Origin of the sequence: Flavobacterium cryoconiti (assembly GCF_048158645.1) — a bacterium.
Lineage (GTDB): Bacteria > Bacteroidota > Bacteroidia > Flavobacteriales > Flavobacteriaceae > Flavobacterium > Flavobacterium cryoconiti.
In genome coordinates this window covers 346029-403699 of record NZ_JBLNKW010000003.1, presented here as the reverse complement: position 1 = coordinate 403699, position 57671 = coordinate 346029, and the positions used below count along the sequence as shown (strand labels likewise).

Genomic DNA, 57671 nt, shown 5'->3' with positions numbered 1-57671 from the left:
GTATTATTCCATGAAAAACCGTTCAAAGGAGTTAATGGTTCAGGGAAACACAACAACTGGTCACTGGCAACTGATACCGGAGTTAACTTGTTAAGTCCAAGTAAAACGCCAATGAGCAATTTACAGTTTTTGACTTTCTTTATCAATACTATAAAAGCGGTAAATGATTATGAATCATTACTAAGAGGTGCAATTGCAACGGCAAGTAATGACCATAGATTAGGAGCCAATGAAGCGCCACCGGCAATTATTTCTGTATTTATTGGAGAACAATTAACTAAAGTTTTAGCTGAATTAGAAGGGGTAACTACCGGGAAATTATCTCCAGAAGAGAAAACAGATTTAAAATTAAATGTAGTAGGTAAAATTCCAGATGTACTTTTGGATAATACGGACAGAAACAGAACTTCACCATTTGCTTTTACAGGAAATAAATTTGAGTTCAGAGCAGTGGGATCTTCTGCAAACTGTGCTAATGCAATGACTACTTTGAATACTATTGTTGCTAAACAATTGAAAGATTTCAAAATTGAAGTAGATGCTTTGATTGAATCTAAAGACATGAAGAAAGACGACGCCATCTTCAATGTTTTGAGAGAGTATATTAAAGTTTCCAAAAAAATTCTTTTTGAAGGAGATGGTTACAGTGATGAATGGGAAATCGAAGCAGGGAAAAGAGGGTTAAGTAACTTTAAAACTACTCCTCAAGCATTGAAAGCGAGAGCTTCTAAACAAGCTTTAGATTTATTTTCTGAAATGGGAATCATGAACCACATTGAAGTGGAAGCGCGTTACGAAATTGAATTGGAAGAATACACTAAGAAAATTCAAATTGAAGGCAGAGTTTTAGGTGATATTTCTACAAATCACGTTATTCCGACTGCAATTCGTTACCAAAATACTTTGATTGAAAATGTTAAAGGTTTGAAAGATATTTTTGGAGCTGATTTTGAAACAATTGCCAAAGAGCAAATTTTATTGATCAAGGATATTTCAAAACATATTGAAGGAATCAATTCTAAAGTAGTTGAAATGACTAACGAAAGAAAGAAAGCAAACGTAATGACTGATGCTCAAGAAATGGCTGAAGCCTATTGTAATAATGTAAAGCCTTATTTTGAAGTGATCCGTGAACATTGTGATAAACTGGAGTTATTGGTAGATAATGAACTTTGGACATTGACTAAATACAGAGAATTGTTGTTTACAAAATAATAACAAACACTATTTTATAAAAATGCCTGTCAGTTATGACAGGCATTTTTTATGGTTTAATTATAAAATTTCTGACTTGTTATTTCATGGAGTGAAATGCCACTTTGTTTCCTTCAGTGTCGGTGAAGTGTGCCATAAAGCCATTAGGTCCTATTGATGTTTTAGGTAAAATAATTTTTCCGCCTGCCGCTTCAATCTTTGCAAGAGGAATACTCAAATCTTCACCACCGTTGAGGTAAACTAAAGTGCCTTTGTCAGCTGGTTGATACGCTGCATTTTCTACTAAACTACCTCCAATTCCATGTTCCATATCTGCCGGGAAGAAAGCTGATTTCATGCCCATGGCTTCCATTGGCTGCATTTTTGCGCCTAAAACTGTTTCGTAAAAGGCTTGTGCTCTGCTTAAATTTTTTACTGGAATTTCAAACCAGTTAATTGCATTTTTCATCTTATTTAATTTTTTTGTTTAAAGTATTTAATTACTCTTTTTTAAGACTTTGTTTTGCGGTTAAATTCTAAATACAGATTTTGATTTCAGTTTTTTGCTTGTTATTTTTTATTTCAACTGTTGCCGTTTAAGGTTGTTCCAGACTAAACTGTTTGTTCTGCAGTTGTTGGGTCAATGGTCGCAAATACTTGACTTATGGAATTTGCTGGAAATCCACCTGCTTTTGCATGTTCGCGAATCATATCCTCGTTGGGAGCGATGTACGTACAATAGATTTTGTCAGCGGTTACTTGGCTGTTGACCCATTGGATTTGGGGTCCCATTTTACCCAGTACTCCACAAGAAGTTTGTGAAATGGCTCTTAACTGATCGGCAGTAAGTTTACCTGCACCGGGAATTTCTCTTTCAATTACATATTTAGGCATAATGTTGTGGTTTTTAGTTTCCTACTCTTATGGCTTTTCGGTAAGGCCCCGTTTTTTTATGTGGTCGCTGGTTTCCACTTTTTTTGAGTTTAATTTTAGGTTAAAGTTTCTTAAACTTTTAAATGGGTTTGGCTATAAATTTTAATTAAAATCAATCCAAATCTAGTAGGATGCCCATTGTGATAAACAGTATTTGTTTACAGATTATTTTTTGCATTTGTTTTGTAAAGTACTAGTAAACAAAATAGTATGACAAATTTAATAAAATAAATCCACATTCGATTTATAGATTATAGATTTAACGAAACACTTGAAAACCCAATAGGCAAAACCCAAAAAAAATAATTATCTTTGCCGCAAAACACATCTGCCTAAAAGCAGGTTACACAACTAGACTACATGAGTTCAGATACTTCAAAAAGATATGCGCTTCGCGGTGTTTCGGCATCCAAAGAAGACGTGCATAACGCCATAAAAAACATCGATAAAGGATTGTTTCCTCAAGCATTTTGTAAAATTGTCCCTGATTATTTAACCCAAGACGAAGACTATTGCCTGATTATGCATGCTGACGGAGCGGGAACTAAATCTTCTCTGGCGTATATGTATTGGAAAGAAACAGGAAATATTTCTGTTTGGAAAGGTATTGCCCAAGATGCATTGATTATGAATATCGATGATTTATTGTGTGTAGGGGCAACGGATAATATTTTACTTTCATCCACCATTGGAAGAAACAAAAATCTTATTCCTGCCGAAGTAATTTCAGCAATCATCAATGGAACCGAAGAGTTAATCAAAGAACTGGATTCTTTTGGCGTGACCATTCATTCCACAGGAGGTGAAACGGCTGACGTAGGTGATATCGTTCGAACTATTATTGTAGATTCTACCGTAACGGCTCGTATGAAGCGTTCAAAAGTAATTGACAATGCTAATATTAAAGCAGGTGACGTAATTGTGGGTATGGCTTCTTTCGGTCAGGCTACTTACGAAAAAAGCTATAATGGCGGAATGGGAAGCAACGGATTAACATCAGCGCGTCATGATGTTTTCGGGAAATATTTGGCAACCAAATATCCTGAGAGTTTTGATGCTGCAGTTCCTGAAGAGTTAATCTATTCCGGACAAGTAAATCTTACTGATTCAGTTGAAAATTCGCCAATCGACGCAGGTCAATTAGTGCTTTCACCAACCAGAACCTATGCGCCTATTATCAAGAAAATTTTAGATCAATATACTGCTGCTGAAATTCACGGAATGGTGCATTGCAGTGGAGGAGCACAAACCAAAATTTTACATTTTGTACAAAATCTACACATTATAAAAGACAATTTATTTCCGGTTCCACCATTATTTCAGTTGATACAGGAACAATCCAAAACCGATTGGAAAGAAATGTACCAAGTATTCAATTGTGGACACCGCATGGAAGTATATGTTCCCGAAGCTATTGCCCAAGACATTATCGCGATTTCAAAATCGTTCAATGTCGATGCACAAATCGTAGGTAGAGTGGAAGCAGCCGATGCAAAAAAACTGACCATTACCAGCGAATACGGAACTTTCGAATATTAAAAAGCTTTAAATGAAGCTCATTTTTCAATTTTCAATTCTCTAATCTTTTAATTTTTCTAAATGTACGAATTACTTTTTTGGAGATATCAGGACGGCATTTATCTAAACCATCACTTGGTTTACGAAGCCATTATTGAGGAACAAGAAGTAATAGGTCTCGAGGAACTTCCTGTAACAGTCATCCTCAATAGGATCAATAAACTGTTCTCTCAATGGGAAAAAGTAGATGACAACAGTTGGAAAAATAACAAAGGGAAAGGTGCTTTTCAAATAAAAACCACTCCTCAAAGCATTCAAATTGATTGCTACGGCACCGAAGGGAAAATCATGAATCAATTGGTAGACGCATTGGCTGAGTTCAATTGTCCACTGTACGATCCCCAAGTTCCGGAGCGTTACGATGAAATGAGTGAGTAGCATTTTTAGAAGCTAATCCAGCTAACCGTTTCAAGTTCGCGCATAAAATACTATTTTTCTAAGTCATAAAAGGAGCTTCCGTTGGTCGCTCTTTTATAACAAGAAAAATTAGTGTTTTATACTGTGGGCTTTTCTCTTTAAATACGAAGTATTCACTGAACTCCGATGAAATAAAAGTTAAGTGAAGTAATCTGGGCTAAGGCATCAGTGATTATTTATGAATTCAAAAGAGTCCAACTTAAATGAACTTATACTCCTTAATATGTTTAAAAAATTATGCTAAATGTTTTAGTTTTATCTATACTCATAATTGGTATTGTCTTTTTTTTATAAATTAGCAAAAAAAAGAATCATGTCTATTTCTCAATTCCCTCAAAATACAATCCTCGAAGACGAATCAATTTTACTGCGTCCTTTACAGGAAACGGATGTCGAAAATTTATTGGAAATATCCCTCAACGAACCCGAAACCTGGGAATATTCTTTAGTGCGTGCAAACGGTAAAGAAAATCTGGAAAACTACATCAAAATAGCCTTAAAAGCCAAAGAAAATAAAACCGAATTCCCCTTTATAGTTTTCGATAAAAAGTCTGGAAAATACGCAGGAAGCACTCGTTTTTACGACATTAATTTGGAGTTCAAAACCTTGCAATTGGGCTACACTTGGTACGGAAAAGATTTCCGGGGAACCGGACTCAATAAACGCTGTAAATTTCTATTGTTGCAATTTGCTTTCGAAACCCTTGGAGTTGAACGCGTAGAATTTCGTGCAGACAATAACAACCAGCGAAGTATTGCTGCCATGAAAAGCATTGGTTGTACTGTAGAAGGCGTCATGCGAAATCACATGCCCACTTTAGGGAGTGACGTACGCAGAGACAGTATTATTTTGAGTATTCTCAGCAATGAATGGTTCGATAGCGTGAAAGAAAACTTAAAGAAAAAAATAGAGTAAAAACTAAAGGTCAGGAATTTAAACACTTGTTTTTTTAGTATGTTCAATTTTATAGTAATATTTAGATTGCTTTTTACTGGGGTTTTTAATTTCGTCCATAACGATTAGTACAGAGATGCTAATAATAGAAGAAAAGAAACACCAAACCGAAACGATATAATCAAGATACAAAATAGTTGTAATGATGTAAGAAATCATGATGGTGATACTTAAGAGCCACATTTTTTTGATATCTGAAAATAAGGGAGGAGCAATAGTGGCAATGATATAAAGTAGGTCTCCATAACTGCCAAAAACGATTGGATACCGTTGGATATAAGAGATGTGGCGCCCAATAATTTTGGCTTCAACAGAATAACTGACCAAACAATACCCAAGATATAAAGCCACTGAGAGGCCAATTACAACCAGAATCCATTGGAAAAGAACATTTTCTTCTTCTTTCTTAAGTTTCAATGACGCAAAAGGAATCCATAAGGGCCAGACCACTTGTGCAAAAAATAAAAAAGTGTAGGTTGTGACTTGTTGTAATGGAGCAAAAAACGGTTTGGTTAATGCTAACCATAAAAACCCTTCGGCAATTTGTTGCACACAAAAAATAATCGGAATACTGGCAAAATACATTTGGGACGGTTTTTGCACTTTTTTTATTGTCGCTACACTTATCGCTGCAAGAACAATACCAGCTCCAAAACTAGCACTAGCTGAAAAACACATAGGCTTTAGTTTATATGAATTAAGACTTTGGCGATGCCATTATATACATAAAAAATAGATTCTCAACTCTTAATTCGTGTTGTTAATTTAAGTTTACTTCATTAATTACCACACCCACCATGGTGCTTGCAGGACTTCGGCATAAACGATTAAATCAAAAATGACATGCGCAATAATGACTGGCACAATACTTTTTGAATAATTCTTTAAAAAACCAAGTACAACATAAGCCCCAAAGGACCATATAAAATAGGATACAAGATGTTGTTGCGGTATCGCTACTGGTGAAAGAAATAGGCAAGCTTTGTAAGATGCATGTGCAAAGGCGGCAAATACCATTGCAAAATCGGTATTTAGCTTACTGATTTGACCTTGTATGAAACCACGAAAAACCAATTCTTCAATGATAGCAACGCTTGCAGCCACTACCACAAATGGCCGGATTACCGCAGGTAGAATAGACATTCCCAGATTGCCTCTATAATAAATTGCTGCTATGATACCTAATTCAAGTCCAATGACAATTTGTACCAGCATTTTTAGAGAAAAAAGATTCCTAAATAAAAATCGGAATGCAACCGAAGGAGAACTGATATCCCGGCTAATAATAAAAGCTACCATTACCAAAGGAATAAAAGCTACTGCTTTCATTGGAAAAGGGTAGGTAATTAAATAGGCAAACACCATGATTTCAGCAGTGCAAACGACTGCATCAAGCACTGCTTTTTTGGTTCGTCTGGGTATCGCTTTTGTTTGTTCTGAATGCTCCATTTTTTTTGTTTCTTTTAAAAGATTTCTTCAATAATTTTCTTGGAAAAACTAAACTGAATAAAAATACAGTGGGCACTAATAAAAGCAGCCAGCCAGAACCCATACAGGCTCCTGTATTAGGAACAATGATGCAACCTGGTAAACTCTTTTTCAGCGTTTGTACATAGGTGCTGTCGGCCTTATTTTTCTCAGGGATGGATAAGTATCTCAATTGTTTTAATGCATAAAGAGATTGTTTATCCGTTAGGGTATCTGTTATTACGAGTCCCCTGAGATTGGGTAATTTTTGCAAAGCAGATAAATTTTTTAGAGTATCATTTCCGTTTATTTCCAGTACTTGTAAACTAGATAATTGTGTGCTTATAGTGTCAAATTGTTTTTGCGTAATATTTTCAGGAAGTCCAAGCCATCGGAGGTCTTTATAGGTGCTAAGTGCATCAATATTGGTAAAAATGCCAGAGACAATCAATACAGAAAGTTTAGGAAAATTGTTTTTTAATGTTGCCAAATTTCCTTTACAGCCAAAATTAGTAATGATCAACTGCTCCAGATTTTTGAGTGGCTGCAAAACAGAATAATCAGCCGCGCAGGTAAATAAACTTACCTTTTCCAGTTGTGGATTGTTATTAAAAAAAGCAGCATTCATAGTTTTGATGTCGCCACCATTGATAATGCATTGTTTTAAGGCAGGCATGGCGGGTAATGTAGCCGTAACTATAGAATCCGATATATTCAGATGCAGGCATTCGGTGGTTTTCCAATGTGCTAATAGTGGCAATTGATTTTGTTTTAAAGACGCTCTTATAAAATGAGGTTTGAAAAAATCAGCCACTTTGATGTAATTCTCAATTATAATTGGAGAATTATTATCTTCGAATGTTAGGGCGATATTGGGTTTTAAGTGCGCTATTTTTTTTAAATACGGAATGTAACTTGGTGGAATTTTTGATTTGAAATAGATGGTTTCCAAGTGATCAATTGTTCTTGCTTTCATTTTTTGAAACCAAGGGATAAGATTTGCTTTTTCCACAACTATGATGGTATTTACTTTTCCGTTTACCAAAACAAGAGAATCTCCGGAATCATTAATCTCGAATGAATCATTCGTTACCTCATTAAATGAAATAGTAAGGTCATTATACCCTAATACATCTCCTTTTTCAGCAAGCACTGCCCCGTAATTCTTTTCATTGGAAGGAAATTGAACTAAGCCATAATTTTTTGAAAGGTTTGTAGCATCACCTTTACCATGAAATTTTACAACAGCAAAACGATGTTCCCCTTTAAATTTAGTAACAGCCCAAAATAATACAATCAACAGTACTACAACGAGTAAAATGGATAACCAGTTAAGCTGTTTAGGTTCATTACTTACACGATCTTTAAAGGTGTCCATAACGTAGTGGTTTATGTATTTATAGTTTGGTTAGCAACCTAGAAAATTGATGGCACGCACTTATTTCCTTTAGGTAATTACTGCAAAACGAATTAAAATAAAACGGGGCTACTGAAATTGGTACTGCTAAAATGAGTGATAAAAAACAATGAGTCGTTAATACCCATCATTTTTTAAATAATTGATTTAACTTAATAAGTTAGTCGAATTTTTAAAATGGTCTAACTTTTAAATAATAATAAGATTTTGGGGATAGGATAGGATTCATAAAATTGTGAAATCCTTAACTAAAGCTAAATTAAAAATATTTTTTGATTATAGCAACTGAAAATCAGTATATTATAAAAATAAATTAGTAAAGTACGTTTATGTAAAAAATAAACCTTGTTTGAAATTACTTAAATAAGCTTGCTTTTTGCTGTTATTTAATTTCCAGAGAATAAAGCGATTTAGCCCGGTTTAAATCTATGGGTTTTTCCAAATGGATTTCCAAGAAATAATCCAATTGCCATTTTTGAGTTTTCTGTGCCTGTTTGTTTTCTGTGATGTCCCAAGGCGGATACACCCGAATAGCGCGTTTCCCTTCTTTCAAATCAGTGGTAAGGATTCCTTGTTGACTAAGTACAGATTTAGGAAATACAAATTGACCAAAATGATCTCCGCTTCGAGTATTGATAATGAAAAAATCAATGTTATCTGAAAGGTCAAAAGGCTGAATAGGTCCCTTTCCTATTCTTTTCCATACCGTAACAAATTGACCCACTTTTGTAGGCGTGGTTTTAGCCACACGAAATAGTATTTTTAATGCATTAAGTTCAAATTGATATGCACCATAATCCTTGCTTTCTTTTTCTGGTACCAGGTTTGTAAGTTCAAAACCACAGGGGTCAAAAATTAGGGTTTTGGTTTCTTGAAGACTGTCAGAGATTAGGGTTTTGGGCATTAATTTTTTTGATTTACTTTTTTAAAAATCCATGAATTACCCATAGCTTTTTTACTTTACGTACTATTGTGGGGGCAATTTGCAAAACTAGCTTTCTACTTATACTGTTCCGTTATATTTTGGGTCAAAATCCACCATCCATTCAATACCGAATTTATCTCTAAACATCCCAAAATAGGAACCCCAAGGACTGTCGCCAATAGGCATTTCGATATTTCCGCCTGCTGAAAGTCCGTTAAATAATTTATCGGCTTCTTCACGACTTTCTGCGCTAATGGATATTTTAGATCTGTTTTCATTTTCATTTACTTGACCCATACTTTCTGGAACGTCATTGGCCATTAAAATATTTTTGCCAATAGGCAAAGCAATGAGCATTATTTTATTTGCATCATTTTCTGCTCCTGGATATTCAGTCCCGGAGTTTAGGGATGCTATATCTTTGAAACGCATAATCTTTGTGAACTCTCCGCCAAATACTGATTTGTAAAAATTGAATGCTTCTTCGGCATTTCCGTTGAAGTTAATGTGAGGATTGATAAGTGCCATAATTTTAACTTTTAAGTTATTTTTTTATTTCTTATTCTGAGTTCATGATGCCGCAATTCAAAGATGTCTAACGCTCCTTTACTACAAGTAGTTTGAGACTAAATTAAGCTCTATTTTCGGATTAACCAAATTCACACAAATACAAAACCAACTTTCCATTAAACCAATTGCCCAAATCTGTTGTAGCAAGCAGTGCTTTATTTTGATACTTTAGACTTCTTAATGTTCAAAGCTTTCTGTTTTATCCACTGAATTGAAATATCCACTGGTGCTGTAATATTGCCAGGAACAGTATTGTGTCCTAATGTTGAAAACAAGGTGTATTCGAAAGGTTTGCCTTGAGCTTTCAATGTATTTAATTGCTCCATACACAACTTTACCGGAATCTGTATATCTTTCTCACCAAAAAGCCAAAGTCCTGGAATTGAAAGAGTATTCAGAGAAGTTTTTGGGTCAGTCGCTACGAATTGATATCTGTCTGGGTCATCTTTAGTATGTTCACGAGCATCTGATTCTGTATGATTTTCCCAAAAGTTATTGTTTCCATTAGTATAAAACTGAAATCGAAGTTGTTCTAGAGTTGTAATTGTAGGGCAACTAAATAAAACCATAAATTCTATTTGTGGATTTTTACTTGCAGTAATTGGGATTATCCATCCTGCTTGACTGAAGCCAACTAATCCAATTGGTGTTTTTTTATCTTTCAAATAGGTTCGAAATGTATTTACTGCTGAACTTGCATCGTGAGATAATAAATTAAGATTAGTAGTGTCAATATTATTCGTGCCAACAGATGGTCCTACATATACACCGCCTGATTCTCCAACTCCACGTTTATCATATGTCAATACAGCAATACCTTCTTTGGCAAGACGTTTAGCGAACTCCATTTCTCTTTTTACAGGATCAGACCCATGAACAATTACAACTGCTGCAAATGTTTTTTTAGGCGTTAAAATCGAGCCTGCAAGAGTGACGCCTTGACTTTCAAACTTTACATCTTGAATGGTAAAGTCGACCGATTGAGAAAATACCATTTCTGGTAGAGTTAATAATAACCAAAGAAATAAGTTAATGTTCATTTTGGTTTAATTTAAAAATTGTTTTGAATTGTCTTGGTCTTCGTTAGCATTGCCTACGTTCTGGCACTACAGCGGGTTTGGGACTAAATTAAGCCCATTCTTCGGATTTGCCAAATCTTCCAAATACAAATCAATTTTCCAATTAAGCCAAATCCCCAAATTGCTTGTAGCGTGTGTTATGGGGCGGTTGTTTTGTCGAAATTACAAATATCACACAAAGTTTTCACGCTTCTGTTGGCAAAATCCAATTTTCACGTTTCTGCTTTTCTGCTCGTAATTTCGGCATATTATTTTCAATTATTCACTTTTAATTTCTGCGTAAAACTTTTCAAGTTTCTGTTGGCAGATTCCGACTTTCACGCTTCTGCTTTTAAGATTCCAATTTTCAAGTTTCTGTTGGCAAGTTCCAATTTTCACGCTTCAGTTTTTCTTCTGTTTATTGTCAGATTCCAACTTTCCAACTTCTGCTGGCGAATCCAATTTTCACGCTTCTGCTAGTAAATTTTCTGCGAGTTACAAACTTCATTTTCAAATCGGAATTACCTGCGTAATTTCGGCACAACTGCCCCATAACGTCCCGCCGCTTGGCGAGGTTGGGGACTAAATTAAGATTTATTTTCGGTTAAGCAGAAATTTTCCAAGTACAAGACGGATTTAAATTAAGCCTAAAACCCCAATCTAGCCAAACGGCTGTTAGTGGCTGTTTTTATTTTTCAATTTGTTTTTTCAATTCATCAATCAATACTTTTCTTTCACTTTCATTTAAGCAATTAAAAACTTTTATTTTTGAAAATTTATAATCGAATAAAATTTCTCCGATTGTAAAGCATAACATTATTCGTTGATTTTCTTTTATAGAATTCATATTTTCATTAAACCATTTTGATCTGTCTTTTGAATAAAGTTCATCTTCAAATTTATCTCTTATGTTTTTTATTTCTTTTTTTTCAAATATTTTATCTTTGATCCAAAACGATCCACTTTTTGTTATTTTCAGGTTTAAATTATCTATAGTTATTATTTCTTTACCACGGATTAACCATAAAAATTTTCTCAATCCCAGAATTCCAAAAATCGGATGAATTATAAAACCAACAAGGATTAATCCTAAACTAACTTCGTTTTCTTCAATTAGCAAAAAAAAACCAGAGAAAATGAAAAAACTCAACATTCCAAAAAACAATAATGAGAAAAAAGTTTTTCTAGAATTATTTTCCGCATAAAATATTCCATTTTCAGTGTAAAATTTAAAATTCGGTTTCCCAATTCTAAAATTTAATATATTCAATATCATTTTTTTTGAAATTTAAAGATTCTGATTCGTGGTTTTTTTCTGTTTTCTGTTGCTCGAAAATAGCCACTAACGTTCTGGCGCTTGGCGAGGTTGCGAGCTTCGGAACGGTTTATTTTCGGTTAAATTAAAAATTTCTTATGAAACGGAAACGTGACTTTATCACATAACTCGCAATCTTGCCAAACGCCTGTTATGGGCTGTGTTTCTTCGTTAGTTAGTTTACATCTTTGATTATTGTAGTGTCTGAAAGTCTGTCGTGGAAACCGTTTGGTGTAAACAAAAATGAAATCCTGTCAAATGGAATTAGACGGCAAAATGATCTCCGTAAAATATCTCCATCTTTTGGTTTAGTACCATTTTTATCCACAACTTTTGTTTTGGTAATAAACTTTCCAATAGTCTTTTGATACCTTATTTCCATAAACGCATAGTAGCCTACATAACTTGCAAATAGGATAAGATATCCGAATAACATTTGAACGGGATCTTTTGCATTCAATTGAGAGGTTAAAATAGCTACAATTATAAACCACACAATTACGTCTATTATGAAATTTAAAAATCTTGTCCAAGAACTTACTTTTTTAGCTTCAAATTGGTCTTGTTTTTCAATCTTAGCTGTTAAGTCAACTTTAACTTGTTCAATTTTTGTTGTGTCTATGTTGCGTTTTTTGATTTCTTCTTCAGCAGCTTCAACAGCCAGAGGTTGGTATTTGTTCTTGTCTACAGTGACAATTTTGATAAGTTCATCGTCAGTTCTTTTTAACATTACGTCTTTAAAATCTGTATCCATTTTTTTATTTCTTGTTCGTTAATTTTTGCTTTTTAGTCGGCTAACATAGCCCATAACGTTCTGGCACTACAGCGGGTTTGGGGTTAAATTAAGCCCATTCTTCGGATTTGCTAAATCACCCCAAGTACAAAACCATTTTTACATTAAGCCTAATGCCCAAATCCGTTGTAGTGGCTGTTACCTGCTGTGTTTATTTAGGTTATAAGTTTGTCGTGTCAAAATATTTTTTAGCAAAGTCAGAAATTCGTTGATGTCTGTCAGCTATTTCTATTTCAGTCCAAACAGTTTTTTCTCTAATTTCTGTATAGCTTGATAGAGCAGTGTCTTGGAAAAGTTCACTTTTCTTTTCAAAAGATTTATTGCCAAACTTACTGTTTTGACTTTGTGTTAATAAAGCCAAATTGCCTACAAGCTGTAGAAAATTCTTTTTAAAATCTTCGCTATATACTTCATCAGTTGGATTTTGCGGTTTAATGTGTTCAATTGTATATTTGTTGTAAAGTTCTTTGTCTAACAACGCACCTGAACGGTTTATTTGTCTTAAATGATTTTCATATTGCCATAATACAAAGCGTATTGTATTACGATTATAATGCCACTTTTCATTATCAAAATAATTGATAATTATATTTTTGAACCTGTCGCCATCATTCCAATACCATTTAAAACCTGATTCCGTTACATTCTTTATGTCTTGATATAAGTTGTCAAGATTGTAAATTTCAGTTGGGCTGAAATACCTTTTAGCATAATGTGGTAAATAATCTGTTCGATAGTCGCCTAATTTTAATTTGAAACAAAGAATTTCAAGTAGTTTTAAAATTCGCTTGAACGTATCGCCTGAAACTTCTCCTTTGTTGAATAATGTAAGTAAAACCAATTTCCAATTTGCTTCGTTGCCAACAAAAAACAAGTTTGTAATTTCAGAAATGTTTTTATTACTAACAATGCTTTTCGCACTATGTGTTAATTCTACAAAATTTTCAAAGAATGATTTTATCCATTTGGTTTTATTTTCTTCTTTGTTTAGTTTTTCTTTAATTGCTTCAATGTTACCGTTTATGTTAAAGAATAAATTGCAATAGTTGTCTAAAAGTTCGCTTTCTGTGAAATAACTTTCAACTGCTTCAATGTGACGATACGTTTGAGAAATTTCTCTTTGAATGTCGGCAATATCATTATTTGCTTGAACGTCATTTGTACTTTGTATATAAATTTGGTGCATCAAATAAGCCTTGATAACCTCAAATCTTGATAATTCTTTTCCTCGGTTATTTTGGTATTCAAAAACTTGAGTAGCTTCCACTTTGTTTGTTATGTAGAAAGTACTAATGACTGCATTTTCTAAAGTCTGTTGAACCAAATACAAGCTGTCGCTGTCAAGTTTTGTTAATTCGGTTTCAAAAAAATTAAAGGCTTCAATAATTCTTTTTTGAGAAATTGTTTCAGTATCGTCAATTGCAGAAACTAAATGCTTTTGGCTTACTTTTTTGAAAATGATTTGGTCGTCTTCAATTGTTCTGAAAATATCGGTTAAATATGTTTCTTTTATTCCGTCAATATTTATTCCGTGTTTTTCTTGAATTTTTGCAATTGCAGAAAGAAATAAAATTGTTGTTGTTAAGCGTTGTTGCCCATCAATAATGAAAAGTGTTTCGCCATCTTTTTCAAATAGAAATTGACCTAAATAATATCGTTTACTTTTTTGTTCTAAAAGGTCTTCAAGAAATTGCGAGCATTGTTTGCTTTCCCAACTATATGCTCTTTGATAAGCTGGAATTCTAATACTTTCAGACGCTTCAAAAAGTGATTTTATATTTTCTGCTGTTTTGTTTTCAATTTGTGATTCGATTTCCATTCAATTTTGTTTTTAGTAATAGCATTAAAGGTGGCGAAGCCACCTTTAATGCTATATTTTTTTTTTAAGAAAAAATTATATGATTATTTCTGTTTTTGTTGTATTCAAATAAAGAATTTTTAATAGTATCAGCATCGTTTTTTGAAATATAGTTTGCCATAACCCAACCGCCTGTTGCTTTTATGCTAATATTTGCACCGAAAAGATGTTCGTCAACTCTTATGTTTCTAATAAAGCGGAAAGCGATAATGTTTTTATTAATACCAATGAAATACCAATTTCTTTTTTCGACTGTTATGGTTTCATTTTCATAATCTACAGTTAAAATCCAAGGATTTATTATATGAGCTATTTGACCATTAAAAAACAATGCTGATATAGAAGATTTAGATTTAATTAAATTCATTTTTAAAATGTTTTTATCCAAGAAATTATTCCGCTAATTAAAGCAATAAATAAAGCGATTATTAGTGCATAAATTCCATCTACAATATAATCTTTAAAAGTTATATCATATTCTCGATAACCTTTAGTACGTCTGCCATCTTTAACTCTTCCTTTTAAACTTCTATATCCCAATAATAAAATAAGTGTAATAATAAAGGAAGTTGAAAAAGCTTTGCTGAAACCATATTTGAAGCCACTTTTTATTTGAGGTTCATTTGGTTTAATTTCTTCCAAATAATTTTTGTTTACAAAACCTTGTTTATCAGAAATATTAATTTTAACCCATTCGCCTTCAACTGAAATTGCTTTAATTGTGTCGTTTTCATTCATTTTAGCAATTACATTCGCCTCTTTGTTTGTTTCTGCTCTTACATTTAAAGTTTTAGGTTTTACAATATAAGTTTGTGAAATAGCCAACTGTGTTGATAAAAACAACAATAAAAACCAATTAGATTTTATTAATTTCATTAGAATATTAAATATAGAATTAAAGCAATTATTAAAGACGAGTAAAAAAACTCAAGGTAAATATTTCTCTCATTTTTTTTAATTGATTTTTCAAGTTCAGACGCTTTCCAAATGTTATTCTCTTTTCTTACAATTTCATTTTCAATTTTGGAAATATTTGATTTTGCAAAATCAATATCGTCAATATGTTGGTCTAATAAATCTACTATTTCTTGTATTTTTCCCATTGCTTAATTATCTTAATTCAAATTTTGTAACTAAATCGTTTTGAATATTTATTTTTAATCTAAATGTGCCATCATTACCGCGATTATTTATTTTATCATAAAAATAAGTTTCCCATTTATTGTCAGCATCAGAACTTTCATTTATTTTTTCAGGATTTCCGATAAAGTAATCAAGAAAAATTTTGTGTAAGCCCACAAAAGGTTTTTCATTATTTACTAATTCATTTGTATTTTCTGCACCATATAATTCAATTAATTTTTCTTTTATTAAATTAAATTGTTGTCTTTTTATTTCATTTGTTTTATTGACTGCATTGTCTAAATTACTTTTAGTTTCAGCTAATTTGCTATTCTCATTTGTAATTTGCTCTCTTAACACTTCTTTTGAAATATTTTTAAGATTCTCTTTTGAGTTGTTATTTAAAATTAATTTGTCATCTTTTATTAGTTTTTCAATTTTAAAAATTGAAGATATTCTGTAGTACAAGATTATTAATAAAATTCCAACTCCAATGATTTTAAAAAACGAAAATAAATCATAGAAATAGTATAAAGTTCCAATTATTGTGAAAATGAAACCTATTAGAAAGGATTTTATAACTAATGAAAAATTACCTATAATATCTAATTGAACCAATTTGCTTTTTAGTAAATAAAGAAACCCAAAACATAATGCAGAAATAAAAAGTAAAGCTGACAAAAAATAACTTTTAAAAAGTTTTTTTAATACGAGCAGTTTTAAAGTTTCTTTTTTACTTGTAATTTCTTTTACATATTCACTTTTTACAAAACCATTCAATGAATCTTTGTAAATTGCTTTACTCCAACCATTTTCTGTTTCAGTAATTGTTATCGTGTCATCAGGTTTAATTTCGGTTATTATTTTTGAATCAGTTGTTGCATTTTCTCTTAAATTAATGTTCTTAATTGAAACTGCGGTTATTGTGTCATTACCGTAAAAATTGATACTGCAAAGTAGAAATAGGTAGAAGTAAATTTTCTTCATTGTTAAAATAATATTTAATTTTTATTTTCTGATTGTTTGTTTTCTGCAAAGCTAAAATGTCTATACGCCAAACTGTGTCGTTGTTTTTAGCACTTTCGTTCTTTTAACATAGCAGGTAACGTCTTGGCACTACAGCGGGTTTGGGACTAAATTAAGCCCTATTTTCGGATTTGCCAAATCATCCAAATACAAAACCATCTTTCCATTAAACCCAATGCCCAAATCCGTTGTAGTGGCTGTTGGTGGCAGTTTTTATTAGAATATTCTGTTTTCGTAATTTTGTAAATCTGTTCCGATTTTTTCAATTATTTGTTCTTGGTTTGTGTTGTTTGGAAAGTTCCAATTTAATTTATGATTACCCATAACACCAAGATTTGAAATCCAATCTATTTCTACAGAACTAAAATTTTCTGTTATTAAAAATTTGGTTACACTAGATGGATAAATACAACTAATTTCAATATGGTCTCTTGTCATTTTTGTAACACGAGCTTTTGGGTCACTCGTTAACCATTCTATTAAAAGTGAGTATTTATTTTTCATTCCGCCAAAGTTGTCAACTTGATTTTCAAGCATCTTATCGCGGTCTCTTAAGAAAAAATATATTACAATTCCAATTATTACTAATACTATTATCCAAGTCATTTTAATAAATTTTTTACGTTGTTAGGAATATTATTTTGAATTTCTGTAAAAAGTTCTCCTTCTGAAAATATTTCGTCTATTTCTTTTTGATAGCCAAGTTCATTTCCTATTTCCATTATTCTGCCAAAAGTTTGGTGTAAAGCATATTCTAAATTTTTACTTACGCCTGGAATCATAGGTGCATAAATTGGTGTTTTCAATGTCCATTTATAAATATCAATCCTGTTAAAAACTTCAATTTTCATAAGATATGAAGCAAGAAATAAATCTGACGTGACATCTTCGAAATCTTTTTTCTGTCTAATTTCATCAATCATTGAATAAAGACCATTTAATGATTTAGCCATTTTATTAAATTCTATTCCTTTACTAAAAAACCCCATAAGTTCTTCTTTTTTACGTTATTTTCTGGCAAAATTGCCACCAACTTGTTTATATACTCAGGTTTTGTGCAAAAAGATGAGTATATCTCTCTTTTTTGATTGTATATACTCAACTTGGGTTGCGTATTATTTTTTTATAAATCATCAAATGGAGATTTGATATTTTGTATGCTTTTGGTACTTACATGGGTATATATTTCGGTAGTTTTACTACTGCTATGTCCCAAAAGTTCCTGAATGTATCTCAAATCGGTTCCGCTTTCCAATAAATGCGTGGCATAACTATGGCGCAACCAATGCAAACTTACGGGCTTATTTATTTGAGCTAATCTAATGCTTTTTTTTAATACTTCTTCTAAACTTCTGTCAGAATATTTTGTATTTTCTCGTTGTCCTTCAAACAGCCATTTCTTTGGACGATATTCCTTGTAATAGTCTCTAAGCATTTCAATTATTTTATCGCTTATAGGCACTATTCTGTCTTTTTTTCCTTTTGATTGTTTGATGACAAGAAGTTTTCTGTCTGCTTGAATATCCTCAAAAGTGAGTTGTAAAAGTTCGCTTCGCCTTAATCCGCAAGCATAAATTAAACTCAACATTGTTTTATGTTTTGTATTTGTTAAAACGGTAAGAATCAATTTTATTTCTTCTTTGCTCAGTACATTAGGTAATACTTTCCCGCGTTTAGGGCGATGTATGGTATCAATAATTATTTGTTTATCTTGTATTGTTTTGAAAAATAGTTTTAGGGCATTAACGATTTGATTTTGATACGATGCCGATAAATTGTTTTTTAGAATAAATTCGTTATTGTAAATAATCACATCCTCGTTTGTAATTTCCGCAATTTGCTTTTCATGGTAAAATATTAAAAATGATTTCAGCGCTTCGCTATAGGTTTTTATGGTGCTGGGACTATATCTTTTTGACGATAGCCATTGTATGAATTTTGTAATGTGTTCAATTCCCTCGAGTGAAGGGAGAGAATTTGCTAGGGGGGCTATTTTAAAGCGTACTCTGTTTTCAATTGTATCCGGAATGTGCCAAACGGTTTTTTGTTGGCTCCATCGAGCGCCATCCACTTGTTTGATTCGTGCAATTAAGTCAACATCTTTTTCAAAATAAACAGCGATTCTGTTTTCGTTGTTGTGTTTTATCAGTTTTGCTGCCCAAGTCATATTGTGTTGGTTTTGTGATTGAAAGATACTAATTTTTTTACAAATATTGTTTTGTTAAGCGAAAGGTTCTTATGGTACTGAGGCTTTTTTGCGTGAGGGATAAAAGTGGAAATCCTTTTATGAAGCGTAGCGGAATAAAATATTGAAACGGATAGCCCGACCCGATTTTTCAGCGGGTCACGCCCAAAATTGTGAATTTTGGAAGGCTGATTTGAGTTTTAGTACCACTAATTTTTAAATAAAAAAGGTAGTGGACTTTGCGAAAAACTTTGCGAACTTTGCGGTCAAATAATAGAACATGAAATGAGCCTAACGCAAGTTTGAAATAAACACTGAATGGTTATGCAAATTACATATTGCTTCGCCTGTTCGCTATCGCTCGAGTCCTTTAAAAAACAAATATAAACTACGTATGAAAATAAATCCAAAAAACGGAATTGACAAGCTCATTTTCGGAATGAAACAAAATGATGTTACTGCTATTTACGGTAAACCTGACAGGAATTACAAGGACGAAGATGATAATGTGATTTTTGCCTACAATAAACTTAAAATGCGTTTGACTTTCTATGTCGAGGAAGATTTTAAATTAGGTTATATCGTGGCTTCGAGTCCGGAACTGGACTTGTTTGGGAATAAAGTGATCAACAGAAAAATCAGTGATGTCAAAAAAGATTTGGCTGCCAAAGGAATAACAAAATTCACTCAGGAAGAATTCGATACGTTTGAAAACTATTTTAATGAGGAAAACTGGATTATCTTTCAAACGGAATTTGATGAGGTTGTGAAATTTGAGATTGGTGCAATTATCAATCAAAAAGATCAATTTGACTGGAAATTCGGAAAGAAATAATAGGCTAAGATTATAACGTGCAGCAGCTGTTTCGGATGTTAAAAACTTAAACAGACTTATTCCTTATATGGTTTAAAACATAGAAGGTTAAGACTTAAAATTTTAAAATAGTATTGCATAAAAAAACCGACAGGTTATTAAAACGTGTCGGGTTTGTTTATTTTATGCTTTTTAAATTTACTGTTTTGGAGCCGGTTGTTTTTCAAACATTTCCAATTCGAAAACAAGATTCGTATTGGGAGGAATAACACCACCAGCACCTCTTTGTCCATACGCCAAGTTTGATGGGATGAAAATCACTGCTTTGTCTCCATATGACAATAGTTTTAATGCTTCTAAAAATCCAGGAATCATTCCTTCATTTTTACCCGCTTCAATAGGGAAGGCTTGGTATCCGTTTTGTGCGGCTCTGTTTGCATCGTATTTTCCGTAGACTTTGCAAACGTCTTCATAACTGCTGTCAAATAAGGTTCCGTCCTCAAAATAACCGGCATAATGAAAATAGAAAGTTGTTCCGTCAGCTGGTTTTACACCGCTTCCTTTTTGAACTATTTTATAGGCTAAACTTGAAGCTGTAGTTGTAGCTGTCGCTTTTGCTGTTTTTAAATAATCAGCTTTTGCAGTGATAACGCTACCGTATTTTTCAAAATACGCTTTTTTCTCTTCTGCTTGAATAGCTGCTTGCTTTTTTTGGTTTTCGGCATCAATTAAAGCTTGTTTCTTAGCGTCTTCGGCTTTGTTGCCATAATAGTCTGTGAATACTTTTGGGGCGTCAAATTGTTTTGCCAAAGCTCCTTTTCTGGTAATGGTAATTTTTGTTATAACATCATCTTGAGCAATCAAGTTTACAACATTCATTCCTTGTGTTACATGTCCAAAAATAGTATGTTTTCCGTTTAACCAAGGCGTGTCTTTGTGCGTGATAAAGAATTGGCTTCCATTAGTGGTTGGACCTGAATTGGCCATAGCTAAAATGCCGCCTTTATCAAATTTCAAATCGGTAAACTCATCTTTGAATGCATATCCCGGACCACCAGAACCGTTTCCGGATGGATCACCACCTTGAATCATGAAATCTTTGATAACACGGTGGAATTTCAAACCATCAAAAAATGGTTTTCCTTTTAGTTTTTCATCCGCCACAAAAGTATTTTTTCCTTCGGAAAGTGCGATGAAGTTAGCTACCGTTACCGGCGTTTTTTGGTATTCCAGCTGAACGGTAATATCTCCTTTGGTGGTAGAAATGGTCGCGAAAATCCCCTCGATAGCTACTGGAGCTTTTACAACTGTTTTGACTGCAGTTACGGGCTTTTTGGTAGAAACTGGTTTCTTAGTTTGAGAATGTACAGTTAACATTCCTAAGAATAATAAAATTAGAATTTTAAATTTCATCGGGTAATAATTTAAGGTCTGACGTTTTTAGTTATTGTTTCATTAATTCAATTTCAAAAATAATATTGGCATTTGGCGGAATTACTCCTCCTGCTCCAGCTGGTCCATATGCCAATTTTGACGGAATGAAGAGTACTGCTTTGTCACCAAAAGATAAATTCTCCAATCCTTCAATGAAACCAGGAATCATGCCATCTTTTTTTCCTGCTTGAAAAGGAATGGGTTGGTAACCGTTTTGAGCGGCTCTGTTTTCATCATATTTCCCAAAAGTTTTAGCATCACTTTCTACACTTGCGTCAAAAAGTTCACCGTCTTCCAGAAAACCGGCATAATGAATATAAATTGTAGCACCGTTAGCGGGTTTTTTGCCACCGCTTTTTTTAGTGATTACATATTGCAATCCAGTTGGTGTTTTTGTTGCTTTGGTTTTTAAAGCTGCAAAATAAGCAACTTTTTGGTCTCTAACTGCTTTGTATTTCTCGTCGTATATTCTTTTGTTTTCAGCATCAAGAGCTGCTTTTTTCTTTTGATTTTGAGATTCTACAGAGAAATAATCATTAAATATTTTTACAGCATCAAATTTTTTGGCTGCTTCACCATTTCGGATGATTGTCACTTTGTTAATGAAGTCGTTTTGCTCAATCTTGTTCACGACATCCATACCTTTTTCTACTACATGACCAAAAATAGTGTGTTTGCCATCTAGCCAAGGTGTCGCAAGGTGCGTAATGAAAAACTGGCTGCTGTTAGTTGCCGGACCGTTATTGGCCATAGCCAAAACACCGCCTTTATCAAATTTTAAGTCCGTAAACTCGTCTTTGAATTTATAACCGGTATCTCCAGATCCAGTTCCTAATGGATCTCCCGTTTGTATCATAAATTCTTTAATTACTCTGTGAAATTTTAAACCGTCGAAAAAAGGTCTGTTTTTAAGGTTTTCATTGGTAACAAATTCGTTTTTTCCTTCGGCCAAAGTCACATAATTGGCTACTGTTATTGGTGCTTTTTCAAAATTTAATTGTACTATAATTTCACCTTTATTGGTTTCAATTTTAGCATATAAACCATCAGGAAGACTGTTGTGTTCTTCTTTGCAAGAATACAATGTGGTTAGTACCAGTAATACGAATAGGAAGCTTTTTTTCATTTCTAAATTTATTGTGTTATAGTATCTTTTGATTTGGTTTCTGTGGCAACTTCCTGTTTAACAACCGGAGGCGTTGTGGGTTGTACTTGATTCTGCTTTTTATACGTAGCTTCCGGCATAAAATCACGTAAAGTCACGATGCAAAGTAAAGGCTGATTAGCACCTATTTTTTTGTTGTCGCCATGATAACCGTAGCCCATATGTGAGTTGAAAAGGAAGTTTACTTTTTCTTTTTTGTGCATCAATTTGATACCGTCTCTCAATCCCATCATGATATTTTGTTTGTCAACATAATATACTTGTGGTCTTAATTCGATTTCGGAATAAATGATATTGCCCTTCAAATCTTTTATTTCGTAATCAAAGAATGCCACATCCCCTTTTTTAGGCGTTAGCGTATCTTTTTCATTTTTTAGCGAATAAGAATACCAATATCCTTTGGTCGAAGCAATGAATTTTACATTAGAATTTCTTCTGATAACAGCATCGATTTGTCCTTCCTCGCCGGCAATTAATTTTTTATTTCGCGCAATGGATTTCTTCATGAAGGTTCCCGAAGTTTGAGAAATAGGTCTGCGGGCTTCCTGATGTTGCTTACAACTTGAAACTAATACGAACAAAAAGAATGCAATGACGATTAACTTGCTGTTTTTCATGTATTATATGGTTAGTTTTGTTACTAAATTTTCAAATTTCTTTATGGTTTCTTGCATCGATACTTCTGATTTTCCACCAGCAGCATTGCGATGTCCACCACCATGGAAATGGTCTCTCGCAAATTGATTGACATCAAAATCACCTTGCGAACGGAACGAAATCTTGATTATTTTTTCTTCTTTATTTTCGATGAAAATAGCGGTAAAAAGAATTCCTTTAATGCTTAATCCATAATTTACAATGCCTTCCGTATCTCCTTTTACATAATCAAAAGAGTTTAACTCGTCCTGTGTAAGTGTCGTGTAAGCGGTTTTATGTTCCGTAATCACTTTCATGTTTTGAAGCGCTCTTCCCAGTAGCTGTAAACGCCCATAGGAGCTGTTATCAAATAATAGGGTTGGAATCTCCGTATTTTCTACACCTAAATCAATTAATTCAGCAACAATTCTGTGGGTATCTCCAGTTGTTTTTGGAAAACGAAAAGAACCTGAATCCGTTAGAATTCCAGTGTAAATGCAAGTCCCGATAGGTTTGTCGATGTCTTCTTTTTTTCCAAGGAAACAAATGAAGTTGTAAAGCATTTCGCAAGTAGACCCAAACGAAGTATCTGAATAGGTAAATGTAGCGTAATCATCCGGTTTCTGATGATGATCAATCATTATAAATGGTGCTTTCAGCGTAGCTAAAACAGTTTCCATTTCACCTGTACGGTGCAAAGCATTAAAATCTAATGTGAAAATTACTTCTGCATCTTCCAATATTTTGGTGCAGTTTTCTTTGTCTTTTTCGTATATCTTGACCGTTTCTGATCCGGGCATCCAAGCTAAAAAATCAGGGAATTCATTTGGTGAAATCACAACTGGATGGTGGTTGTTTTTTAATAAAAAATGATATAATCCTAAAGTAGAGCCCATAGCGTCTCCATCAGGACCTCGGTGTGGAATTATGGCAATTTTTTTTGGAGTTGATAATAACAACTGTATCGCTTGAATGTCTTGTATTTTCATAGTGTGCGAAATTACATTTTTTTAATGTAATGTTGAAATCATTTATATAATTAACAAACTTTTACAATGTTACAGAAGTTCCATGTCTTTTCTTTTTACTTTTTGGTACAAATGGTATTTTGCACCTTTTACAATTTGAGCTTTGTAAATCCCAACAGAACCGGAACTAAAGTAAGCGATAATGCAAGCAATACCAATGAAAACACCACTTTCTATCCCAAAAAGTTCCATTCCCATAACTGTACAGGCAATAGGAGTGTGGGTTGCTCCCGAAAAAACAGCAACAAATCCCATTCCTGCTAAAATTGCGATTGGCAAAGGGATTAGAAGCGATAAAGCACTTCCTAGTGTGGCACCCACAAAAAATAACGGTGTTACTTCACCACCTTTGAATCCTGCGCCCAGCGTAAATCCGGTGAATAGTATTTTTAGCAGAAAATCGTAGGAAGCATTTGGATTCGAAAATGCATCAACAATCATAGGAACTCCTAAACCGATGTATTTTGTGGTTCCAATAAGATAAATTGCCAAAGCAAGGATTATTCCCCCTATAAAAGGGCGAAGTGGAGGAAAGGATATAGTTTTCGAAAATAATTCGCCCCAAAAATGAGTGCTCCGGGAAAATAACATGGAGGCCAAACCAAATAATAGGCTCGCAAGAATTACCCAAAGTAAGTTGGTTAAATTCATTTCAGGAATAGTGGGAATACTATAATGCGTATGTTTTACTTCCCAGAATTCAACCGTGAAATAAGCAACGTAAGCGGTTATAAAAGACAACGGAATGCTTTTGAAACTGATTTTACTGAAATATAAAACTTCTAAAGCAAAAAGTGTTCCGGCCAAAGGTGTTCCAAAAACCGATGCAAAACCTGCACTGATTCCCAGAATGATTAGTGTCTTTCTATCCGAATTGTCAAGTTTAAAAAGTTTAGTGAATTGATCTGAAATTGCGCCTCCCATTTGTACAGCTGTGCCTTCTCGACCTGCAGAACCTCCAAAAAGATGCGTTATTAAGGTGCCGATGAGTACTAAAGGCGCCATTTTTAAAGGAATTGTTTTCTGGGGGTTTTCGTATTCTTCCAGTAATAAATTATTGCCTTTAACTACTGACTTTCCGTAATAATGGTAACACAATCCTATGATGAGACCGCCTATTGGCAAAAACCAAATAAGCCAGTTATTTTGTTCTCTATAGTGTGTAACCCATTCCAGTGCAACTAAAAAAAATGCTGAAGCTGATCCAGAAAAAATGCCTGTCAAAGCACAAATGAAAAACCATTTGACTGTGACAAGCATTATTTTTTTAGCGTTTTCTAAATTCATTATAGAACGATCAGATTTTTTGGCTAAAGTATTACAATCCTTCCTGAACTAAAGGTTTTTCAGGAGCTATTGCTGTAAATTCGATTTCTACCAAATATTCGGGAGCAACTAATTGATTGATCCCGTAAAAACCAGTTGTCGGTTTTATGTCTTTAAAAAATTTGGCGTGAGCCGTAGCAACCGCTTCAAATGTAGCAACGTCAGTAGTGAAAATTCGGGTACGAATGACATCTTTCATACTTACATTCAGGTCTTCCAGCACTTTTTCCACACGCTCTAAAATATTAAGAGTTTGTGCATGCGCATCGTCAGCTTTTACTTTTTCACCGTCTATTATAGCTACTGTTCCTGATACTTCAATGATGTTTCCAATACGTACCGCACGACAATATCCCATTTTATCTTCCCATGGTGAGCCTGTCAATATGTTTTCTCTTTTCATTTTGTTTGTTTTTAACTGATTTTTAAAATATTAGAACCTAATTTAAATTTTGGTATATTTTTTGCAATTTAGAAAAAAAATGAGAAATAAAAAACACTGATTTTTAATTAAAAAGTTCAATTTCGAGAAATCAATTTTAGAAAATCTTATGATTTAAAATGTAATAAAATTGGAAATTGAATGTTATTAAAGAAAGTGAAATTACACCATTTTGTGTTCAGTTACGTTTGGTTTTTTATTTTAAAAAAAATACAAGCACCTACAAGTTAATCTAAAAAGTTATGAAAAGAATTCTATTTTTAATTATTGTTATAGGTATGTCCCTAAGTGGATATGCACAGAATGAATTTAGCTCTAAATTTAAAGCAATTCCGCCTAAAAATATAAAACCGAAAATAAAAAAAGTAATTCCGCCAAAAGCAGAGTTGCCAAAAATTGCAAGTCCAAAAGTGATAAAAAAACTAGATGTCCCTCTTGATATTCCAAAAGTCAATTTTGTGAATCCTGAGAAAATTACTAAAAAAGCAGAAAATTTAGAGGTTGTTACTTATAAGAAAAATCAAAATTTAGGAACTTTTAAAACGGGTTCTCTTACTGCTAAAGTAAGATATCGCGATGCTGCTTATGTTGATGGGGATAAGATTAGAGTATATTTAAATGATAAGGTAATAGCTTACGAGGTTGTTTTGGATGGCGATTTTAAAGGTTTCGAGATAAAATTAGAAAAAGGGATTAATAAGATTGATTTTGAGGCGTTGAACGAAGGTTTTGCACCTCCTAACACAGCAGAATTTGAAGTGTATGATGATAAAGGAAAAATTATTTCTTCTAGCCAATGGAATCTTGGGGTAGATTTTAAAGCAACTTTAATATTAATGAAAGAATAGGAATGTTCTTTTTTTAATTCGATAAATAAATAAAATTAATTTATACTATTTTTGTTGTTTGCACTATGTTTTTAGTTTTAAATTTTTAATAAATATTGATTTATCAATATTCACTTTATATGAAACAGATTCTTTTTTTTATAATAATCAGTATTGGTATTTCTTCAAAAAGCTATAGTCAGGTTGAATTTAGTAAAAAGTTTAAAGCAATTCCACCTATAAATAAAAGTCCGAAGTTTAAAAAAACAATCCCTCCTGAAACGGATATACCACCAACTTACACTCCAAATGTTTTTAAAAGCCCTGAAATTAAAACCCCTAGTTCAGTATTAAAAATTGGGGAAGCAAGTACTATAAACATGACTCCAAAAAACGATTTTGCTAATCCAGGAGATGTTTATATGGATAAAATGGAAAAGGATTTAGGGAAAACATTGGTCAAAGAGGGTTTAAAAGAAGATTCAAGACTTTTAGTTAAAATTGATGTCAATTTTGGTGAGATTAGAACAAAATCGAAATTCTTTTTAATTAAATATCGGGATTTTGGGCAGATTGATGGGGATTTAGCCAAAGCTACTATGAATGCAGCTGTCGTTCAAGAACGATTATTGATGAAAGCGAATTATCAAGAATTTAAAATATTTCTTATAGAAGGAATAAATACATTCGAAATAGAAGCTTTAAATAGAGGCGCTTTAGGCGGAAATACTGCGGAATTTCAAATTTATGATGACAAAGGACAACTTGTTAAGTCTGATTATTGGGAAAATTGGGATGCAGGAGTAAAAGGGAAGTTTGTAATTATTAAAGAATAAAGCGTAATTGAAAACTGCTGATTTGTTAAAACGGATCAGCAGTAACTTTAAATTTCATTTCAGATTTTACAGTAATATCTTTTGTTACGGATTCTTTGATAACCGCTTTTGCTCTTATTTTGTAAGAAGAAGCTTTAATGTATTTGTCTAATTTTTGTGAAGTACAAATTAGATTTAAAGTATTTACGGTGGAATTAATATCATCTAAATACGCTAATTCGATTTCATCATTAGTATCTGTTGAAATGTACAAATGAATTGATTTTAAGAAACTAAATGTTTTGTCCGTTGGGTCAGTTATCGTCAATTTTAATTCAGTCAATTTTACATCTTTTACTAAATCAGCTTTTGTATTGTTATTTTGAAACTCAGCACTTGAATTCGTAGTGACATCTGGTGTGATTATTTCAGTGGCGAGGTTAAGAGGAAATCCACTGGCTATTTTAAAGCTAGTTTCGTTAGATACTGTAAAAGTCAATAATTTATCGACAACACTACAGGAAACTATAAAAAGAGCGAAAAGTGAAAGTATTGCGTATGTTTTAATTTTCATTGTTTTTTAATTTTTATGTATTCATTATATAAGGTTAACTCAAAATGGTACCGTATATTTCATGTGTACTTAAATGATTCTTTGTTTTTATTTTAAAAATCATTCGTTTTGTCAAAAAAAGACGTTTTCTGAAGCATAAATAAATAGCCTATTGAAAAAAAAAAAATATTTTTCAAAATTCAATTTTTCAATTCAAAATATAAAAAGTATTTTTGCGCATGCAACACAACGTACTTATTTTAGATTTCGGATCGCAATATACTCAACTTATTGCGCGTAGAGTTCGCGAATTAAATATATTCTGCGAAATCTTCCCTTACAATCATTTCCCGAGTGATTTATCATCTTATAAAGCAGTAATTCTTGGAGGTAGCCCTTTTTCTGTTAGAGGAGAAGATGCGCCACATCCTGATTTATCTCAAATTAGAGGAAAACTTCCTATGCTGGCCGTTTGTTATGGTGCGCAATATTTATCCCATTTTAGTGGTGGTGAAGTTGCTGCTTCAAACACTAGAGAATATGGTAGAGCCAACTTGTCTTATATAAAAGAGAATGAAATTTTCTTTGAAGGAGTTTCTGAAAATAGCCAGGTTTGGATGAGTCATAGCGATAGTATTAAAGCTTTACCAACAAACGGGGTGAAATTGGCAAGTACTCACGATGTAGAATTTGCGGCTTATAAAATTGAAGGTGAAACAACATACGCTATTCAATACCATCCAGAGGTTTTTCACTCTACGGATGGATCAAAAATGCTGGAAAACTTTTTAGTTAAGATAGCAGAAGTTCCTCAGAATTTTACACCAAATGCTTTTGTTAGCGAAATGGTAGCAGAGTTAAAAGAGAAATTACAAGACGACAAAGTAGTTCTTGGTCTTTCAGGAGGAGTAGATTCTACGGTAGCGGCAGTTTTATTGCACCAAGCTATTGGGAAAAATCTATATTGTATTTTTGTAAATAATGGCTTGCTTCGTAAAAACGAATTCCAAAATGTATTGGATCAATACAAAGGAATGGGTTTGAATGTAAAAGGAGTTGATTCTGGAGATCGTTTCTTGTCTGAATTAGCAGGTGTAAGTGACCCTGAAACCAAACGTAAAATTATTGGACGTGTATTTATCGAAGTTTTTGATGATGAATCGCACCTTATTGAAGATGTAAAATGGTTAGCCCAAGGAACAATTTATCCTGATGTTATTGAATCAGTTTCAGTAAAAGGACCTTCGGCTACTATTAAATCACACCATAATGTAGGTGGTTTGCCAGATTACATGAAATTGAAAATTGTGGAGCCGCTTCGTATGCTTTTCAAAGATGAAGTACGCAGAGTAGGAGCTTCATTAGGAATTGACCCAGAATTATTAGGAAGACATCCTTTCCCAGGACCAGGATTGTCAATTAGAATTTTAGGAGATATTACGCCTGAGAAAGTTAGAATTTTACAAGAAGTAGATTCTGTTTTTATCGAAGGATTGAAATCTTGGGGATTGTATGATAAAGTTTGGCAAGCCGGAGCTATTTTACTTCCTGTAAATAGTGTAGGTGTAATGGGTGATGAGCGTACTTATGAAAAAGTAATTGCATTACGTGCCGTTGAATCTACGGATGGTATGACTGCGGATTGGGTACATTTACCATATGATTTCTTAATGAAAATATCTAATGATATTATTAATAAAGTAAAAGGCGTAAATAGAGTGGTGTATGATATTAGTTCAAAACCGCCAGCAACTATTGAGTGGGAATAATATAATCCCTGCTAATTTCTTCTTTGAACATCATTATTTTTAATGTTCTTTATATAAACGGTATCAAGTTTTGGAACAAAATTTGATACCGTTCCGTTATTAATGATTGAATAATTTTATAAATAAAAATGATGAAATATTTTTTTGCAATTTGTATTACTGCTTTGTTTTTTAACTACAATGTTTTTTCGCAAGAAAAAAATAGTACCCATAAAGTGGAGAAAGGAGAAACGATAAGTCAGATTGCAATAAAGTACAACGTTACTCCATATGATATTTATCAATTAAACCCGGATGCACAAAGTGGATTAAAGCCTAATAGTGTTTTGTTAATTCCAAAAAGTGGAGCGAAACAAAAGACTATAGTGCAAGCTAAGCCAATCGCGAAAACTACAACTCACGAGGTAGCACCGAAAGAAACACTGTACGGGATTGAAAAAAAATACGGCATTTCTGATGAAGATTTGAAGAAAGCCAATCCAACTCTTGAAAAAGAAGGACTAAAAATTGGACAAACGCTCGTTATTCCGTCTAAAAACAGCCCGAAGATAGCTACCGTTACTGTAATTCAAGAAAAAGTAGTTTATCACGAGGTACTTCCAAAGGAAACTAAATATTCTATCTCTAAACAATATGGGATTACCATTCAAGAATTAGAGAAAAAAAATCCTGAAATTGTTTCTAATTTACCTATCGGTTATAAATTAATTATCAAGGGCAATGCTCCAAAAGTAGAGAAAACTAGCCCAGTTGTTGAATCTAAAAAGGAAATTGCAAAACCGAATCCTGTAAAGGTTGCGGTAGCCATTAATTATTTAAATTATGAAGTGAAGCCGAAAGAAACGCTTTATAGTTTGTCAAAAATGTTTGGGATGACTCAGGAAGAATTAATCACTCTAAACCCTGCTTTGTCTCAAGGTGTTGTGGAAGGAATGATTTTGAAGGTCCCGGGAACGATTGCTATTCCGAAGGAAACTAAAAAAGAATACGCTGGATTATCAAAGAAAAGTAACAACAGAAAAAAGTTAGTATTGCTTTTGCCTTTTAATATGCCAAATATTGAAGGAGACACTATCAATACCACTGCAATGCGTCTTAAAAAAGACAAGTTTTTGAACATGACTTTAGATTTTTATTCGGGAGCTTTGATGGCGATTGATTCTGCAAAACAAATAGGACTTTCTATCGATGTTAAGATTTATGATTCGCAAGAAACCAAAAATACTTCTAATGTCGCTTCTATAATTAAAGAAAATAATCTGGAAAATTCAGATGCCGTTGTCGGACCTTTTTATCTGACTAACGTGGAGAAAACAGCTGAATTATTGACTCTGAATCAAGTTCCTGTGATTTCTCCTTTATCAAAAGATATTGGGAATTCATTTAGTAATTTGTATCAAACCATTCCAACGGCTACTGCGGTTAAAAATGCCATGTTTGATTATATGAGAGCAAAAGGCGGTAATATTATAGCTGTAGTCGATAAGAAAAAGGAATCAATGATTCAATTTATAAAAGAGAATCATAAAGATGTGAAATTTTCTGTCCTTGCCGCAAACGGAGCTTTAGCTCCTGAAAATTTAAAAAGTTTATTTGTGAAAGACAAAATAAACTATGTGGTAATGGAAACCGGAAATACAGGAATGATTAAATCAACAATGGCTACTATGTTGAGTGCTATGACAACGTATAAAGTACAGTTGGTTATTTTAGAACCTAATGAAACACTAGATACTGATGAAATTAATTTTGTGAATTTGACAAAATTGAAATTAATGTATCCTTCTGTAACCCGTGAAAACGAATCTCCCGAAGCTTTAATTTTCGAAAAAGAATATAAAAAGAAAAATAAAATTTTCCCTAGCGCTTTCGCAACCCGTGGTTTTGATATTACATTCGATACCATGATGCGTTTGTCACAAGATAGAACGTATCAGGAAACTACTGATTCTATAGCTACTGAGCAGGTAGATAATAAATTTGAATACTATAAAAAAGAAAATGGTGGATATACTAATAAAGGTGTTTACATCTTATATTATGACACCGATTTAACAATAAAAGAAGCTAATTAAAAAGTGTTGAGTAATCAGTGTTCAGTGGCTGTAGAATAAAATAATAATAAAATTATGACATCAAAAGTAACGTACTTAGGCGATTTAAGAACATCATCAATACATTTGCAATCCGGAAATGAAATCATATCAGATGCGCCATTAGACAATAATGGAAAAGGCGAGGCTTTCTCACCAACTGATACGGTTGCGAATGCTTTGGCAAGTTGTATGATGACTGTAATGGGAATAAAAGCTCGCGATATGAATCTAGATTTGAAAGGATCTACTGCTGAAGTAACGAAAATTATGAATGCAGAGCCAAGACGAATTGGAACAATAGAAATTACTTTTGATATGTCAGGGACTGACGACCAGAAGAATAAAACGATTCTGGAGCGAACGGCCATGACCTGTCCTGTTTTCTTGAGTTTAAATACTGAGATCGAAAAAAGAATTACTTTCAACTGGAAATAAGATAGCGTCGAGAAGCAAGAGACAAAAAATCAAGAGGAATTAATACATCTTGATTTTTTGTCTCTTGCTTCTTTTTTATTGAAAAAATGGATAAAAACCAACAACAACTGATTAAACTGGCGCATACCAAAATGCCTTTTGGTAAATATGAAGGTAAATTTCTTATCGATTTGCCTGAATATTATGTGGTTTGGTACAGTAATAAAGGATTTCCAAAAGGAGAATTAGGGGAACAATTGAAATTGATTTACGAATTAAAACTGAACGGATTGGAAGAGTTAATTCGAAACATAAAAAAACGCTATCCTAAACCATAGGATAGACTTTCTTAGACTCCTTAGAATTTTAGAGAATTAGATTTTACTTTTTTTTAATCTAAAAAGAGTCTGAAAATCTAACAGTCTAAAATTCTAATAGTCCAATTAAATTTGTACTTTTGCCAAGTTTTTTACATAACTACAATACAAACAACAACAGAATGAATCAAACGAAATATATTTTTGTTACAGGCGGTGTGACTTCTTCTTTAGGAAAAGGAATTATAGCTGCATCTTTGGCAAAATTGTTACAAGCTAGGGGATACCGTACAACCATCCAAAAGTTTGACCCTTATATTAATGTCGATCCAGGTACTTTAAATCCATACGAGCATGGAGAATGTTATGTGACTGATGATGGTGCGGAAACTGATTTAGATTTAGGACATTATGAGCGTTTCTTGAATGTTCCTACATCTCAAGCCAATAATGTTACTACAGGAAGAATTTATCTTTCGGTTATTGAAAAAGAAAGAAGAGGAGAATTTCTTGGTAAAACAGTACAAGTTGTACCTCACATTACCAATGAAATTAAGGATAGAATGCAATTGCTTGGTAAATCGGGTGATTTTGATATTGTTATTACTGAGATTGGTGGAACAGTTGGGGATATTGAATCCTTGCCATATATTGAATCGGTTCGTCAATTAGTTTGGGAATTAGGAGAGCATAACGGTTTAGTAATTCATTTGACTTTAGTCCCTTATTTGGCCGCAGCCGGAGAATTAAAAACTAAACCAACACAGCATTCTGTTAAAACATTGATGGAAAGTGGTATCAAAGCTGATATTTTAGTTTGTAGAACAGAGCATGAAATTTCAGATGAGATTCGCAACAAATTAGCCTTGTTTTGTAATGTAAAAAGAGAGGCCGTTATACAATCTATCGATGCTTCAACGATTTATGAAGTGCCTAATTTAATGCTGGAAGAAGGTCTTGATATAGTCGCTTTAAAGAAACTGGATTTGCCTAAAAAAGCGGCTCCGGATTTAAAAAACTGGAATACTTTTTTACGCAGACTAAAACATCCTAAGCATGTTGTAAACATCGGTTTGATTGGAAAATATGTAGAAATGCAAGATTGTTACAAATCTATTTTGGAAGCTTTTATTCATGCAGGTGCTGCAAATGAAACTAAAGTTAACGTGATTTCTATTCACTCTGAGCATATTGATGCAACAAATATTGAAGAAAAATTATCAGGTTTAGATGCAATTCTTGTAGCTCCAGGTTTTGGAGAAAGAGGAATTGAAGGAAAAATAGAAGCGGTTCGTTATGCAAGAGAAAATAAAGTTCCGTTTTTCGGAATTTGTTTAGGTATGCAAATGGCAATAATCGAATATGCAAGAAATATTGTAGGTTATCCTGATGCTAATTCGACTGAAATGAATGAGCAAACTTCACATCCTGTTGTCAACTTGATGGAAGAGCAAAAAACGATTACGGACAAAGGGGGAACAATGCGTCTTGGAGCATGGAAATGTGATTTAAAACAAGATTCATTGGCATATAAAATCTACGGGAAAGAAACTATTTCTGAGCGTCACCGTCATCGTTATGAGTACAACAGTAACTATGTTGCACAATTGCAAAATGCAGGTTTGATTGCTTCAGGAGTAAATCCGGATACCGGTTTGGTTGAGATTATAGAGTTAGAGGATCACCCATTTTTTATTGGTGTTCAATACCATCCAGAATACAAAAGTACCGTGGCAAACCCACACCCTATTTTTGTAAATTTTGTGGCAGCGGCAGTTCAAGCAAAGAAAAAATAACATAAGTAATTTGTTTCTTTAAAACTGAAACTTTGAGCTTTAAACTTTAAACCTTTTTTTTAAATTATAATGGAAGAAAAAAAATTAGACCTTAATTCGATTATAGGTTTTATATTGATAGTTGGTATTTTGTTTTGGATCATGTTTCAAAATAAGCCTTCGGAAGCAACTATTGCTGCTGATAAAGCTAAAAAAGAGTTAGTGGCTAAGGAAGCTTTAGCAAAAGCGGCTGCAATTAAAACGGTTGCTACAGCAGCGGCTATTGTACCTGGTGATTCAACTCAAATGGCACAATTACAAAAAACTTTAGGAAATTTCGCTTATTCAGCATCACTTCCTTCCGCAAAAGAAAGTTTTACTACAGTTGAAAATGAATTTGTAAAATTAAAAATCGCGAATAAAGGAGGTTATATTGTTGAAGCCGCTTTGAAAAATTTCGAAAAATTCAAAAAAGGCTCTGGTCAATTAGTTGAATTAATTAAAGACAATAATGCGGATTTAAATATTCAATTGCTTACTAGCGATAACCGTACTTTAAATACAAAAGACTTATTTTTTGAACCAACATTGACAAAAGTTGGAGCAGATCAAATACTGTCTATGAAACTGAAAGCTGGCGCAAATGAGTTTCTGGAATACAAGTACATATTGAAACCTAACGATTACATGGTTGGTTTTGATATTCGTTCTCAAGGATTGAATAAAGTTTTGAATACTGCTAAACCATTGGATTTAGAATGGAATTTAAAAACTTACAGAACAGAAAAAAGTATTGCTTACGAAGATCGTTATACTTTATTGAATTATGAGTATGGTGATAATAAATTTAATAATGTTTCTGGGACTGGAAAAGATGTTCAAGAAGAAACACCTGAAAATGTTAAGTTTATTGCTTTCAAACAGCATTTTTTCAGTACTATTTTATTGACAGATACTCCGTTTGCTAAAACCACACTAAAATCACATAAATTAGTTGTAGATGAAAAAGTAGATACAACATACATCAAGCAATTTAATGCAAATGTTCCTTTAGCATTTACAAATGGTGAAGTAGATTATAAAATGAACTGGTATTTTGGACCATCAGATTATAAAACATTAAAAGCCTACGATAAAAATTTAGAAAAAATTATTCCTTTAGGTTGGGGTATATTTGGATGGATTAACAAATTTGTATTTATTCCATTATTTGGATTTTTAAGTTCTTACATCGCTTATGGAATTGCGATAATTATCTTTACTGTTATTATCAAAATTGCCATGTCGCCTATTACTTATAAATCATTTTTGTCTCAAGCCAAAATGAAAGTATTACGACCTGAAATTACTGAATTGGGAGAAAAATTCAAAAAAGACCCCATGAAGAAACAGCAGGAAACGATGAAGTTGTATAATAAAGCTGGGGTGAACCCAATGGCAGGATGTATTCCGGCCTTGATTCAGCTTCCTTTTATGTATGCCTCGTTTCAGTTTTTTCCATCGGCTTTCGAGTTAAGACAAAAAAGTTTCCTTTGGGCAGACGATTTATCTTCTTTTGACCAAGTTGTAAAATTACCTTTTCATGTTCCTATGTATGGCGATCATATTAGTTTGTTTCCAATATTGGCTGCAATAGCGATTTTCTTCTATATGAAAATGACTTCTGGCGATCAACAAATGGCTGCTCCACAACAAGAAGGAATGCCAGATATGGCAAAAATGATGAAGTATATGATTTATATCTCACCAATTATGATGTTGATTTTCTTCAACAGTTATGGTGCCGGATTGAGTTTGTATAACTTTATTTCGAACTTGATTACTATCGGAATTATGTTTGTTATTAAAAATTACATTGTTGACAGCGATAAAATTCATGCTCAAATACAAGAGAATAAATTGAAAGAGCCGAAGAAACAAGGTAAATTCCAGAAAAAACTTCAAGAAGTTATGGAACAAGCTGAAGCTCAAAAAGCGAAAGACAAAAAGAAATAAAAGTTAAAAAAAATCTCGATATATTTCGAGATTTTTTTGTTTACAGATAATTTAAGCCATCAGAAGTCGTTACTATTAAAAGGTTATTTATTATGAAAGCATTTTATAAAAAAGGAATATGTATTTTGGTTTTTTTGAATGTGTTTTGTCTTCACGCACAAACAGATTTTAATAAATTAGATGAAAAAGGAAAAAAGCATGGTTTATGGAAGGGTTTTTTTGAGGAATCAAAGAGACCGCGTTATGAAGGAACTTTTGTTCATGGGAAGGAAACAGGAGTTTTCAATTTTTATGACGATACCAAAGCAAAATCGGTAATAGCTACCAGAGAATTTAATCCTAAAGACAATTCTGCCTATACTATATTTTATGATCAAGATAAGAATAAAGTAAGCGAGGGGAAAGTTGTAAATAAATTATTTGAAGGGCAATGGAAGTATTACCATCAAGCTTCAAAAACTATTATGACTATTGAAAATTATACAAATGGAAAACTAGAAGGCTTGCGAAGTGTTTTTTATCCTAGCGGTAAAATAGCCGAAGAAATCAGTTATAAAAAGAATCTAAAAGACGGCGTTTATAAGAAATACACCGAAAAAGGAATTGTACTTGAAGAATCTATTTTTAAGAATAATGAGTACAATGGTTTGGCCATTTTCAAGGATACGGATGGGAATGTGGTTTCTAAAGGACAGTTTGTAAATGGAAAAAAATCAGGGTCTTGGCAATTTTTCGAAAAAGGAAAAAAAGTCAAAGAAGTGAATATGAGTATTCCTCAAAATGCAACAAAATCCAAATCTTAATTAAGTGTATCGTTACACAACTACTGTAGTAAATCTTTCGTAACTTTGCACCCTTATAAAATTATAATTTTTTGAAGATGAAGCGTGTTGTTGTAGGACTTTCAGGAGGTGTAGATTCTAGTGTTGCTGCTTATTTATTGCAACAACAAGGATATGAAGTCATAGGTCTTTTTATGAAAAATTGGCATGATGATTCGGTTACTATTTCTAATGAATGCCCATGGCTGGAAGATAGTAATGATGCATTACTCGTTGCTGAAAAATTAGGAATTCCTTTTCAAACGGTAGATTTAAGTGAAGAATACAAAGAGAAAATCGTTGATTATATGTTCAACGAATATGAAAAAGGGCGTACTCCAAACCCCGATGTGCTTTGTAATCGCGAAATAAAATTTGATGTTTTCATGAAAATCGCTTTGAGTCTTGGTGCCGATTATGTGGCGACGGGACATTACTGTCAAAAAAGTGAAATCGAAGTCAACGGTGAAACCGTTTATCAATTGCGAGCGGGTGCCGATACCAATAAAGATCAATCGTATTTTCTTTGTCAATTGTCACAAGAGCAATTGGCAAAATCATTATTTCCTATAGGCGAATTGACCAAACCGGAAGTTCGGGAAATTGCGGCCCAAATGGATTTGATTACTGCTGAAAAGAAAGATTCTCAAGGTTTGTGTTTCATAGGAAAAGTACGTTTGCCAGAATTTTTGCAGCAAAAATTGCAACCTAAAGACGGGATTATTATTCAAATAGATAAAAACGATTCTGTTTACAATTCTGAAAAAGAAGAAGGTTTAACTCTTGAAGAAGATTTGGCATTTGATGCAAGAAAAATTCCATACACGCCTGAGATGGGTAAAAAAGTAGGAAAACACCAAGGAGCTCATTATTTTACCACAGGTCAACGAAAAGGACTCAATGTGGGTGGTACAACTGATCCATTATTTATTATAGCCACTAATGTGGAAACCAATACGATTTATACCGGATTAACCAGTCAACATCCTGGATTGTTCAAGAAAGCATTACTTGTTGAAAAATCGGAAGTACATTGGATCCGTAAAGATATGGCTTTGGCCAATGGTGAAACAATGGAAGTTATGGCGAGAATCCGTTACAGACAACCTTTACAAAACGCCACCTTACATCAATTTGAGAATGGAATGTATATATCCTTTGAAGAACCTCAATCTGCAATAACCGAAGGACAATTTGTTGCTTGGTATTTAGCAGATGAATTAGTTGGTTCGGGAGTAATTTCTTAGTTTAGTGCTTTATTTATAAAAAGGTCTAAAACATATATTTTCCCTGAATTAAGAATGTCTTCAAACAGCTATAAAGAGGATTAAATCCTAACTTTAGTTGGAATTTTCAGGCCTAAAAAATAAAGTTAACTATGAGAAAATTCTATTTATTTCTTTTTTTGTTGATTACTTCTGTTGGTTTTTCTCAAGAAGATGCTTGGGTATATTTCAATGCTAAACCCAGTTCTCAGCCTTATTTTGATTCGCCTTTGCAAATGCTTTCCCAAAGGGCTTTGGATAGAAGAACGATTCAAAATATAGTATTGGATTCTAAAGATATTCCAATAGACATGTCTTATGTCAATCAGGTAAAAGCTGTTGCAGGAATTACTGTTATGGCAAAATCCAAATGGTTGAATGCTATTCATGTTCGAGGAACCCAAGCAATTATAAATTCATTGACAGCGTTTTCTTTTGTCAGTAAAGTTGATTTTGCAAATAAATTACTCAATCAGACTGGAAAGATTTCAAAGTTATCCAAAATAAAAAAGGTAAATAAAAGCAAGAAAACCAAAATTAATTACGCTTACGGGACATCAACAAATCAAATACAGATGCTTAATGGACAATTATTGCATCAACAGAATTATACTGGTGCAGGGAAAATAATAGCCGTTTTAGATGCAGGATTTCCGGGGGTTAATACAGCACTGCCATTTCAAAGATTAAGAGATAATAACCAAATTTTAGGAGGTTATAATTTTGTTTTAAGAAATCCCGATTTTTATACTGGAGTTTCGCACGGAACATCGGTACTTTCGGCAATGGGCGGTTACAAAGAAAATTCGTTAGTGGGAACAGCACCAGATGCTTCCTATTATTTATTTATTACTGAAGATGATACTTCTGAAAATCCTGTTGAAGAATCGCTTTGGGTTGAAGCTGCCGAAAAAGCAGATAGTTTGGGCGTTGATATTATAAATACTTCTTTAGGTTATTTTGAATATGATAATCCTGCGTATAGTCATACTTATAGTGAAATGAACGGAGCTACCTCCTTTATATCTCGTGGAGCTGAAATTGCATTTAGCAGAGGTATGATTGTATTGGCGTCAGCCGGTAATTCAGGAGGTACATCTGATCCATACATTGCTGTACCTGCTGATGCTGTATCTGTAATTGCCGTAGGAGCTGTAAATGCATCAGAGTTATTGACTTCATTTAGTTCCATAGGACCTTCGTCTGACGGAAGGGTAAAACCGGATGTTATGGCTCAAGGAAAATCAGATGTTTTGTCCGATGAATTTGGGAATATTGTATATGCAGATGGCACTTCTTTTTCCAGCCCCATTATGGCAGGAATGGTTGCTTGTTTGTGGCAAGCAAATCCAAGTAAAACCAATGCCGAAATAAGACAGTTGCTATTAAAATCAGCAGATAGATTTGCAATGCCCGACAATCAATATGGTTATGGAATCCCAGATTTTAATTTAGCAGTGACTAATGGATTATCATTGAACACTTTTTCTAAAGATGATTTTATAATTTATCCAAATCCGGCAATTGATTTTATTACAATTTTATTACCGGTAGGACTGGATCGAGCGATGGTTAGCATTTATTCTATTTCAGGTCAAAAAGTATTGGACAAAGAAATTACAATTGAATCGCCTAGTATTTCATTGAAAGCATTAAGCAAAGGAATGTATGTGTATAAAGTGGAATCAAATTCTTTTTTCAAAAGCGGAAAAATAATAAAACGTTAACGGCACTAATACAACATGAATAAAATCACAGATCTTTTCAAGATTAAATACCCAATTATTCAGGGAGGAATGATTTGGAATAGCGGTTATAAATTAGCAAGCGCGGTGAGTAATGCAGGAGGTTTGGGATTGATAGGCGCTGGTTCCATGTATCCCGAAGTCCTACGGGAACACATTCAAAAATGTAAAAAAGCCACCTCAAAACCTTTTGGCGTAAATGTTCCGATGTTGTATCCCAACATCGAAGAAATAATGAAAATAATTGTTGACGAAGGTGTGAAAATCGTTTTTACATCAGCTGGAAACCCAAAAACGTGGACTTCTTATTTGAAAGAAAACGGGATAACTGTAGTGCATGTGGTCAGTAGTTCTGTATTTGCATTAAAAGCACAAGATGCGGGCGTTGATGCTGTTGTTGCCGAAGGGTTTGAAGCTGGAGGACATAATGGCAGAGAGGAAACCACGACACTTACACTCATTCCAATGGTGAAAGAAAAAATCAAGATTCCATTAATAGCTGCCGGAGGTATCGCTACTGGCCGTGGCATGCTTGCGGTAATGGTGCTTGGTGCTGATGGAGTTCAAGTAGGTAGCAGATTTGCTGCTTCCGTGGAATCATCTGCACATGAAAACTTCAAGGAAACGATAGTAAATGTAAAAGAAGGCGATACGCAATTGACCTTAAAAGAACTGGCTCCAGTTCGATTAATTAAAAATAAATTTTATCAAGATGTTCAGCATTTGTATGAACAATGCGCAACAAAAGAAGATTTAATTGGTTTATTAGGTAGAGCCAGAGCAAAGCGTGGAATGTTTGAAGGAGATTTAATCGAAGGAGAATTAGAAATAGGTCAAATTGCAGGTTTGATTCACGAGATAAAACCAGTTTCAGTTATCGTTGAAGAAATGATGTCAGATTTTGAAACTGCAATAAGAGAAGTAATGAATTTTGATTTTTAATTTATAAATATGACTAAAACAAAAATATATACCATATTGCTTTTTATGGTCTTAGGACTGCAATATTCTTATAGCCAAAACTATAAGTTTAAGACTTCAGGTTTTAGTGTTTTAGAAAAAAAGGAAAATGGGAAGTGGGGAAAATGGTCTGATTTGGATTTGGTCAATATTTTAGTCACATTAGACACTAATAAAAACAGAATTGTAATTTATTCCCAAGTTATTCAACTGTTTGAAATTATCGATTATCAAGCCACTGAAGAAAATGATACAGATATTGTTTATTCGTTTACTTGTAAAGACAATAATGGGGATAATTGTACGCTATCCATCATCACCCGAAAAAAACAAGATAATAGGAAGCAATTGTACATCAATTATGATGACAGAATTGTAGTTTATAATATTTTCAATATGTAAATAAAAAATCCGCTTTAAGCGGATTTTTTTATGTCAATTTGAATTCGGTAAAAAAAGTAGAATTGTAATTTCGTTATGTTGCGTAAGGGATGGAAGTGAAAAGCCCACAGCCTGACGAAGGAAGAGCGAGGACTTGTAACGTACAGCCCGACCCGTTTTTTCAACGGGTCACGCCCTAAATTTTCTCAATATCTTTAATGAATTCATCATACTCCATATAGAACAATTCCAGAGCATTCATTTTCTCGTTATAGAAGTCAAATATTTCATCCCAATAGTTGCGATTGCTAACGCCGACACCTAATTTTTCAACCCAAATGCGGCTGATGGTTTTGCCATTTTCAAGAGTATAGTCTTTTTCGAAAACTAAATTTTTGACGAATTCGTCTTCCAGAATGTTTTTTAATGCTTCTATTTTTTCAAAATAGGCAATTCGCTTTTCATCATTTCGATGCTCAATGTCGATTAAAACTTGTGCCTTTTTATTGTCTACGTAAAACTTGAAAGAAAAGTCTTTAATTTTAGTGTCGTATAGCATCCATTTTCGAGGGTATTTTTTTGCGAAAGTGACCCAGAATTCTCGTTTTAATTTTTGAGTTTCTTCTTTACTGTACATTTTATTTATTTGAATTTGATTTTAGAAAATTTGCGAAGCATTATTTTCTAAACTATATTTATAAGATCTTTTTTGAGATGCAAAAATAGACTTTGATTATGGATTTTCAAGATTTTTTAAAATATGTTCCTAATTTAGTAGAGGTAAAACTTCCTGCTGCCGAAGCGCACCTTAAAATGGCGCCATTAGAAAGAATTGATGCTTTGAAAAGTGGTATTTTTGATGATAAAAAAACTAGAAAAGCCGCTGTGATGATGTTGTTTTATCCTAAAAATGGAAAGACACATTTGGTACTTATTGTTCGGAATTCCTATGAAGGGGTTCATTCTTCCCAAATTGCATTTCCTGGCGGTAAGTATGAAACTGAAGATGAGGTTTTTGTAAATACAGCTTTACGGGAAACTCATGAGGAAATAGGAATTTTGCCTAGGGATATTGAAATTATCAAGCCTTTTACACAAATGTATATTCCGCCAAGCAATTTTATGGTGCACCCTTTTTTAGGGATTAGCAGAGAGGAGATTCGTTTTATTCCTGAGCCTAATGAAGTGGCAGCTATTATTGAATTGCCGTTATCCGTTTTTTTGAGTGATGAGATTATTATCAGTGCTGAAATGGTTACTTCCTATGCGGGAAAAATTATAGTTCCTGCTTTTAAAATTGAGGAACATATCGTTTGGGGAGCTACAGCAATGATGATGAGTGAGTTAAAAGAGGTCTTGAAAGAAGTTCTAGGTTAGAAATCTTTTTTAAGAGTTAAAAAATAGTCGTTTTAATTGAATTATTTTTAATTTAGTTCACATAAAAACGGATGCTAACGACAAATATAATTTTCGTACGTTTGTAATCCAAATTCACAAAAAAAATACACAATTTTATGGGATTGTTTAAGAGAAATCCTTTTGGACATATATTATTTATAAAAAAATGGTTAATCCGAATCTTCGGAGGTATTACGCATAGACGCTATAGAGGATTTAATGAATTACAAATTGAAGGTTCTGAGATTATCAGGAATTTACCGGATACGAATGTCCTTTTTATATCGAATCATCAAACTTATTTTGCAGATGTCGTAGCGATGTTTCATGTCTTTAATGCTAGTTTAAGCGGACGAGACGATACTATTAAAAATGTATGTTATCTATGGCAGCCCAAAATGAATATTTATTATGTTGCCGCCAAAGAAACTATGCAAGCAGGACTTTTGCCAAGAATATTGGCTTATGCCGGCGCAATAACAGTGGAAAGAACTTGGCGAGTAAAAGGTGTGGATGTTGCCGAAAAGAAAGATGTAAATCCAGATGATACGGAAAATATCAAAATAGCGTTAAAAGATGGCTGGGTAATCACTTTTCCACAAGGAACAACCAAGTCTTTTAAACCGGTTCGTAAAGGAACGGCTCATATTATCAAACAACACAGGCCAATAGTTGTCCCAATCGTAATTGATGGTTTTCGTCGTTCATTTGATAAAAAGGGATTGCGCATGAAAAAGAAAGGAATCCTACAGTCGTTTATCATCAAAGAACCGTTAGATATTGATTATGATAATGATACAATTGATGAAATTGTCGAAAAAGTAGAATATGCCATTGAACAACACCCTTCGTTTCTAAAAGTAATTCCTGCTGAAGAACTAAAAGCACAGGAAGAATTGAACCGTTTAAGACAATGGGAATATTAAATTGAAGTTATTAAGTTTTAAAAAAAGTTGAAGTTTAAGAGTTTAAACGTTTAGTTTTTTTTGCTAATTTTAAATTATAATTTCAAAATCTTTAATCAAGATTCTATATTCTTTATAAATCCTATATTCATTTCGGCTCCCTCTCCTTTGGAGAGAGTTGAGGACTTAAAGGTCTATCTTTTTCAATTCCTTGTAATTAGCATACAATCTCCTTAACAAGATTCCATACAATAACCTGTAAAATAACCAGAATATCCCAAAAAATACAGCGATTGTCAAAATTAGAATGCCTATTGTTATAGCCATAATTTTTCCGTCATTGGCAATTTTTTCTCTTAAAATTGCCACATCAGGATTGTAGGAAAAGGCAATTACAAAACCAATAATTAAGCTAAAAACAATCATTCCAAGATTATACCAAACATAGCATTGGACAGTTTTCCTTGTTTTTAGGATGTCTTTCATTAGCTGTTTGGTAGAAACAGTTGTCGAAATCAGGATGTAGTTTTTATAAAATAAATAAATAAAAACCAATATCACACCATAATTAAAAATGGTTAATGCTTCAAAATATTTTATCAGTTCATCGTGCTTAATCTTTTTTAAATAATCATCCGAATTAAAAAATAAGCTAATCGATGTCCATAGTAAAACTTCCAAAATGCTGATAATCAAAATCCATCTCACTATCGAAGATGATTTTTTATGAATCATTTTATAAATCTCTATTTCCGAAACCTGTTCAAAAGAATTATCATTCTTCTGCCAATCTTTTTTTAATAAATCCAGCTCTTTCATATTTCTAATGGATTTAATATTTTTTTTAATTTCCCCTTTATTCTGTTCATTTTCACCCTCGCATTTACTTCACTAATTCCTAATGTTTCAGCTATTTCGGTATAATCTTTATCTTCCAGATACATAAATACTAATGCTTTTTCAATGTCATTTAACTGGTATACAGCTTTGTACATGAGTTTTATCTGTTCTTCTTCCTCATAATTGTACTCAATATCATGAGTAAAATGCTGTCTTCCCTCAAATTCAATGGTGCTTATCGATCGTTTTGTCTTTCGATACAAAGTAATGGCTGTATTCAAAGCGACTCTATAGGCCCAAGTAGAAAATTTGCTGTCGCCTCTGAATTTTGGAAATGCCTTCCATAACTGAATCGTGATTTCCTGAAACAAATCCTTATGTGCATCATCGCCATTAGTATATAACCTACAAATTTTGTGGATTATATTCTGATTTGCCTGCAACTGCTTTACAAAAGAATGCTCTAGATTATCACTCATACATATGTTAGTAATCCAAAAATAGATTTTGTTACAAAATAGCACATTTTTTCTGGTAGCACAAACTTTTCGATTTATAATAAATACTCCTCCCGCTGTACATTGCAATCTTTCTAGTCCTGAAAAAAAATCAGGACTAGAAAGGATTTTCATTACCATCGGGGCTAATTTACACGTTTAGATTTCTTAATAACTTTTTCCAAAAAAAGAATGTAACATATTCAGTTTTTATTACAAAAAAAAAGTCCTTTATGAAATTTTCATAAAGGACTTTTTTATAAGGTATTATTGATTATTTTTTGCAATCAGAATAATCTACATTAAAAGTATATTTTTTATCAGTAACTTTTTGAACTGCAGGATTGTTTCTGTGGTCTGGTTTGTATGCTGCTCCAGTTCCTAAATCTACTCCAATACCTAATATTCCAAATGAGATAACGCTAAGTATAAAATTTCCTGTTCTAAAAGCGTTATTAAACGTTTGTTTTTTAGCATCACAACCGTCTTCTTTCAATTCTACATTTAATGATTTGTTTCTTGGAAATAATGCAGTTACTTGTCCGTTACCCATCTTTTGTCCATCAACATAAATTTGAGCGTTTGGATGTCCATTAGCAATTATCGTACCTTCATACCTACTTCCACCAAACATAACACCACAACTGTTTAACAACATTAACATTGATAAAGAGACTACTGCAATTGAAATTCTTTTTTTCATAAATTAAAGATTTATTGTTTTAAATTAAATATGTAGCCAAATTATGAATAAAAAAATTATAATAACAAATAAAATCTTATATTTTTTTGCAAGGCATTAATCTAATGGTACTTTGTTTTTATTTAAAGTTAGTTAAGTCTTTTTTCTTTATTAACTTCGTTTTTTATTATATAAATATGAACATCCCAAATTCAGCTTTACCCAGAATAGTCATTATAGGAGGAGGCTTTGCAGGACTAGCATTAGCCAGAAAACTAAAAGATAAGGAAGTGCAAGTCGTTCTTTTAGATAAACACAATTATCATACTTTTCAACCCTTATTGTATCAAGTGGCGACAGGCGGACTCGAAGCCGGATCCATCGCATATCCCATCCGGAAAGTCATTCAGGAATACGATGATGTTTATTTTAGACTGACTAATGTAGAAGAAATTGATACTGAAAATCAAAAAATTAAAGCTGAAATAGGGGACCTGTCCTATGACTATCTGGTTATAGCAACGGGTTCCAAAACTAATTATTTTGGTAACAAAGAAATAGAGCGTAACAGTATGTCTATGAAAACCATACCACAATCGCTCAATATTCGCAGTCTTATTCTTGAAAATTTCGAACAAGCCGTTTTAACTACTGATATAGCCGAACAAAATAGCCTTATTAATTTTGTGCTAGTGGGTGGTGGACCAACAGGAGTAGAGCTGGCTGGCGCTTTGGCCGAAATGAAAAAAGCCATCTTGCAAAAAGATTATCCCGATCTTGATATTGCAAAAATGGAAATCAATCTCATACAAAGTGGCGACAGAATTCTAAATACCATGAGTGAGGATTCCTCACAGGCCGCCGAAAAATTTCTAATTAGTTTGGGCGTTAAAATTTGGAAAAATGTACGGGTAACAAATTATGATGGGCGTACCATAACGACTAATTCCGATTTGACTTTTGAAACTGCTACTGTAATATGGACAGCTGGAGTACAAGGTGCTGTAGTCGCGGGGCTAGATGGCGATTCGCTTGTTGAAAAAGTAGAACGTATTAGAGTAAATAAATTCAATCAAGTAGTAGGTTATGACAATATTTTTGCCATAGGCGATATTGCATCAATGGAAACCGAAGCGTATCCGCAAGGACATCCTATGATGGCACAACCCGCCATGCAACAAGGAAAATTATTGGGAGAAAACATAATTAAATTAATTAGAAAACAACCCATGGAAGCTTTTGAATATAATGACAAAGGTGCAATGGCAACCATAGGAAGAAATAAAGCGGTAGTCGATTTGCCAAAATACCATTTCAGTGGAGTTTTTGCTTGGTTTGTCTGGATGTTTGTGCATTTATTCTCCTTAATTGGATTCAAAAATAAAGCGGTAGTTTTCTTGAATTGGGTGTACAACTACATTCGTTTTGACCGAGAAGGAAGATTGATTATTAGACCATACAAAAAGAAAAGTTTCACGACATTTACAAGTGATGAAGTGTAAATAATTTTGCTTGCAAACCAATAAATTAAAGTTGTGATATCATTCTTACAGGTCTGATAATCAATATTTTTAAGACGTAAAATCATTCTTACAATGCTTTGATTTTCAATATTTTAACAAAATTATAGTATTTGTAATCACTTGATTATCAGTTATTTGTTAATATTGTGGATTATAGGTGATTATGAGGTTATTTTTGGAAAGAGATTTGATTTAATTTTGTTTTTAAACAAAGTTGTAATTAATGAAAAGAGTTATCCTTTCCAATTTTCATCCCATTTTGGTGGGAAAATTAATAGACCAAACAAAGCTCAATCAGTACACAAAATTTCTCTATTATCATTTTCAAAATCTCCCACAATCGGATGTTTCAGGAAGTGATGGTGTCGAGCCGGTAAGTTTTGAGTCTATATCTGATCATGTAGATAAATATTCCGTTTCTTCAGAAAGCATAAATAGCAGACAAATTTTAATTTTTGAAGAGGTTGAGAATTTTATTGAAAATGAAATGGATATTACTTTGCCTTCTGAATACCATTTTCCTGCTGGTTTTGAAGTCAAACCCGGAAATCTTTATGGTCCTAAAATAGAGGTTCGAATGGAATGGTTTAAAAGAAAAATGGGATATGTTTTTGACGAATTTTACTCAAATACAATTTCAAGTCCTGAAAATCTTATTCATGTTACATGTTCGGGCTATTCTTCTCCCAGTGTTGCGCAGGAAGCCGTAATAGAAAGAGATTGGGAAACGGTTCAAGTTACCCATTCCTACCATATGGGATGTTATGGTGCTTTTCCGGCAATTCGTACGGGAAGAAGTTTGTTATGCTCCAGTGAAACTAAAGGTAGAGTAGATATAGTTCACACTGAATTATTGTCGGCCCATTTAAATTTAGTTGAGTTTTCTAATTCAAATACCATGATTTGCTCTCTTTTTGCAGATGGATTCATTGGCTATTCTTTATTTGATGAGGAATCGTTTATGGAAGACGATTCCTTTCCGGAGAAAAAAGGCTTACGAATTTTAGCGGCTCATGAGGTAATTATTCCAGATTCATTGGAGGATATGTCTTGGGATTTAGGGGAGTATAATTTTTTAATGACACTATCTAAAAGGGTTCCCGTTTTTATTCGTAAAAATATCAAACCGTTTTTGACTACACTTTGCAAGAAAGTTGATATTGACCTTGATAAAGAGAAATCCAAAATGCATTTTGCAATACATCCCGGTGGACCAAAAATCATTGATTATGTTATAGATGCAATTGGATTGTCTAAAGATCAAGCTAGTTGGTCTTATGAAATATTACGCCGTCTGGGAAATATGTCTTCTGCGACGATTCCACATATTTTTAACGAAATTATAAATGATCCAAACATAAAATCTGGAACAAAAGTTGTTGCAATGGCTTTTGGACCAGGACTAACGGCTACAGGATTGTTGCTTGAAAAAATATAATTCAGGTAAAATTTTTAAAAAAATAGGCTATAAGCGGTTTACGTTTATAGCCTATTGTCGTTTTTATAATAATTCACCATCAAATTCACAAATTTACTATATCCTTCCATACCATCTTTTTGCTGATTTAATTTCAGGAAATTGTCATAAAAAGCATGAAAACCTGTTTCAATTGGGGTTTCATATTGCTTCCAGAAAGTATCACTTTCTTTGTAGTTTTTCAAAATTCCCGGATGAACAGTTTTAAGTAATTGTTTGAATATTTTTTCATTTCGAACTTGCCAATTACTTAAACAATAGCGCAAAGCCATGCTGTATCCAGAATATTGAAAGTATAAATTGTCATTTTTTACTGAAGCTAAAAATCCAATGAAATTACATTCGCTTTCGCTGGCATAGCCCATTTGATGTGCCATTTCGTGATTGGTTGTCATAGGAAAACTATACATCGGTCCAAGGTCGTTTACTTGAGCTTCATTTGTAAACGGATTCAAATAGCCTCCAAAGCCCATATAAGCCAAAGGCAGACTGAGAATAGATTTCTTAGTACTCAAATGACTATAAGTAAAATAGGGATATTGATTGGATAGGTTTTTATAACCATTCAAATTCATTTCAAAAACCTGTTCTTGCGAGTAAGGAAATACCACTTTTAAACTATCATTTTTTGTAATCTGAGCTTGAACTTCGTTAGTTTTGGTGATTAGTTTCTTGGTAAAAGTCAATAAATCAGCATCAGAATACTCTTTTTTAATGGCCATTTTTTCAAAAAGGGGTTGACGGTAATAATTGAATGCCCAAAGAATATGAAACAAAAAATAAAAAACGGATACAAAACTTAAAATAGACAAAATGTTGTTTTTCCATTCTTGTTTCCAAGATTTTCGATTGTTCCAAAACCATATAAAAATGAGGGAAATCACAATAAAATAAATAAAATCCCCTACAGAAAATGGAATTGTACCAAAAACTATTCTCGAAAATTTAGCAATCATTGGATACAAACCATTGCTGTAAAATTGCTCCACCCGTTCTGGAAAAAAAGGAATAATCTGCAAAAACAGTATTTGGAGAAAAAGAAAGGAAGGAAGGAAATATTTTGGTTTCACTGGATTAATTTTGAATAGGTAAAGATAATTACAATATCAATTAGTATCGAAAAAGAATTTAAACTTTGTAACTTTGGAGCTTATAAATGTTAAACCTCAAACAAAAATAAATGAGCCAAGAAATAAGAAATCTGGAACCCAAAGCACTTTGGAATAAGTTTGCTGATTTGAACGCGGTACCTCGTCCTTCTAAAAAAGAAGAGCGTGTGATTGAGTTTATGAAAAATTTCGGAAACAGTCTGGGATTGGAGACTTTTGAAGATGATATCAGGAATGTAATTATTCGTAAGCCTGCTACTCCAGGAATGGAAAATCGTAAAGCGATTGTTCTTCAAGGACATTTGGATATGGTACATCAAAAAAATGCCGATACTGTTTTTGATTTTGACAAGCAAGGAATCGATATGTATGTAGATGGAGACTGGGTTCGTGCAAGAGGAACAACTCTTGGCGCTGATAACGGTCTTGGAGTTGCTACAATTATGGCAATTCTGGAAAGTAAAGATATTCCACATCCAGCTATTGAAGCTTTGTTTACCATTGACGAAGAAACAGGAATGACTGGAGCTTTGAACTTAAAAGGAGGGATTCTGCAAGGTCAAATCCTTTTGAATTTAGATACGGAAGAAGACGATGAAATTGACATTGGTTGCGCTGGGGGAATTGATGTAACTGCTACAAGAAGTTATCACGAAGAGGAAGTTCCTGAGGGTTCTGTTGGGCATATTATTACCGTAAAAGGATTGAATGGAGGACATTCAGGAATGGATATCCATAAAGGGTTGGGTAATGCCAATAAAATCATGAACCGTTTGTTGTTTGATGCTTTTGAAAACTTCGGTTTACAAGTGGTGGAAATCAACGGCGGAAGTTTGCGTAACGCTATTCCAAGAGAAAGTGTTGCTAAAGTGATTATTTCCGAAATGTTTGATGAAGCTTATATTTTTGATATGCAAGAAATCATCAACGACATCAAAAATGAATTTAAAACTACCGAGCCAAATTTAACGATTGAAATCGTGAAATGCGATTTACCAAAAAAAGTAATGGATTTAGGTGTTCAGGAAGGAATTATCAGAGCAATTTACGCAGCGCACAACGGCGTGTATCGCATGAGTGCTGATATGGAGAATCTGGTAGAAACTTCTAATAATATTGCAAGGGTAATCATCAAAGATGGTGAGATTTCAATAGGATGTTTGACCCGTTCTTCTGTAGAAACGTCTAAATATGATTTGGCGAATTCTTTGCGTTCTGCTTTCGAATTAGTAGGTTGTGAGGTGGAACTTTCTGGTTCTTATCCTGGTTGGACTCCAAATGTAAATTCGGAGATTCTAGATGTTTTGGTTGCGATTTACGAAAAACAAAATAAGGAGAAACCAAAAGTTGTGGCTTGTCACGCAGGATTAGAATGTGGGATTCTGGGAACTAATTATCCTGAAATGGATATGATTTCTTTTGGACCTACGATTCATGGTGCGCATTCCCCAGATGAAAGAGCAAGTATTTCTTCTTCTCAGAAATTTTGGAAATTCGTATTGGAAATTTTAGCCAATATTCCGGTTAAATAGCCTTATAGTTGAATAAAAAAAACAAACCCTCGCTTAGCAATAAACGAGGGTTTGTTTTTTATAAAAAGAATTAGTCTCTTTTAGGACTGTTCTTCTTATCTCTTTTTTCTTCTTTCTTTTCTTTTGCCGTTTTTAAAGGTTCTTTTTTTACGGTCTTCTTAGCGTCTTGACTTTTTGCCATGATATGGGTATTTAAATTTTGTTTTTAATTTTGATGTAAGTAAATGTATATAATATTTTGATTTGTTTTAAATATTATTTCAAAAAATCCCCGTCGATGATTAGTAATTCAACTCCATTAGTAGCAATAGAGCGATGAGAGCTTAAATCATCAGAAACTACATAAGTCATTCCTTTAGACAGATTTGTTTGTTCTCCGTTCTCCATTTCGCTAATAAAATTTCCTTCGAGGCAATGTACAATATGTCCTTTTTGACACCAATGATCGGCTAAATAACCGTCAGAATAAATAACTTTCCGAATTCGTAATCCTCCTAATTGAATGGTTTGCCAATAGGCTATTCCCGTTTCGCCTTTATGTTCTGTTCTTTCTATTTTGTTCCAATTGATGGCTTGGAAAGGTATGTTAGACATGGATTTTGTTTATTGGATTAATTAATTTTAGCTAAACTCGAATTTAAGTATTTTAAAATAAAAATCCCCAACTACTTTCGTGATTGAGGATTGAAATTATCTTTAGATTAAAAAACTGTAGGTGTCATATTATTTTTTCTTCAGAATCTTATATTCTTCATAGCAGCCACTTATGGCGTCCATAATTTGTAAATCATTTGCTGTTTGTATAAAAGCATCGGAATAATTGCAACGTTGTAAAATTTCGGCTAATTCATTTTTATCCACGCCAAGAAGTACAGCTATTGTTTCTCTGTCGAATTTAGATTCGAGTAGATTTCGAACCGTATCATCCTTTTTCATTTCTTTTAGCTTTTTGAGTTCTTTTGGATTTTTGCCAAAGAAATTATAAAGCATATCTGCTGGATTAAAGATAGAACCCAGTACTCTTCCAAAGGCATTTGGAGAATATTCACCTGCTTCGTACCCTTGTGTTAATCCTGAAATGCTATAACGGTAGTTTTCTTTTGTTGGAATTAATTTAGAATCAACTTCGAGATATCCCGTTAAATTAAAAGGTCTGATGATTACTTCCTCTAGCGCAATTGCTTTCTCGGTAAGTTGAATTTTTGTGCTTTTATTTTTTATCCAGTCATTAGTAACTCGGACTCTTAAAGATTGAAATCCTAAACTGGTAAAGTGTAAAGTATCGTTTGGCTGTACATCAATTTCGAAATATCCTCTTGAATCGGTAGTTGCTCCGCGTACTTTATTGATATTGATGATGTTTACATTAGACAACGGCTGCTTAGTGCTGTTGTTGATAATAATACCATTGACTTTTTGGGAGAGTTCTGTTACTTGTGCGACAGCGGTTGCAGATAGTACTAAAAAAAAGAAAACTACAAAATATTTCATAAACTGATTTAAAACTTTAAAAGTAGTAAAAGAGGATTAAATATTTTGTAGTTCCAGTATATAATTATAAGAAAATTAACAATAGATGTTAGTCTCTTCTTGGTCTTCTTGGTCTTGGTGAATCACCAAAGCTTTCTGAACGTCTAGGTGCTCTGTCAGATGAACCTTCAGTTCTAGGTCTGTCAGATGAAAAACCACCTTCTCTTCTTGGAGCAGCACTTCTAGAATCGCTTCTTCCGCCAAATCCACCTTCTCTTGGAGCTGAATTTCTGTCGCTTCTAAATCCGCCACCAGCAGAACCTTCTCTTCTTGGAGCAAAACTACCTTCTCTTCTTGGAGCTGAACTTCTTTCGCCTGAGCGACCTCCGCCAAAACCACCACCAGAACTTCTTCCGTTATGGTCACGTCTTCCACCACCATCATTTTTAGAAATTTCAACATTGATTCTACGTCCTTCTAATTGTACGTTGTTCAATACTTCCATTACTTTATCAGTATGTTCCGGATCCGTGTTAAAGAAAGAGAAACCTTCTTTTACATCTACTTTGAAAACGTCATCACGACCTAAGTCCAATGTTTCTTTTAAGTAATCTTTCAATGACATCCAATCAAAGTTATCTCTAGAACCAATGTTCACAAAATATCTTGTTGCACCACCATTGTTATTTTCTCTTGGAGCACCATCTCTATCATCACGCTCACGTCTTTCAGAACCTGAAGCTTGATTAGAAATATCTCTAGTTTTCTTGTAATAATTGATAAAACGGTTAAATTCAACCGATACCATTTTCTTGATTAATTCCTCTTTCGATAAACCTTCAAGTACGCTGTTAATTGCAGGAAGATAGTTGTCAATTTCATGATCAACTTCTGTATCTTTAATTTTATTAGCTAAGTGTAATAATTGGATTTCGCAGATTTCAATTCCAGAAGGGATTGTTTTTTCTTCGAATTTTTGTTTGATGATTCTTTCAATTGAAGAAATCTTACGCAATTCGCTTTTAGTAACGATTACAATAGAAGTCCCTAATTTTCCAGCACGACCCGTACGACCTGAACGGTGATTGTACGTTTCGATTTCGTCAGGTAATTGATAGTTTACTACGTGAGTAATGCTATCAACATCAATTCCACGAGCTGCAACATCAGTAGCTACAAGCATTTGGATTTGTCTTCCTCTAAAAGATTTCATTACACCATCGCGTTGCGCTTGAGATAAATCTCCGTGCAATGCAGCAGCGCTGTATCCATCCTCAACTAATTTTTCAGCAACGGCTTGCGTATCTCTTTTGGTACGACAAAAAACTACTGAGAAAATGTCTGGATTAGCATCAGCTAAACGTTTCAAAGCTTCGTAACGGTCACGTGCATTTACAAGGTAAAATTCGTGAGAAACGGTAGCAGAACCTGAGTTTTTAGCTCCAACTGTAATTTCAATTGGATCAGTCATGAATTGTTTTCCAATACGTGCTACTTCAGCAGGCATTGTTGCAGAGAATAACCATGTGTTTTTTTCGTCTGGCGTAGTAGAAAGGATGTTTACGATATCTTCGTAGAAACCCATGTTCAACATTTCGTCAGCTTCGTCAAGAATACAATAGTTGATTTGAGAGATGTTTACCAAACCTCTATTAATCATGTCTTGCATTCTTCCTGGAGTTGCTACAATAATTTGTGCGCCTCTCTTTATGTCTCTCGCTTGTTCTGTTATGCTAGCTCCACCGTAAACTGCTACCACATTAATACCTTTTTCGTATTTAGAGTAGTTTTTAATTTCGTTGGTAATCTGCAAACAAAGTTCGCGTGTTGGAGATAAAATTAATGCTTGTGTGTTTCTGTTGTCGGCATCAATTTTCTGAATAACTGGAAAACCAAAAGCTGCCGTTTTCCCTGTCCCTGTCTGAGCCAACGCAACCATATCTGTGTCTTTTTCCAATAATAGGGGAATCGCTTTCTCCTGTACTTCGGTCGGATTTTCAAATCCTAGATCTAAAATCGCCTTCAGTAACGATTCACTCAATCCTAATTGTTCAAATTTATTCATATGTATTTTTAAAATAGGGTGCAAAATTACTGTTTATAATTCATATAAACTAATGCTATTTTAAGATTTAATGATTTATTGTAATTTGATTATCAGAAAGTTATGTTTTTAATTTGCAAATTATAGTTTTTACTTTCGTAATTCAATGTGAAATTACGACTCAAAATCAGAGATATTGTTATAAAAATGTTGTATTGTAAAAGTTTATTTATTTGCTTTAAGGAAGTCTATTAGCTGGAGTGTCGCTTTTCCTCTGTGACTAATTTTATTTTTAATGTCTAATGATAATTGGGCGAAAGTTTCCTGATATTCTTCTGGTTTGAAAATAGGATCGTAGCCAAATCCTTGATTTCCTGCTTTTTCTAAAGTGATTTCACCTCGGGCAATTCCTGTAAAAAGATGTTGTTTGCCATTTAAATGTAATGCAATGACCGTTTTGAATTGTGCTTCTCTATTTTTTTTACCGGATAAGGCGTCCAGTAATTTATTCATATTATCATCGGCATTGCGCTGTTCGCCAGCATATCGCGCAGAAAAAACTCCGGGTTCTCCATTTAAAGAATCCACTTCAAGTCCAGTATCATCAGCAAAGCAATCATAGCCATAGTTGCAGGTTACATAATTAGCTTTTAAAATGGCATTTCCTTCTATAGTATCTGCTGTTTCAGGAATTTCTTCATGACAACCGATGCTTTCTAAACTCAGAATTTGGATTGTATCAGGAAGCATACTTTGCATTTCCAGAATTTTGTTTTTATTATTGGAAGCGAAAACGAGTTGCATTTTATTGATTTTAATTAGGCTTCAAAGATACATTTTTTTAACTATTTGATTGGAATACCGTCAAAACAGTTCGAAATGTTTATGTGTCATAGGAATCTCTGGTTTATTTGAAATTCAAAAAATACATTTATGGATTAAACGATTAAAAGACAACGCGTTAATTAATGGTTAAAGTGTTGTTTTTAAATTATTTGAACTAACATAAGTTGTATCTTTGAGTGTGATTTTGATTAATCACTTGGGTAAAACCATCTGAAAAGAGAAGCTTATTCAAATAGTCATTTCATACTGAACGGTATGAGTTGATAAATGGTAAATCAAAATCAACAATCGGAGGCCCTTTAAAAAGGCCTCCTTTTTTTGTGGCTAGCACTGAAGCATAGTGCTTAAATTTTCTGAGGATTTATCCGTGTTTTTTGGAATTTTATATTTTTGATTTATCAATAAAGCATTGAATGTTTTTTTTAATGCTTTAAAAATCAATACGTTAATTATTGGTTAAATTGCTTTTTTAGAGTTGTTTGAAACAAAAATCGCCTTATCTTTGAGTATGATTTTGATTTGTTTTTGAATATGTCTATCTGCAAAGAGAAACGTATTTGATAGTCACGATCACCGAAAGGTATCAGTAGATAACAACAAACCAAAATCTAAACTAGGAGGTCTGTATAAGACCTCCTTTTTTATGGACATAAATCAAAATAGTAATTTTTTATTAAAATTTACTAAAATAATTTTAACTGTAATAATGTATTAAGAATTATGATTTTAGTATTGAAATTGACACGTTAACGATTAGTTAAAATTCTGATTTGTAAGTTGTATGGCGGGATTAAATTGTATCTTTGAGTGTGATTTTGATTAATTACTTGAGTATATCAATCTTGTAATAAGATATGATAATTCAATAGTCAGCTATACGAGTTAAAGTATAAGTTAGATAATGGTAAATCAAAATCAACGATTGGAGGGCTATAAACGCCCTCCTTTTTTGTTTGTTGCTTTTAGTGTCTTGTCACATTCTTTAAATTGTCTGGAAAATACAAATCAGATAAATGAGCAAATTCATCGCCACGCATAAAAATATTAATATCAACATCGGCAAAACTTTTTTTGCCTGCAGCAGCCAAGAGTTCGTTAGCAGCATGTAGTGTGTTCTTATGAAAATGGAAAACCCGTTCTGATTTATCAGTTACAACTAATCCTTTGATTAACATTTTGTCTTGTGTAGCAACTCCGGTAGGACATGTGTTATTGTTGCATCGCAAGGCTTGAATGCATCCCAACGAAAACATGAATCCACGTGCACTATTACACATATCAGCACCAAGCGCGATAGCTCTTAAAATAGAATAGCCTGAAATTATTTTACCACTGCAAATGATGCGTATCTTGTCTCTAATACCAAAACTCACTAATGTTTTATTTACAAAAATAAGCGCCGGTTCAAATGGCATTCCTACGCCATCCGCAAATTCAAGTGGCGCAGCGCCAGTCCCACCTTCGGCACCATCAACGGTAATGAAATCAGGAAAACAATTTTGAGTAATCATTTCTTGACAAATCATTTCAAATTCGCTGGTTTCACCAACACACAATTTAAAACCAATTGGTTTTCCATTAGAGAGCAAACGTAATTTTGCAATAAATTCTATTAACCCTTTTGTATCTGAAAATGCAGCATGACCAGGTGGAGAAAGTATCGTTGTATGTGGTTGTACGCCTCTAATTTTAGCTATTTCGACTGTATTTTTTGCAGCTGGCAAAACACCGCCATGTCCTGGTTTGGCTCCTTGTGATAATTTAATTTCAATCATTTTTACTTCTGGCAAATTTGCTTTTTCAGCAAATTTGCCTCCGTCAAAACCACCTCTGTCATCACGACAACCAAAATATCCTGTTCCTATTTGCCAAGTGATATCTCCGCCTTGTTGATGAAACTCAGTCAAACCACCTTCGCCTGTATTGTGATAGAATTTGCCTTTGAGGGCTCCTTTGT

At 33.3% G+C, this 57671-nt stretch carries 58 protein-coding genes (2 of these 58 cut by a window edge); 23 read left to right on the top strand and 35 right to left on the bottom strand.

What is annotated here, in order from left to right; all coding sequences use genetic code 11:
• On the top strand, positions 1–1215 hold the 3' portion of the coding sequence (locus ACM55H_RS06975) for a glutamine synthetase III family protein (protein WP_416835835.1). It extends 975 nt beyond the left edge of the window; only the last 1215 of its 2190 coding nucleotides appear in the window; its start codon lies beyond the left edge, outside the window; it ends in the stop codon at positions 1213–1215.
• Positions 1216–1294: 79 nt separating this feature from the next.
• Here ACM55H_RS06975 and ACM55H_RS06970 read toward each other — a convergent pair whose 3' ends face one another.
• Both ACM55H_RS06970 and ACM55H_RS06965 read right to left on the bottom strand, forming a co-directional pair.
• Complete coding sequence (locus ACM55H_RS06970; protein WP_416835834.1) at positions 1295–1663, bottom strand: VOC family protein; 369 nt, start codon at positions 1661–1663, stop codon at positions 1295–1297.
• Between the two features lie 143 nt (positions 1664–1806).
• Positions 1807–2088, bottom strand: coding sequence for a DUF4242 domain-containing protein (locus tag ACM55H_RS06965; RefSeq protein WP_416835833.1), 282 nt, complete (start codon positions 2086–2088; stop codon positions 1807–1809).
• 399 nt (positions 2089–2487) lie between these two features.
• Between ACM55H_RS06965 and ACM55H_RS06960 the strand changes: the two genes are divergently transcribed.
• From ACM55H_RS06960 to ACM55H_RS06950, 3 genes are all read left to right on the top strand, one after another.
• Positions 2488–3666, top strand: coding sequence for an AIR synthase related protein (locus ACM55H_RS06960; RefSeq protein ID WP_416835832.1), 1179 nt, complete (start codon positions 2488–2490; stop codon positions 3664–3666).
• Between the two features lie 60 nt (positions 3667–3726).
• A complete protein-coding gene (locus ACM55H_RS06955; protein WP_416835831.1) occupies positions 3727–4083 on the top strand; it encodes a hypothetical protein in 357 nt (118 codons plus the stop codon).
• 352 nt (positions 4084–4435) lie between these two features.
• The gene (locus tag ACM55H_RS06950) at positions 4436–5038 is read left to right on the top strand and encodes a GNAT family N-acetyltransferase (protein ID WP_416835830.1); all 603 of its coding nucleotides are present in this window, start codon (positions 4436–4438) and stop codon (positions 5036–5038) included.
• 18 nt (positions 5039–5056) lie between these two features.
• Here the strand turns inward: ACM55H_RS06950 and ACM55H_RS06945 are convergent, their stop codons facing one another.
• The 16 genes from ACM55H_RS06945 to xerA form a co-directional block, all read right to left on the bottom strand.
• Positions 5057–5755: a DUF6629 family protein gene (locus ACM55H_RS06945; RefSeq protein ID WP_416835829.1), complete on the bottom strand. Its 699-nt coding sequence runs from the start codon at positions 5753–5755 to the stop codon at positions 5057–5059.
• 105 nt (positions 5756–5860) lie between these two features.
• A complete protein-coding gene (locus tag ACM55H_RS06940) occupies positions 5861–6475 on the bottom strand; it encodes a CPBP family intramembrane glutamic endopeptidase (protein ID WP_416835828.1) in 615 nt (204 codons plus the stop codon).
• Positions 6468–7922, bottom strand: coding sequence for a leucine-rich repeat domain-containing protein (locus tag ACM55H_RS06935; RefSeq protein WP_416835827.1), 1455 nt, complete (start codon positions 7920–7922; stop codon positions 6468–6470). Before ACM55H_RS06935 ends, ACM55H_RS06940 begins: the two co-directional genes overlap by 8 nt.
• A gap of 421 nt (positions 7923–8343) precedes the next feature.
• Entirely contained in the window at positions 8344–8865 is a 522-nt protein-coding gene (locus tag ACM55H_RS06930) for a MepB family protein (protein ID WP_416835826.1), read from the bottom strand.
• 99 nt (positions 8866–8964) lie between these two features.
• Positions 8965–9414 (bottom strand): VOC family protein, encoded by a 450-nt coding sequence (locus ACM55H_RS06925; protein WP_416835825.1) that lies wholly within the window; start codon positions 9412–9414, stop codon positions 8965–8967.
• 197 nt (positions 9415–9611) lie between these two features.
• A complete protein-coding gene (locus tag ACM55H_RS06920; protein ID WP_416835824.1) occupies positions 9612–10496 on the bottom strand; it encodes an alpha/beta hydrolase family protein in 885 nt (294 codons plus the stop codon).
• Between the two features lie 706 nt (positions 10497–11202).
• Positions 11203–11634 (bottom strand): hypothetical protein, encoded by a 432-nt coding sequence (locus ACM55H_RS06915; RefSeq protein WP_416835823.1) that lies wholly within the window; start codon positions 11632–11634, stop codon positions 11203–11205.
• 370 nt (positions 11635–12004) lie between these two features.
• Complete coding sequence (locus ACM55H_RS06910; protein ID WP_416835822.1) at positions 12005–12583, bottom strand: RDD family protein; 579 nt, start codon at positions 12581–12583, stop codon at positions 12005–12007.
• Between the two features lie 199 nt (positions 12584–12782).
• Positions 12783–14441, bottom strand: coding sequence for a DUF262 domain-containing protein (locus tag ACM55H_RS06905; RefSeq protein WP_416835821.1), 1659 nt, complete (start codon positions 14439–14441; stop codon positions 12783–12785).
• A gap of 64 nt (positions 14442–14505) precedes the next feature.
• Entirely contained in the window at positions 14506–14847 is a 342-nt protein-coding gene (locus ACM55H_RS06900) for a hypothetical protein (RefSeq protein ID WP_416835820.1), read from the bottom strand.
• A 2-nt stretch (positions 14848–14849) separates the two neighbouring features.
• Positions 14850–15356, bottom strand: coding sequence for an SH3 domain-containing protein (locus ACM55H_RS06895; RefSeq protein WP_416835819.1), 507 nt, complete (start codon positions 15354–15356; stop codon positions 14850–14852).
• A complete protein-coding gene (locus ACM55H_RS06890) occupies positions 15356–15583 on the bottom strand; it encodes a hypothetical protein (protein ID WP_416835818.1) in 228 nt (75 codons plus the stop codon). Before ACM55H_RS06890 ends, ACM55H_RS06895 begins: the two co-directional genes overlap by 1 nt.
• Before the next feature lie 7 nt (positions 15584–15590).
• Complete coding sequence (locus ACM55H_RS06885; RefSeq protein WP_416835817.1) at positions 15591–16589, bottom strand: SH3 domain-containing protein; 999 nt, start codon at positions 16587–16589, stop codon at positions 15591–15593.
• Positions 16590–16844: 255 nt separating this feature from the next.
• Positions 16845–17234 carry a hypothetical protein gene (locus ACM55H_RS06880; RefSeq protein ID WP_416835816.1) on the bottom strand — a complete coding sequence of 130 codons (390 nt, stop codon included), beginning with the start codon at positions 17232–17234 and terminating at the stop codon, positions 16845–16847.
• Positions 17231–17617, bottom strand: coding sequence for a hypothetical protein (locus ACM55H_RS06875; RefSeq protein ID WP_416835815.1), 387 nt, complete (start codon positions 17615–17617; stop codon positions 17231–17233). The genes ACM55H_RS06880 and ACM55H_RS06875 overlap by 4 nt, the downstream gene beginning before the upstream one ends.
• 134 nt (positions 17618–17751) lie before the next feature.
• Positions 17752–18795, bottom strand: coding sequence for a site-specific tyrosine recombinase/integron integrase (gene xerA, locus ACM55H_RS06870; protein ID WP_416835814.1), 1044 nt, complete (start codon positions 18793–18795; stop codon positions 17752–17754).
• Positions 18796–19207: 412 nt separating this feature from the next.
• Here xerA and ACM55H_RS06865 point away from each other — a divergent pair, with 412 nt between their 5' ends.
• The gene (locus ACM55H_RS06865; RefSeq protein WP_416835813.1) at positions 19208–19648 is read left to right on the top strand and encodes a hypothetical protein; all 441 of its coding nucleotides are present in this window, start codon (positions 19208–19210) and stop codon (positions 19646–19648) included.
• A 177-nt stretch (positions 19649–19825) separates the two neighbouring features.
• Here ACM55H_RS06865 and ACM55H_RS06860 read toward each other — a convergent pair whose 3' ends face one another.
• The 6 genes from ACM55H_RS06860 to ACM55H_RS06835 form a co-directional block, all read right to left on the bottom strand.
• Positions 19826–21040: a peptidylprolyl isomerase gene (locus ACM55H_RS06860; RefSeq protein ID WP_416835812.1), complete on the bottom strand. Its 1215-nt coding sequence runs from the start codon at positions 21038–21040 to the stop codon at positions 19826–19828.
• Between the two features lie 31 nt (positions 21041–21071).
• Complete coding sequence (locus ACM55H_RS06855) at positions 21072–22187, bottom strand: peptidylprolyl isomerase (protein WP_416835811.1); 1116 nt, start codon at positions 22185–22187, stop codon at positions 21072–21074.
• Positions 22188–22195: 8 nt separating this feature from the next.
• Complete coding sequence (gldI, locus tag ACM55H_RS06850) at positions 22196–22843, bottom strand: gliding motility-associated peptidyl-prolyl isomerase GldI (protein ID WP_416835810.1); 648 nt, start codon at positions 22841–22843, stop codon at positions 22196–22198.
• Positions 22844–22846: 3 nt separating this feature from the next.
• Positions 22847–23851, bottom strand: a complete 1005-nt coding sequence (locus tag ACM55H_RS06845; protein ID WP_416835809.1) for a DHH family phosphoesterase — start codon at positions 23849–23851, stop codon at positions 22847–22849.
• Positions 23852–23920: 69 nt separating this feature from the next.
• A complete protein-coding gene (locus ACM55H_RS06840) occupies positions 23921–25177 on the bottom strand; it encodes a voltage-gated chloride channel family protein (protein WP_416835808.1) in 1257 nt (418 codons plus the stop codon).
• A gap of 31 nt (positions 25178–25208) precedes the next feature.
• Positions 25209–25619 (bottom strand): RidA family protein, encoded by a 411-nt coding sequence (locus tag ACM55H_RS06835; protein ID WP_416835807.1) that lies wholly within the window; start codon positions 25617–25619, stop codon positions 25209–25211.
• 281 nt (positions 25620–25900) lie between these two features.
• Between ACM55H_RS06835 and ACM55H_RS06830 the strand changes: the two genes are divergently transcribed.
• Positions 25901–26506, top strand: coding sequence for a hypothetical protein (locus ACM55H_RS06830; RefSeq protein ID WP_416835806.1), 606 nt, complete (start codon positions 25901–25903; stop codon positions 26504–26506).
• 119 nt (positions 26507–26625) lie between these two features.
• Complete coding sequence (locus ACM55H_RS06825) at positions 26626–27321, top strand: hypothetical protein (RefSeq protein WP_416835805.1); 696 nt, start codon at positions 26626–26628, stop codon at positions 27319–27321.
• Between the two features lie 25 nt (positions 27322–27346).
• Here ACM55H_RS06825 and ACM55H_RS06820 read toward each other — a convergent pair whose 3' ends face one another.
• Positions 27347–27874: a hypothetical protein gene (locus tag ACM55H_RS06820; RefSeq protein ID WP_416835804.1), complete on the bottom strand. Its 528-nt coding sequence runs from the start codon at positions 27872–27874 to the stop codon at positions 27347–27349.
• A 218-nt stretch (positions 27875–28092) separates the two neighbouring features.
• Between ACM55H_RS06820 and guaA the strand changes: the two genes are divergently transcribed.
• The 11 genes from guaA (at position 28093) to ACM55H_RS06765 (ending at position 41412) form a co-directional block, all read left to right on the top strand.
• Positions 28093–29622 (top strand): glutamine-hydrolyzing GMP synthase, encoded by a 1530-nt coding sequence (guaA, locus tag ACM55H_RS06815; protein WP_035670833.1) that lies wholly within the window; start codon positions 28093–28095, stop codon positions 29620–29622.
• Positions 29623–29750: 128 nt separating this feature from the next.
• A complete protein-coding gene (locus ACM55H_RS06810) occupies positions 29751–31697 on the top strand; it encodes a LysM peptidoglycan-binding domain-containing protein (RefSeq protein ID WP_416835803.1) in 1947 nt (648 codons plus the stop codon).
• 54 nt (positions 31698–31751) lie between these two features.
• A complete protein-coding gene (locus ACM55H_RS06805) occupies positions 31752–32153 on the top strand; it encodes an OsmC family protein (protein WP_035670836.1) in 402 nt (133 codons plus the stop codon).
• An 86-nt stretch (positions 32154–32239) separates the two neighbouring features.
• Positions 32240–32470, top strand: coding sequence for a DUF3820 family protein (locus tag ACM55H_RS06800; RefSeq protein WP_132112187.1), 231 nt, complete (start codon positions 32240–32242; stop codon positions 32468–32470).
• 161 nt (positions 32471–32631) lie between these two features.
• Positions 32632–34245 (top strand): CTP synthase, encoded by a 1614-nt coding sequence (locus ACM55H_RS06795; protein WP_035670840.1) that lies wholly within the window; start codon positions 32632–32634, stop codon positions 34243–34245.
• 69 nt (positions 34246–34314) lie between these two features.
• Positions 34315–36219 (top strand): membrane protein insertase YidC, encoded by a 1905-nt coding sequence (yidC, locus tag ACM55H_RS06790; protein ID WP_416835802.1) that lies wholly within the window; start codon positions 34315–34317, stop codon positions 36217–36219.
• A gap of 92 nt (positions 36220–36311) precedes the next feature.
• Positions 36312–37022: a toxin-antitoxin system YwqK family antitoxin gene (locus ACM55H_RS06785; protein WP_416835801.1), complete on the top strand. Its 711-nt coding sequence runs from the start codon at positions 36312–36314 to the stop codon at positions 37020–37022.
• A gap of 77 nt (positions 37023–37099) precedes the next feature.
• Positions 37100–38287: a tRNA 2-thiouridine(34) synthase MnmA gene (gene mnmA, locus ACM55H_RS06780; protein ID WP_416835800.1), complete on the top strand. Its 1188-nt coding sequence runs from the start codon at positions 37100–37102 to the stop codon at positions 38285–38287.
• A gap of 131 nt (positions 38288–38418) precedes the next feature.
• Positions 38419–40032, top strand: coding sequence for a S8 family serine peptidase (locus tag ACM55H_RS06775; RefSeq protein WP_416835799.1), 1614 nt, complete (start codon positions 38419–38421; stop codon positions 40030–40032).
• Positions 40033–40047: 15 nt separating this feature from the next.
• Positions 40048–40992 carry an NAD(P)H-dependent flavin oxidoreductase gene (locus ACM55H_RS06770; RefSeq protein ID WP_416835798.1) on the top strand — a complete coding sequence of 315 codons (945 nt, stop codon included), beginning with the start codon at positions 40048–40050 and terminating at the stop codon, positions 40990–40992.
• A gap of 9 nt (positions 40993–41001) precedes the next feature.
• Positions 41002–41412 (top strand): hypothetical protein, encoded by a 411-nt coding sequence (locus tag ACM55H_RS06765; protein WP_416835797.1) that lies wholly within the window; start codon positions 41002–41004, stop codon positions 41410–41412.
• 175 nt (positions 41413–41587) lie between these two features.
• Here ACM55H_RS06765 and ACM55H_RS06760 read toward each other — a convergent pair whose 3' ends face one another.
• On the bottom strand, positions 41588–42028 hold the full coding sequence (locus tag ACM55H_RS06760; RefSeq protein ID WP_416835796.1) for a DUF4268 domain-containing protein: 441 nt from the start codon (positions 42026–42028) through the stop codon (positions 41588–41590).
• A 98-nt stretch (positions 42029–42126) separates the two neighbouring features.
• Between ACM55H_RS06760 and ACM55H_RS06755 the strand changes: the two genes are divergently transcribed.
• Both ACM55H_RS06755 and ACM55H_RS06750 read left to right on the top strand, forming a co-directional pair.
• Positions 42127–42768 carry an NUDIX hydrolase gene (locus ACM55H_RS06755; protein ID WP_416835795.1) on the top strand — a complete coding sequence of 214 codons (642 nt, stop codon included), beginning with the start codon at positions 42127–42129 and terminating at the stop codon, positions 42766–42768.
• Positions 42769–42905: 137 nt separating this feature from the next.
• Positions 42906–43715, top strand: coding sequence for a lysophospholipid acyltransferase family protein (locus tag ACM55H_RS06750; protein WP_416835794.1), 810 nt, complete (start codon positions 42906–42908; stop codon positions 43713–43715).
• A gap of 165 nt (positions 43716–43880) precedes the next feature.
• Here the strand turns inward: ACM55H_RS06750 and ACM55H_RS06745 are convergent, their stop codons facing one another.
• From ACM55H_RS06745 to ACM55H_RS06735, 3 genes are all read right to left on the bottom strand, one after another.
• Positions 43881–44513 carry a hypothetical protein gene (locus tag ACM55H_RS06745; protein WP_416835793.1) on the bottom strand — a complete coding sequence of 211 codons (633 nt, stop codon included), beginning with the start codon at positions 44511–44513 and terminating at the stop codon, positions 43881–43883.
• Positions 44510–45013 (bottom strand): RNA polymerase sigma factor, encoded by a 504-nt coding sequence (locus ACM55H_RS06740; protein ID WP_416835792.1) that lies wholly within the window; start codon positions 45011–45013, stop codon positions 44510–44512. Before ACM55H_RS06740 ends, ACM55H_RS06745 begins: the two co-directional genes overlap by 4 nt.
• A 292-nt stretch (positions 45014–45305) precedes the next feature.
• Positions 45306–45734: a hypothetical protein gene (locus tag ACM55H_RS06735; protein ID WP_416835791.1), complete on the bottom strand. Its 429-nt coding sequence runs from the start codon at positions 45732–45734 to the stop codon at positions 45306–45308.
• A 176-nt stretch (positions 45735–45910) separates the two neighbouring features.
• On the opposite strand from ACM55H_RS06735, the gene ACM55H_RS06730 reads away from it, so the two are divergent.
• Together ACM55H_RS06730 and ACM55H_RS06725 are read left to right on the top strand one after the other, a co-directional pair.
• On the top strand, positions 45911–47215 hold the full coding sequence (locus tag ACM55H_RS06730) for an NAD(P)/FAD-dependent oxidoreductase (protein WP_416835790.1): 1305 nt from the start codon (positions 45911–45913) through the stop codon (positions 47213–47215).
• Positions 47216–47459: 244 nt separating this feature from the next.
• Positions 47460–48674: a 3-oxoacyl-[acyl-carrier-protein] synthase III C-terminal domain-containing protein gene (locus ACM55H_RS06725; RefSeq protein ID WP_416835789.1), complete on the top strand. Its 1215-nt coding sequence runs from the start codon at positions 47460–47462 to the stop codon at positions 48672–48674.
• Between the two features lie 44 nt (positions 48675–48718).
• Here the strand turns inward: ACM55H_RS06725 and ACM55H_RS06720 are convergent, their stop codons facing one another.
• On the bottom strand, positions 48719–49783 hold the full coding sequence (locus ACM55H_RS06720; protein ID WP_416835788.1) for a DUF3810 domain-containing protein: 1065 nt from the start codon (positions 49781–49783) through the stop codon (positions 48719–48721).
• Between the two features lie 110 nt (positions 49784–49893).
• On the opposite strand from ACM55H_RS06720, the gene ACM55H_RS06715 reads away from it, so the two are divergent.
• The gene (locus tag ACM55H_RS06715; RefSeq protein ID WP_416835787.1) at positions 49894–51354 is read left to right on the top strand and encodes an aminoacyl-histidine dipeptidase; all 1461 of its coding nucleotides are present in this window, start codon (positions 49894–49896) and stop codon (positions 51352–51354) included.
• 255 nt (positions 51355–51609) lie between these two features.
• On the opposite strand, the gene ACM55H_RS06710 is transcribed toward ACM55H_RS06715, so the two are convergent.
• The 5 genes from ACM55H_RS06710 to ACM55H_RS06690 all read right to left on the bottom strand — a co-directional run.
• Positions 51610–51948 carry a DHCW motif cupin fold protein gene (locus ACM55H_RS06710; protein ID WP_416835786.1) on the bottom strand — a complete coding sequence of 113 codons (339 nt, stop codon included), beginning with the start codon at positions 51946–51948 and terminating at the stop codon, positions 51610–51612.
• Between the two features lie 129 nt (positions 51949–52077).
• Positions 52078–52845 (bottom strand): carboxypeptidase-like regulatory domain-containing protein, encoded by a 768-nt coding sequence (locus ACM55H_RS06705; protein ID WP_416835785.1) that lies wholly within the window; start codon positions 52843–52845, stop codon positions 52078–52080.
• 88 nt (positions 52846–52933) lie between these two features.
• Complete coding sequence (locus ACM55H_RS06700; RefSeq protein ID WP_416835784.1) at positions 52934–54889, bottom strand: DEAD/DEAH box helicase; 1956 nt, start codon at positions 54887–54889, stop codon at positions 52934–52936.
• A gap of 204 nt (positions 54890–55093) precedes the next feature.
• Complete coding sequence (locus tag ACM55H_RS06695) at positions 55094–55672, bottom strand: non-canonical purine NTP diphosphatase (RefSeq protein ID WP_416835783.1); 579 nt, start codon at positions 55670–55672, stop codon at positions 55094–55096.
• Positions 55673–56676: 1004 nt separating this feature from the next.
• Positions 56677–57671 carry the 3' portion of an FMN-binding glutamate synthase family protein gene (locus ACM55H_RS06690; protein ID WP_416835782.1) on the bottom strand. It continues 514 nt past the right edge of the window, so only the last 995 of its 1509 coding nucleotides appear in the window; the start codon falls outside the window, past its right edge — the gene reads right to left on this strand; the stop codon is at positions 56677–56679.

Coding starts and splice junctions, on each gene's coding strand:
- ACM55H_RS06970 (WP_416835834.1), bottom strand. CDS start 1,663: ATGAAAAATGCAATTAACTGGTTTGAAATTCCAGTAAAAAATTTAAGC.
- ACM55H_RS06965 (WP_416835833.1), bottom strand. CDS start 2,088: ATGCCTAAATATGTAATTGAAAGAGAAATTCCCGGTGCAGGTAAACTT.
- ACM55H_RS06960 (WP_416835832.1), top strand. CDS start 2,488: ATGAGTTCAGATACTTCAAAAAGATATGCGCTTCGCGGTGTTTCGGCA.
- ACM55H_RS06955 (WP_416835831.1), top strand. CDS start 3,727: ATGTACGAATTACTTTTTTGGAGATATCAGGACGGCATTTATCTAAAC.
- ACM55H_RS06950 (WP_416835830.1), top strand. CDS start 4,436: ATGTCTATTTCTCAATTCCCTCAAAATACAATCCTCGAAGACGAATCA.
- ACM55H_RS06945 (WP_416835829.1), bottom strand. CDS start 5,755: ATGTGTTTTTCAGCTAGTGCTAGTTTTGGAGCTGGTATTGTTCTTGCA.
- ACM55H_RS06935 (WP_416835827.1), bottom strand. CDS start 7,922: ATGGACACCTTTAAAGATCGTGTAAGTAATGAACCTAAACAGCTTAAC.
- ACM55H_RS06930 (WP_416835826.1), bottom strand. CDS start 8,865: ATGCCCAAAACCCTAATCTCTGACAGTCTTCAAGAAACCAAAACCCTA.
- ACM55H_RS06925 (WP_416835825.1), bottom strand. CDS start 9,414: ATGGCACTTATCAATCCTCACATTAACTTCAACGGAAATGCCGAAGAA.
- ACM55H_RS06920 (WP_416835824.1), bottom strand. CDS start 10,496: ATGAACATTAACTTATTTCTTTGGTTATTATTAACTCTACCAGAAATG.
- ACM55H_RS06910 (WP_416835822.1), bottom strand. CDS start 12,583: ATGGATACAGATTTTAAAGACGTAATGTTAAAAAGAACTGACGATGAA.
- ACM55H_RS06905 (WP_416835821.1), bottom strand. CDS start 14,441: ATGGAAATCGAATCACAAATTGAAAACAAAACAGCAGAAAATATAAAA.
- ACM55H_RS06900 (WP_416835820.1), bottom strand. CDS start 14,847: ATGAATTTAATTAAATCTAAATCTTCTATATCAGCATTGTTTTTTAAT.
- ACM55H_RS06895 (WP_416835819.1), bottom strand. CDS start 15,356: ATGAAATTAATAAAATCTAATTGGTTTTTATTGTTGTTTTTATCAACA.
- ACM55H_RS06890 (WP_416835818.1), bottom strand. CDS start 15,583: ATGGGAAAAATACAAGAAATAGTAGATTTATTAGACCAACATATTGAC.
- ACM55H_RS06885 (WP_416835817.1), bottom strand. CDS start 16,589: ATGAAGAAAATTTACTTCTACCTATTTCTACTTTGCAGTATCAATTTT.
- ACM55H_RS06880 (WP_416835816.1), bottom strand. CDS start 17,234: ATGACTTGGATAATAGTATTAGTAATAATTGGAATTGTAATATATTTT.
- ACM55H_RS06875 (WP_416835815.1), bottom strand. CDS start 17,617: ATGGGGTTTTTTAGTAAAGGAATAGAATTTAATAAAATGGCTAAATCA.
- xerA (WP_416835814.1), bottom strand. CDS start 18,795: ATGACTTGGGCAGCAAAACTGATAAAACACAACAACGAAAACAGAATC.
- ACM55H_RS06865 (WP_416835813.1), top strand. CDS start 19,208: ATGAAAATAAATCCAAAAAACGGAATTGACAAGCTCATTTTCGGAATG.
- ACM55H_RS06860 (WP_416835812.1), bottom strand. CDS start 21,040: ATGAAATTTAAAATTCTAATTTTATTATTCTTAGGAATGTTAACTGTA.
- ACM55H_RS06855 (WP_416835811.1), bottom strand. CDS start 22,187: ATGAAAAAAAGCTTCCTATTCGTATTACTGGTACTAACCACATTGTAT.
- gldI (WP_416835810.1), bottom strand. CDS start 22,843: ATGAAAAACAGCAAGTTAATCGTCATTGCATTCTTTTTGTTCGTATTA.
- ACM55H_RS06845 (WP_416835809.1), bottom strand. CDS start 23,851: ATGAAAATACAAGACATTCAAGCGATACAGTTGTTATTATCAACTCCA.
- ACM55H_RS06840 (WP_416835808.1), bottom strand. CDS start 25,177: ATGAATTTAGAAAACGCTAAAAAAATAATGCTTGTCACAGTCAAATGG.
- ACM55H_RS06835 (WP_416835807.1), bottom strand. CDS start 25,619: ATGAAAAGAGAAAACATATTGACAGGCTCACCATGGGAAGATAAAATG.
- ACM55H_RS06830 (WP_416835806.1), top strand. CDS start 25,901: ATGAAAAGAATTCTATTTTTAATTATTGTTATAGGTATGTCCCTAAGT.
- ACM55H_RS06825 (WP_416835805.1), top strand. CDS start 26,626: ATGAAACAGATTCTTTTTTTTATAATAATCAGTATTGGTATTTCTTCA.
- ACM55H_RS06820 (WP_416835804.1), bottom strand. CDS start 27,874: ATGAAAATTAAAACATACGCAATACTTTCACTTTTCGCTCTTTTTATA.
- guaA (WP_035670833.1), top strand. CDS start 28,093: ATGCAACACAACGTACTTATTTTAGATTTCGGATCGCAATATACTCAA.
- ACM55H_RS06810 (WP_416835803.1), top strand. CDS start 29,751: ATGATGAAATATTTTTTTGCAATTTGTATTACTGCTTTGTTTTTTAAC.
- ACM55H_RS06805 (WP_035670836.1), top strand. CDS start 31,752: ATGACATCAAAAGTAACGTACTTAGGCGATTTAAGAACATCATCAATA.
- ACM55H_RS06800 (WP_132112187.1), top strand. CDS start 32,240: ATGGATAAAAACCAACAACAACTGATTAAACTGGCGCATACCAAAATG.
- ACM55H_RS06795 (WP_035670840.1), top strand. CDS start 32,632: ATGAATCAAACGAAATATATTTTTGTTACAGGCGGTGTGACTTCTTCT.
- yidC (WP_416835802.1), top strand. CDS start 34,315: ATGGAAGAAAAAAAATTAGACCTTAATTCGATTATAGGTTTTATATTG.
- ACM55H_RS06785 (WP_416835801.1), top strand. CDS start 36,312: ATGAAAGCATTTTATAAAAAAGGAATATGTATTTTGGTTTTTTTGAAT.
- mnmA (WP_416835800.1), top strand. CDS start 37,100: ATGAAGCGTGTTGTTGTAGGACTTTCAGGAGGTGTAGATTCTAGTGTT.
- ACM55H_RS06775 (WP_416835799.1), top strand. CDS start 38,419: ATGAGAAAATTCTATTTATTTCTTTTTTTGTTGATTACTTCTGTTGGT.
- ACM55H_RS06770 (WP_416835798.1), top strand. CDS start 40,048: ATGAATAAAATCACAGATCTTTTCAAGATTAAATACCCAATTATTCAG.
- ACM55H_RS06765 (WP_416835797.1), top strand. CDS start 41,002: ATGACTAAAACAAAAATATATACCATATTGCTTTTTATGGTCTTAGGA.
- ACM55H_RS06760 (WP_416835796.1), bottom strand. CDS start 42,028: ATGTACAGTAAAGAAGAAACTCAAAAATTAAAACGAGAATTCTGGGTC.
- ACM55H_RS06755 (WP_416835795.1), top strand. CDS start 42,127: ATGGATTTTCAAGATTTTTTAAAATATGTTCCTAATTTAGTAGAGGTA.
- ACM55H_RS06750 (WP_416835794.1), top strand. CDS start 42,906: ATGGGATTGTTTAAGAGAAATCCTTTTGGACATATATTATTTATAAAA.
- ACM55H_RS06745 (WP_416835793.1), bottom strand. CDS start 44,513: ATGAAAGAGCTGGATTTATTAAAAAAAGATTGGCAGAAGAATGATAAT.
- ACM55H_RS06740 (WP_416835792.1), bottom strand. CDS start 45,013: ATGAGTGATAATCTAGAGCATTCTTTTGTAAAGCAGTTGCAGGCAAAT.
- ACM55H_RS06735 (WP_416835791.1), bottom strand. CDS start 45,734: ATGAAAAAAAGAATTTCAATTGCAGTAGTCTCTTTATCAATGTTAATG.
- ACM55H_RS06730 (WP_416835790.1), top strand. CDS start 45,911: ATGAACATCCCAAATTCAGCTTTACCCAGAATAGTCATTATAGGAGGA.
- ACM55H_RS06725 (WP_416835789.1), top strand. CDS start 47,460: ATGAAAAGAGTTATCCTTTCCAATTTTCATCCCATTTTGGTGGGAAAA.
- ACM55H_RS06715 (WP_416835787.1), top strand. CDS start 49,894: ATGAGCCAAGAAATAAGAAATCTGGAACCCAAAGCACTTTGGAATAAG.
- ACM55H_RS06710 (WP_416835786.1), bottom strand. CDS start 51,948: ATGTCTAACATACCTTTCCAAGCCATCAATTGGAACAAAATAGAAAGA.
- ACM55H_RS06705 (WP_416835785.1), bottom strand. CDS start 52,845: ATGAAATATTTTGTAGTTTTCTTTTTTTTAGTACTATCTGCAACCGCT.
- ACM55H_RS06700 (WP_416835784.1), bottom strand. CDS start 54,889: ATGAATAAATTTGAACAATTAGGATTGAGTGAATCGTTACTGAAGGCG.
- ACM55H_RS06695 (WP_416835783.1), bottom strand. CDS start 55,672: ATGCAACTCGTTTTCGCTTCCAATAATAAAAACAAAATTCTGGAAATG.